The 41,762-nt window shown below is 68.5% G+C and carries 38 protein-coding genes and 1 pseudogene; 10 read left to right on the forward strand and 29 right to left on the reverse strand.

The window, feature by feature from the left end:
• The coding region (locus ACILQR_RS03100; protein WP_395650047.1) for an ABC-F family ATP-binding cassette domain-containing protein at nt 1-1,396 on the reverse strand (1,396 nt) is incomplete at its 3' end.
• A 145-nt stretch (nt 1,397-1,541) separates the two neighbouring features.
• Here ACILQR_RS03100 and ndk point away from each other — a divergent pair.
• Nucleotides 1,542-1,961 carry a nucleoside-diphosphate kinase gene (gene ndk / locus ACILQR_RS03105; protein ID WP_292152290.1) on the forward strand — a complete coding sequence of 140 codons (420 nt, stop codon included), beginning with the start codon at nt 1,542-1,544 and terminating at the stop codon, nt 1,959-1,961.
• A gap of 107 nt (nt 1,962-2,068) precedes the next feature.
• On the opposite strand, the gene ACILQR_RS03110 is transcribed toward ndk, so the two are convergent.
• The 4 genes from ACILQR_RS03110 to ACILQR_RS03125 all read right to left on the reverse strand — a co-directional run bounded on the left by ACILQR_RS03110 (nt 2,069) and on the right by ACILQR_RS03125 (nt 8,280).
• On the reverse strand, nt 2,069-4,132 hold the full coding sequence (locus tag ACILQR_RS03110; RefSeq protein ID WP_395650048.1) for a M13 family metallopeptidase: 2,064 nt from the start codon (nt 4,130-4,132) through the stop codon (nt 2,069-2,071).
• 290 nt (nt 4,133-4,422) lie between these two features.
• Complete coding sequence (gene purN, locus ACILQR_RS03115) at nt 4,423-5,025, reverse strand: phosphoribosylglycinamide formyltransferase (RefSeq protein ID WP_395650049.1); 603 nt, start codon at nt 5,023-5,025, stop codon at nt 4,423-4,425.
• Between the two features lie 5 nt (nt 5,026-5,030).
• Nucleotides 5,031-6,422, reverse strand: coding sequence for a M20/M25/M40 family metallo-hydrolase (locus tag ACILQR_RS03120; RefSeq protein WP_395650050.1), 1,392 nt, complete (start codon nt 6,420-6,422; stop codon nt 5,031-5,033).
• Between the two features lie 70 nt (nt 6,423-6,492).
• Nucleotides 6,493-8,280 (reverse strand): patatin-like phospholipase family protein, encoded by a 1,788-nt coding sequence (locus ACILQR_RS03125; RefSeq protein WP_395650051.1) that lies wholly within the window; start codon nt 8,278-8,280, stop codon nt 6,493-6,495.
• A 178-nt stretch (nt 8,281-8,458) separates the two neighbouring features.
• On the opposite strand from ACILQR_RS03125, the gene prfB reads away from it, so the two are divergent.
• Nucleotides 8,459-9,581, forward strand: a protein-coding gene (gene prfB, locus ACILQR_RS03130) for a peptide chain release factor 2 (RefSeq protein WP_395650052.1) whose coding sequence is annotated in 2 segments (ribosomal slippage) — nt 8,459-8,527 and nt 8,529-9,581 — 1,122 coding nt in all. Because the reading frame shifts where the segments join, the coding sequence is not laid out codon by codon here.
• A gap of 37 nt (nt 9,582-9,618) precedes the next feature.
• Here the strand turns inward: prfB and ACILQR_RS03135 are convergent.
• Both ACILQR_RS03135 and rpmE read right to left on the reverse strand, forming a co-directional pair.
• On the reverse strand, nt 9,619-11,211 hold the full coding sequence (locus tag ACILQR_RS03135; RefSeq protein ID WP_395650053.1) for a murein L,D-transpeptidase: 1,593 nt from the start codon (nt 11,209-11,211) through the stop codon (nt 9,619-9,621).
• 160 nt (nt 11,212-11,371) lie between these two features.
• Nucleotides 11,372-11,596, reverse strand: coding sequence for a 50S ribosomal protein L31 (gene rpmE / locus ACILQR_RS03140; protein ID WP_271145002.1), 225 nt, complete (start codon nt 11,594-11,596; stop codon nt 11,372-11,374).
• A 131-nt stretch (nt 11,597-11,727) separates the two neighbouring features.
• On the opposite strand from rpmE, the gene ACILQR_RS03145 reads away from it, so the two are divergent.
• Entirely contained in the window at nt 11,728-13,587 is a 1,860-nt protein-coding gene (locus ACILQR_RS03145) for an ABC transporter transmembrane domain-containing protein (RefSeq protein ID WP_395650054.1), read from the forward strand.
• Nucleotides 13,588-13,649: 62 nt separating this feature from the next.
• Complete coding sequence (locus ACILQR_RS03150) at nt 13,650-14,003, forward strand: hypothetical protein (RefSeq protein WP_395650055.1); 354 nt, start codon at nt 13,650-13,652, stop codon at nt 14,001-14,003.
• On the opposite strand, the gene ACILQR_RS03155 is transcribed toward ACILQR_RS03150, so the two are convergent.
• The 3 genes from ACILQR_RS03155 to ACILQR_RS03165 form a co-directional block, all read right to left on the reverse strand.
• On the reverse strand, nt 14,000-14,602 hold the full coding sequence (locus ACILQR_RS03155) for a hypothetical protein (RefSeq protein ID WP_395650056.1): 603 nt from the start codon (nt 14,600-14,602) through the stop codon (nt 14,000-14,002). The two genes, ACILQR_RS03150 and ACILQR_RS03155, sit on opposite strands and share 4 nt — an antisense overlap.
• A 131-nt stretch (nt 14,603-14,733) precedes the next feature.
• A complete protein-coding gene (locus ACILQR_RS03160) occupies nt 14,734-17,322 on the reverse strand; it encodes a tipN (RefSeq protein ID WP_395650057.1) in 2,589 nt (862 codons plus the stop codon).
• Between the two features lie 101 nt (nt 17,323-17,423).
• Complete coding sequence (locus ACILQR_RS03165; RefSeq protein ID WP_395650058.1) at nt 17,424-17,603, reverse strand: hypothetical protein; 180 nt, start codon at nt 17,601-17,603, stop codon at nt 17,424-17,426.
• Between the two features lie 154 nt (nt 17,604-17,757).
• Between ACILQR_RS03165 and ACILQR_RS03170 the strand changes: the two genes are divergently transcribed.
• Nucleotides 17,758-19,251 (forward strand): phospholipase D-like domain-containing protein, encoded by a 1,494-nt coding sequence (locus ACILQR_RS03170; RefSeq protein WP_395650059.1) that lies wholly within the window; start codon nt 17,758-17,760, stop codon nt 19,249-19,251.
• Here ACILQR_RS03170 and ACILQR_RS03175 read toward each other — a convergent pair.
• The 5 genes from ACILQR_RS03175 to ACILQR_RS03195 form a co-directional block, all read right to left on the reverse strand.
• On the reverse strand, nt 19,248-19,982 hold the full coding sequence (locus ACILQR_RS03175; RefSeq protein ID WP_395650060.1) for an endonuclease/exonuclease/phosphatase family protein: 735 nt from the start codon (nt 19,980-19,982) through the stop codon (nt 19,248-19,250). The two genes, ACILQR_RS03170 and ACILQR_RS03175, sit on opposite strands and share 4 nt — an antisense overlap.
• 69 nt (nt 19,983-20,051) lie before the next feature.
• Entirely contained in the window at nt 20,052-20,744 is a 693-nt protein-coding gene (locus tag ACILQR_RS03180) for a TPM domain-containing protein (RefSeq protein ID WP_395650061.1), read from the reverse strand.
• The gene (locus ACILQR_RS03185; RefSeq protein ID WP_395650062.1) at nt 20,738-21,556 is read right to left on the reverse strand and encodes a TPM domain-containing protein; all 819 of its coding nucleotides are present in this window, start codon (nt 21,554-21,556) and stop codon (nt 20,738-20,740) included. The genes ACILQR_RS03180 and ACILQR_RS03185 overlap by 7 nt, the downstream gene beginning before the upstream one ends.
• Complete coding sequence (locus ACILQR_RS03190; RefSeq protein WP_271145011.1) at nt 21,553-22,200, reverse strand: LemA family protein; 648 nt, start codon at nt 22,198-22,200, stop codon at nt 21,553-21,555. The genes ACILQR_RS03185 and ACILQR_RS03190 overlap by 4 nt, the downstream gene beginning before the upstream one ends.
• Before the next feature lie 74 nt (nt 22,201-22,274).
• Nucleotides 22,275-23,198 carry a bifunctional methylenetetrahydrofolate dehydrogenase/methenyltetrahydrofolate cyclohydrolase gene (locus ACILQR_RS03195; protein WP_395650063.1) on the reverse strand — a complete coding sequence of 308 codons (924 nt, stop codon included), beginning with the start codon at nt 23,196-23,198 and terminating at the stop codon, nt 22,275-22,277.
• Between the two features lie 93 nt (nt 23,199-23,291).
• On the opposite strand from ACILQR_RS03195, the gene ACILQR_RS03200 reads away from it, so the two are divergent.
• The 5 genes from ACILQR_RS03200 to rpoH all read left to right on the forward strand — a co-directional run bounded on the left by ACILQR_RS03200 (nt 23,292) and on the right by rpoH (nt 29,585).
• On the forward strand, nt 23,292-25,136 hold the full coding sequence (locus ACILQR_RS03200; RefSeq protein WP_395650064.1) for a PPC domain-containing protein: 1,845 nt from the start codon (nt 23,292-23,294) through the stop codon (nt 25,134-25,136).
• Between the two features lie 429 nt (nt 25,137-25,565).
• Nucleotides 25,566-26,651 carry a class II fructose-bisphosphate aldolase gene (fba, locus tag ACILQR_RS03205; protein ID WP_395650065.1) on the forward strand — a complete coding sequence of 362 codons (1,086 nt, stop codon included), beginning with the start codon at nt 25,566-25,568 and terminating at the stop codon, nt 26,649-26,651.
• Between the two features lie 76 nt (nt 26,652-26,727).
• Nucleotides 26,728-27,741, forward strand: coding sequence for an RluA family pseudouridine synthase (locus ACILQR_RS03210; protein ID WP_395650066.1), 1,014 nt, complete (start codon nt 26,728-26,730; stop codon nt 27,739-27,741).
• Between the two features lie 68 nt (nt 27,742-27,809).
• Nucleotides 27,810-28,502: a hypothetical protein gene (locus ACILQR_RS03215; protein ID WP_395650067.1), complete on the forward strand. Its 693-nt coding sequence runs from the start codon at nt 27,810-27,812 to the stop codon at nt 28,500-28,502.
• 195 nt (nt 28,503-28,697) lie between these two features.
• Nucleotides 28,698-29,585, forward strand: a complete 888-nt coding sequence (gene rpoH, locus ACILQR_RS03220; protein ID WP_395650068.1) for an RNA polymerase sigma factor RpoH — start codon at nt 28,698-28,700, stop codon at nt 29,583-29,585.
• A 72-nt stretch (nt 29,586-29,657) separates the two neighbouring features.
• Here the strand turns inward: rpoH and ACILQR_RS03225 are convergent, their stop codons facing one another.
• The 14 genes and pseudogenes from ACILQR_RS03225 to ACILQR_RS03290 form a co-directional block, all read right to left on the reverse strand.
• The gene (locus ACILQR_RS03225; RefSeq protein WP_395650069.1) at nt 29,658-30,464 is read right to left on the reverse strand and encodes a two-component system response regulator; all 807 of its coding nucleotides are present in this window, start codon (nt 30,462-30,464) and stop codon (nt 29,658-29,660) included.
• A 77-nt stretch (nt 30,465-30,541) separates the two neighbouring features.
• A complete protein-coding gene (locus ACILQR_RS03230; protein ID WP_271145019.1) occupies nt 30,542-31,837 on the reverse strand; it encodes an adenylosuccinate synthase in 1,296 nt (431 codons plus the stop codon).
• A 74-nt stretch (nt 31,838-31,911) separates the two neighbouring features.
• Entirely contained in the window at nt 31,912-33,075 is a 1,164-nt protein-coding gene (locus ACILQR_RS03235) for a phosphoserine transaminase (protein ID WP_395650070.1), read from the reverse strand.
• A gap of 2 nt (nt 33,076-33,077) precedes the next feature.
• The gene (locus tag ACILQR_RS03240; RefSeq protein WP_395650071.1) at nt 33,078-34,031 is read right to left on the reverse strand and encodes a DnaJ C-terminal domain-containing protein; all 954 of its coding nucleotides are present in this window, start codon (nt 34,029-34,031) and stop codon (nt 33,078-33,080) included.
• Nucleotides 34,032-34,127: 96 nt separating this feature from the next.
• On the reverse strand, nt 34,128-35,852 hold the full coding sequence (locus ACILQR_RS03245; RefSeq protein ID WP_395650080.1) for a phage tail protein: 1,725 nt from the start codon (nt 35,850-35,852) through the stop codon (nt 34,128-34,130).
• A gap of 3 nt (nt 35,853-35,855) precedes the next feature.
• Nucleotides 35,856-37,855: pseudogene (locus ACILQR_RS03250) on the reverse strand (glycoside hydrolase TIM-barrel-like domain-containing protein); the annotation flags it as partial.
• 64 nt (nt 37,856-37,919) lie between these two features.
• Complete coding sequence (locus ACILQR_RS03255; RefSeq protein ID WP_395650072.1) at nt 37,920-38,351, reverse strand: NlpC/P60 family protein; 432 nt, start codon at nt 38,349-38,351, stop codon at nt 37,920-37,922.
• Entirely contained in the window at nt 38,348-39,001 is a 654-nt protein-coding gene (locus tag ACILQR_RS03260) for a DUF2163 domain-containing protein (RefSeq protein WP_395650073.1), read from the reverse strand. The genes ACILQR_RS03255 and ACILQR_RS03260 overlap by 4 nt, the downstream gene beginning before the upstream one ends.
• A gap of 142 nt (nt 39,002-39,143) precedes the next feature.
• Nucleotides 39,144-39,761, reverse strand: coding sequence for a TIGR02217 family protein (locus ACILQR_RS03265; RefSeq protein ID WP_395650074.1), 618 nt, complete (start codon nt 39,759-39,761; stop codon nt 39,144-39,146).
• A 70-nt stretch (nt 39,762-39,831) separates the two neighbouring features.
• Nucleotides 39,832-40,362 (reverse strand): phage tail tape measure protein, encoded by a 531-nt coding sequence (locus ACILQR_RS03270; protein WP_395650075.1) that lies wholly within the window; start codon nt 40,360-40,362, stop codon nt 39,832-39,834.
• A 206-nt stretch (nt 40,363-40,568) separates the two neighbouring features.
• Complete coding sequence (locus ACILQR_RS03275; RefSeq protein WP_395650076.1) at nt 40,569-40,760, reverse strand: phage tail assembly chaperone; 192 nt, start codon at nt 40,758-40,760, stop codon at nt 40,569-40,571.
• Nucleotides 40,757-41,047, reverse strand: coding sequence for a GTA-gp10 family protein (locus ACILQR_RS03280; protein ID WP_395650077.1), 291 nt, complete (start codon nt 41,045-41,047; stop codon nt 40,757-40,759). The genes ACILQR_RS03275 and ACILQR_RS03280 overlap by 4 nt, the downstream gene beginning before the upstream one ends.
• A complete protein-coding gene (locus ACILQR_RS03285) occupies nt 41,047-41,463 on the reverse strand; it encodes a phage major tail protein, TP901-1 family (protein WP_395650078.1) in 417 nt (138 codons plus the stop codon). Before ACILQR_RS03285 ends, ACILQR_RS03280 begins: the two co-directional genes overlap by 1 nt.
• 12 nt (nt 41,464-41,475) lie before the next feature.
• Nucleotides 41,476-41,762: DUF3168 domain-containing protein (locus tag ACILQR_RS03290; RefSeq protein WP_395650079.1), on the reverse strand; the 287-nt coding region annotated here is incomplete at its 5' end.

Consider the following 41,762-nt stretch of genomic DNA (forward strand, 5'->3'; position numbering starts at 1 on the left):
CCCGGCGGCTGTCGATGTCCAGGTGGTTGGTCGGTTCGTCGAGGATCAGGACGTGCGGGGCGTCCATGGCCACCATGTTCAGCAGCAGGCGCGCGCGCTCGCCGCCGGACAGGTTGTCGACCGTGGTCTCCTGCTTCTCGTAGCCCAGACCGAACTGGGCCAGTTTGGAGCGGCGGGCGGCCTCCGACCCGTCCGGCATGGCGCGGCGGATGATCTCCAGCGGCGTGTCGGTCGGGTCCATGGCCTCGATCTGGTGCTGGTGGAACCAGCCTACGCGCATCTTTCGGTCGCGGTGCAGTTCGCCCTCGGAGACCTTGAGCGCGCCGGCGATCATCTTGGCGAAGGTCGACTTGCCGGCACCATTGACGCCCAGCAGGCCGATGCGGTCGTCGAGATCCATGCGCAGGTTCAGATTGCGCAGGATCGGCTTGCCGGTGTCATAGCCGACGTTGGCCCGCTCCAGCCGGATCAGCGGCGGGGCCAAGGGGCGCGGCGGGGACGGCAGGGTGAAGGGGGCGACGCGTTCCTCGATCGTGGTCGAGACCGGCTGCATCTTGGCCAGGCGCTTCATGCGGGACTGGGCCTGGGCGGCCTTGGAGGCCTTGGCCTTGAAGCGGTCGACGAAGGCCTGGAGGTGGGCGCGTTCGGCGTCCTGCTTGGCCTTGGCAGACAGCTGCAGCCGGGCCTTTTCGGCGCGAGCCTGTTCGAACTGGTCGTAGTTGCCCGTGTAGAGCGTCAGATTGTGGTTCGCGAGGTGCAGGATGTGGGTGCAGACCTCGTTCAGCATCTCGCGGTCGTGGGAGATGATCAGGGCGGTGTGCGGATATTTCTTAAGCCGCGCCTCCAGCCACAGTGCGCCTTCGAGGTCGAGATAGTTGGTCGGCTCGTCGAGCAGCAGCATGTCCGGCTCGGCGAACAGGGCCGCGGCCAGGGCCACCCGCATCCGCCAGCCGCCCGAGAATTCCGACATCGGGCGCTGCTGGTTCTCCTGGTCAAAGCCGAGGCCGACGAGGATTTCGGAGGCGCGGGCGGGGGCGGCGTCGGCGTCGATCTCGATCAGCCGCGACCAGATCTCGCCCATCTCCTCGGGCTCGGCGGTTTCGAGACGGCCCAGCAGGGTGTGGCGCTCGACATCGGCTTCCAGGATGGTGTCGAGCACGCTGACGGGGGTCGCAGGGTGTTCCTGATCGACCGAGCCGATGCGGGCGGTCTTGGGCAGGCTGATCTCGTCGCCCCCGGCCTGAAGCTCGCCCAGGATCAGCTTGAACAGGGTCGACTTGCCGATGCCGTTGCGACCCACCAGACCGACCTTGGCGCCGGGCGGCAGGCTGACGGAGGCGTCCACAAGGAATTTGCGGCCCCAGGCGTTGAACGTCAGGTCGGTGATCTGGAGCATGAAAGGACGAAGACCTGGGCTCGTCCCGCAATCAGCGCGGCGCTCGAGAGGCGCGCATCCGGGACACAAAAGGGAGATAGTTGGAAACTAGGGAGGGCGCGTCTATAAGCCCCCACCTTCAAACTCCCAAACAAGAAGTCTTCCCATGACCGAACGCACCTTCTCGATCATCAAGCCCGACGCGACGCGCCGCAACCTGACCGGCGCGATCAACGCCGTGATCGAGCAAGCCGGACTGCGGATCGTCGGCCAGCGCCGCATCAAGCTGACCGAGGCCCAGGCCAAGAAATTCTACGACGTTCACGCCGAGCGCCCCTTCTATGGCGAACTGGTCAGCCAGATGATCGCCGAGCCGGTCGTGGTCCAGGTCCTGGAAGCCGAAGGCGCCGTCGCCAAGTATCGCGAAGTCATGGGCGCGACGAACCCCAAGGACGCCGCCGACGGCACGATCCGCAAGCTGTTCGCCCTGTCGATCGGCGAGAACTCGGTCCACGGTTCGGACTCGGACGAGAACGCCGCGATCGAGATCGCCCAGTTCTTCACGGACGCCGACATCGTCGGCTGAGGCTGACAGTATCGACATCGAGAAAGGCCCCGGAGAGCGATCTCCGGGGCCTTTTTCATTTGTGCTATCGGCCGCTCGGCCTGCTTGAGCCCCGGGCGGCTGGCCGCCTACCAGATCACCGCGCGGGCGGCCGGAGCGACATACTGTTCGTCGCCGGGCTTGACGCCGAAGGCTGCGTACCAGGCCTCGATGTTGCGGACCGGCACGGTGGCGCGGACGCTGGCGGGCGAGTGGGGGTCGCTGGCCAGTTGCTGTTGCAGGGCGGCGTCGCGGGCCTTTTCGCGCCACACCTGGGCCCAGCCGAGGAAGACGCGCTGGTCGCCGGTGAAGCCGTCGATCACCGGCGCCGGCTGGCCGTTCAGCGACAGGTGATAGGCATCCAGCGCCATCAGCAGCCCGCCCAGGTCGGCGATGTTCTCGCCCATGGTCAGGTCGCCGTTCACGGGAACGCCCGGCAGGGGGAAGGTCGCGTCATACTGGGCCCCCAGCACCTTGGCCCGGGCCTCGAACGCCGCGCCGTCGGCGGGGGTCCACCAGTCGCGCAGCGTTCCGTCGCCGTCGACCTTTCGGCCCTGATCGTCAAAGCCGTGGGTGATCTCGTGGCCGATCACCGCGCCGATGCCGCCATAGTTGACCGCCGGATCGGCGGCCGGGTCGAAGAAGGGCGCCTGAAGGATCGCGGCGGGGAAGACGATCTCGTTGCGGGGCGGGTTGTAGTAGGCGTTGATCGTCTGGGGCGTCATGCCCCACTCCAGCGGGTTCACCGGCTTGCCCAGTTTCGACAGCTGGAAGGCCCATTCGAAGGCGCTGGCGCGTTCGACATTGCCGTACAGGTCGTCGGCGCGGATCGTCAGGCCATCATAGCTGCGCCATTCGTCGGGATAGCCGACCTTCACCCCGAACTTCGACATCTTGTAGAGGGCCTGGGTCTTGGTCTCGTCGCTCATCCATTCCAGATGCTTGATGCGTTCGGTCATGGCGGCGCGCAGATTGCCGACCAGGGTTTCCATTGCCGCCTTGGACGAGGCGGGGAAGTGTCGGCGGACGTATTCCTTGCCGAGCGCCTCGCCCAGCGAGCCGTCGACGGCGGCGACCGCACGGTTCCAGCGCGGACGCTGGGCCGTGGTGCCGTTCAGCACCGTGCCACGGAAGGCGAAGCGGGCGTCGACGAAGGCTTTCGACAGGGTCGGTGCGGCCTGATCGACCAGGTGGAAGGCCTGATAGGCGCGCAGGGTGTCGAGGTCGGTGGCACCGAAGATCCGCGCCAGTTCAGGCACGGCGGTGTTCTCGGTGACGACGGTGTGGGCGGTGGTCGGCAGGCCGGCGGCCCCGGCCCAGGCGGCCCAGTCGAACTCCGGCGCGGCGGCGGCGACCTCGGCCAGGGTCATGGGGTTGTAGATCTTGTCGAGCTGACGCGTCTGGACATTGGTCCAGGACTTCTCGGCGACGGCAGTCTCGAAGGCGACGATGTCGGCGGCCGCCTTCACCGGTTCGGGCCAGCCGATCATGGTCAGCATCTGGGCCACATAGGCCTGATAGGCGGCCTTCTTCTCGGCAAAGGCGGCCTCGAGATAGTAGTCACGGTCGGGCAGGCCCAGGCCCGCCTGGCCGAGATAGGCGCTGGAGGTGTCGGGATCCTTTAGGTCCTCGAACACGGCCAGGGCGAACAGGCTGGCACCCGGCCGGCCGAAGGTGGTGCCCATGTAGCGGGCGACGTCGGCGCGGGTCGTCAGGCCCCGGATGGCGGCGAGCTGGGGCTGGAGCGGCTGAACGCCCAGGGTCTCGACGCGCGCCTCGTTCATGTAGCTGGCGTAGAAGTCGCCGACGCGCTGGGCCTCCGGTGAAGAGGTCGGATTGGCGGCGCTGTCCTCGATGATCGACTTCAGCTGCTGCTGGCTCTCGTCATACAGGACGTGGGCCACGCTCCAGGATGGGCGGTCGGCCGGGATGGTGGTCGCGTCCAGCCAGCCGCCCGAGGCGTATCGGCCGAAGTCCGCGCCGGGCGAAACCGAACGATCCATGGTCGAGGGATCGAAGCCCCAGGTGCCGATCTCGGCGTGGACAGGACGGGTTGCGGGCGACTGGGTGCCGGGCATTTCAGCCAGGGCGGGGATGGCGACAACAAGGGCCAGGGCGGCCGTGGCGGCGAGAAGGACGGAATTGCGGGTCATGGGGCGCCTGTTGAAAGATCGGCGCAGAGACTGGTCCTGACGGCGGCGCTTGTCGCCGGGAAATCCGCAAGATTACGAAAGTCTAATCTGGTGCCTCGGCAGCCCAAATCTTTCGTCATTCCGGGCGCAGGCGAGCGCAGCGAACTGCAGACCCGGAACAAGGCGGCGCCGAAGCGCAGCGAAGGCGAAATGCGTCACCAGACGCGTGCGTGACAGGTTCGCGCTCACGCGCGCCGCCTCTTTCCGGGTCTTCGCTGCGCTGCGCCCGGAATGACGAGAGTAAGGCAGCCTTACCGCTCAAACTTCGAGCAAAACTCGCCCAGCACTGCCGGATACAGGCCGTGCTCGGCCACGCGCACCCGCTCGCTCAGCGTCTCTGCGGTGTCTCCCGCCAGGATCGTCACGCGCGCCTGACCCAGGATGGGACCTTCGTCGACGCCGTCGGTAACGAGGTGGACCGTGCAGCCCGCCTCGGCGTCCCCCGCAGCGATGGCCCGAGCATGGGTGTCGAGGCCCGGATAGAGGGGCAGCAGGGAGGGATGGATGTTCAGCATCCGCCCGGCCCAGGATCGCACCAGAAACGGCGTCAGGATGCGCATGTAACCGGCCAGGGCGATGACCTGGACGTCGGCCTGGGTCAGGGCGTCGTGGACGGCGCGTTCGTGGGCCTCCCGGTCCTTGCCGAACGGGCGGTGGTCGATGGCGAGGGTAGTGACGCCCTTGGCGTCGGCGATCGTGAGGCCGCCCGCATCGGGGCGGTTGGAGACGACCAGCACGACCTCATGGGACGCGCCCCCTGCCCTCTCCACATCGGATCTGGTCGCATCGATCAGGGCGGCCATGTTGGAGCCGGCCCCCGAGATCAGGACGGCGACGCGGACGGGCTGTTTCATCGGGCTCAGGTCGCGGGCGCGGGTGCCGGGACCTCCAACACAAAGGCCCCCGCCGGTCCCGGGAAGACGATCGGGCTCTCATAGCCGTCGGCCGAGACCGCCGAGACGCCGAAGAAATAGTCGTCGATCGGAATGTTCTTGAGGACCAGCGACGCCGCCTCCCCGGCCCAGCGGCTGTGGGTCCATTGCGGCGCAGTGGTCGAACGCCACCAGACGCGGTAGCCGGCCGCACCGGGCACGGCGGTCCAGCTGACCGTCGTGTCGGGCGAGACGTTGCCGGCGATGGTCACCCCGGTCGGGACCGATGGTGCCGAGGCGAGCGCCGCCATGCTGACGATGTTCAGCCGCGCCACCTGACCCAGATAGTCGAAATCCATGAACTCGATCGTGTCGCCATAGACGATGCCGTTCTCGGTCCGCAGGTCCTGGTGCTGGTGGTGATAGTGTTCGGCACCCTCGGTGATGCGGACGGCGGGAAAGCCGGCGCGCAGCATCTCGACCTGATCGCCGCCCCGGCCGAACCGGTCGGTGCGATAGATCATCTCGACGTCGAAGTTGGTGAGGTAGCGGTCGGCGATGCCGTCGACGAACCGGGCCAGATTGCGCGACGATGAGTCGACCTCGCCGCCGTTGTAGCGTCGGGTCGCCGCCTGCTCCGGTGTCTCGACGGTCTTGGTGCCCTCGGAGAAGACGCGGACGCGGGTGGTGTCGCGCACCCCCGACTGGCCTTGCGAATTGCCGACGATGTCGTTGTTCAGATTGGCCTCGACCACCCACCCTTGAGCCTTGGCATAGTCGGCCAGGATCTTGCCGCCCAGAAGCCCCTGCTCCTCGCCCGACAGGACGGCATAGACGAGCGTGGCCTCGAATTTCGATTTCGACAGGACGCGGGCGGCCTCCAGCACGGCGGCGACGCCCGAGGCATCATCGTTAGCACCCGGCGCATCGGCGGTGGCGTTCATCACATCGGTGACGCGGCTGTCGATATGGCCCGAGATGATGATGACGCGGTTGGGATCGCCGGTGCCCTTCTGGATGGCCAGGACGTTGACCACCTCGGTCGGGGTCGGGACGCGGCGGCCGGTCACGGTGTCGGCCGGCAGGGCGATCTCCAGGCAGTTGCCGCACTCGGCGCCGATGGCGCGGAACTGACGCTCGGTCCAGCGGCGGGCGGCCCCGATGCCGCGCGTCTCCGAAGCCGTTTCCGACATCGTATGGCGGGTGCCGAAGCCGACAAGGGCGGTGACGTCGGCGCGCATCCGCTCGGGCTGGACCTGGGCGGCGACAGCGTGGAGGGCTGCCTGTTCCGGAGCCGCCGCCGTCTGGGCCTGGGCCGCCGTCGCAAGGAGGATGGGCGGAGCGAGCGAGAGGGCGAGGATCAGACCGGGAATACGCAAGGCAACCTCCAGAAGCGAACGCGGCGGACCTTGCCGGGCCGGGCCCGGAAGATCAACGGCGTCGGCATCTCTAGGTGTCGCCCGTCGCAGGCGTCGCCGCCGCTGCCGCTGTCGCTGCCGCGGCCCTTGGCCGCCGTCGCCGCATCGCACCGATCGGCTCCTCCAGCCCTTCCAGCACCGCCACGGCCGCCGCATGGCCCTCGGCGACGACGGGGTCATAGACCTTCCAGTCGCGGATATCGGCCCCCGACGGCCTGGGCAGGATCAGGACGTCGGTGTCCCGGCGCGAGCGTTCCAGCTCAGCGTCGCTGGTGATCGTCGCCGACCGCATCAGGATGGAGACGATGGGCGGGCCCGCCTTCCACTTACCGGACAGAAGCCAGCGCCACCAGGACGGCGGGTTCTCCAGCGCCCCCGGATCGACGCCCCGGGCCTGGGACATGTCGGATCCGATCACCGGCCCGGCGTTCAGCTGGCGCATCACGTCGGTGGGGAAATTCTTGAGCACCGCTCCGTCGACCAGGACCTGACCATTGATGACCACCGGCGGCATGACCCCGGGGATCGAGATCGAGGCCCGCATGGCGCGGCGCAGGAGGCCACGCCGATGAACCTCGATCCGGCCGGTCGTCAGGTTCGACGACACAGCAAAGAACGGCAGCGGCAGGTCGGCGATGTCGATGTCGCCATAGGCCTCTTCCAGCAGGCGCGCGACCTTGCCCGCCCGGGTCATGGCGACCAGCGGCAGCGCCAGGTCCGACAGGGGGTCGGACACCACGAAGGCCTTCCGGATCCGCGCTTCCAGGTCGTCGTCGCTCCAGCCCAGGGCGGGACCGGCCGCGACCACCGCCCCCATCGATGACCCGCCGAAACTGTCCAGCACCACGCCCGCCTCGTGCAGGGCCCGCACCACTCCGATATGGGCATAGGCCCGCGCCCCGCCCCCCGACAGCACCAGCCCGATCGACGAGCCGGTGATGGTCCGCGCGATCCGGGCGGCGTCATCGGCATGGCCTTCCCGTGCATGATACCAGCGACCCGGGTTCAGCGCGTCCAGCCAGGCGGCGGTGTTGGCCGGCATGGCCATGCGGGGATCGCGCAACAGGATCAGGTCGGTGAACTGGGCCCCGCGCCAGGCCGGAGACGCGGGTGCCACGAGCCTGGCCGGCGGGGCCATCAGGGCGCTGCCGACCACGAACAGCCGGTCGACCTGACGGGCGCACAGGGCGGCCCAGGACGGCTCGTCCTGTTCGGCGACATAGAGGACGAAGTCGTGGCTGTCCTCGACGCGGGAGAACCATTCCGACACCGAGCTGAGCGCCGTCTGGTCGATGACCTGACAGGTATAGCCTTGCGCCTCGATACAGGCTGCGACGCGTTCGACGAAGGCGCGGATCGGGCCGGGGCGGGCGGAGACGAAGCCGAACACGCTGGGCTCCGCGCCGGCCGAGGAACGCTCGCGGGCGCGGCTCAGCATCAGCCGCGACAGCTCGATCATGACCTCGGGATGGGTGCGGATGGCGTCGAAGAAGACGTCGCGCGGCAGGGCCAGAATCTCGGAATCACGCAGGGCCACCACATCGGACGAATGGGCGGTGCCGGCGATAAGCGCCATTTCGCCGACCGGTTCGCCGGGCCGGATGACCCCCAGGAACTGCGGCGGCTGGCCCTCTTCGTTGCGGAACACCCCCAGCCGCCCCGACCGCAGCAGATACAGGCTGTCGGCCTCGTCGCCCGCGTTGAACAGGGGCTCGCCCCCGGTCAGGGCGAACCAGCTGGCCTTTGTGTCGCGCGCCGCGAAGACCTGGGCGAGGGCGGCTTCCAGGGTGTCGGCACGGGGCGGAGGACGGCGAGCCATGTCTGAGTGATCGGTCCCGGCGGTGGTTTGGCGACGACCGGCATAGACCGGTTCGCAGGCCTTGTCCTCAAGCGTTGCCGCCCAGGGCGGGTTCCGCTTCCCCTTTGGCCTCGCACACTCTATCTGCACCCCTCCGGCGCGCGTCCCGCCCGCCGATCCATATCGCCAGGAGTTTGCGATGAGACCGGATGTCGAGGCCATGAAGGCCGACATCGAGCAGAGCGTCGCTCTGCTCAGGAGGCGTCTTTGACTGGGATGTCGCTCTAAGAAAGCTCGATGAGCTGAACGCGCGGGTCGAGGACCCGACGCTGTGGGACAGGCCGGACGAGGCCCAGGCCGTCAGTCGCGACCGCGCCCGCCTCGAAGCCCAGATCAACACCGTCAAGGCGATGGAGTCCGAGCTCGAGGACGGCGTCATGCTGGCCGACATGGCCGACGAGGAGGGCGACGAGGCAACGCTGGAAGAGGCGCGCGCCCAGCTCAAGGCCATCAAGGACCGCGCCGCCCGCGCCGAACTGGAGGCCCTGCTGTCCGGCGAGGCCGACGGCAACGACGCCTATCTGGAAGTAAACTCCGGCGCCGGCGGCACCGAGAGCTGCGACTGGGCCGGGATGCTGCTGCGGATGTATTCCCGCTGGGCCAAGGCCCACGGCTATGAGGTCGAGCTGGAGGCGTCCGAAGACGGCGATCAGGCCGGGATCAAGTCGGCGACCATCCTGGTCACGGGGCCGAACGCCTATGGCTGGCTGAAGTCCGAATCGGGCGTCCACCGGCTGGTGCGCATCAGCCCCTATGATGCGGCGGCCAAGCGCCACACCTCGTTCGCCTCGGTCGGGGTTTCGCCGGTCGTGGACGACACGATCGAGATCGACATCAACCCGTCCGACGTCCGCACCGACACCTATCGGGCCTCCGGATCAGGCGGTCAGCACATCAACAAGACGGATTCGGCCGTCCGCCTGACGCACATCCCGACCAACACCGTCGTCGCCTGCCAAGCGGGCCGGTCCCAGCACCAGAACCGCGAACAGGCGTGGAAGATGCTGCGCGGGCGGCTGTACGAGCTGGAGCTTCAGCGGCGCGAGGCCGCGGCCCAGGCCATGGCCGACGCCAAGACCGACATCGGCTGGGGCCACCAGATCCGGTCCTACGTCCTGCAGCCCTATCAGATGGTCAAGGACCTGCGCACCGAGGTCGAGACCTCGGACACGCAAGGGGTGCTGGACGGCGACCTGGACGCCTTCATGGGCGCGGCCCTGGCCCAAAGGGTCGGAGAGACGCGCGGCAGCACGGTGGAATAGTCGACCGCCCTCCCCCTCACCGGGGAGGGATCGTGACCTACGGCCCGATGTCCTGGGCGACCGCCGCCCCGTCATCGACCGGCACCGGCAGGGTGACGGCGATGCCCAGGGCCTCGGCCAGTTTCTGGTCGCGCTTGTAGACGTCCTCGCGGAAGGCCACGCGCTGCTGGCCATCGACGAAGGCGGTCCAGTAGAGCAGCCGCACCGTGATCTCGCGGCCCGTCTGGATCCGCTGGGTGTTGCGGTTGTCGAGCGCCGTGTTGAACTGGTTCAGCAGGGTAGGGTCCGGCGACAGCAGCAGCCGGGCGAAGTCGATAGCCCCCTGAACCCGCACGCAGCCGTGCGAGCGCTGGCGGGTGGCCAGGTTGAAGGCCTCCTTCGACGGGGTGTCGTGCAGGAAGATCGCATAGGAGTCGCGCAGTTCGAACTTCACATAGCCGAGCGCCGCCTGGGGGCCGGCACGCTGGATGACCTGGCCGTTCTGGATGTACATGTTCCGGGCGGCCAGATAGGCGGGGCCGTTGGGCAGGATTTCGCGACGCGCGATCCCGGCGGGCACATACCAGGGCGGGTTGGCGACCACGGAGGCGAAGGGCTTCTCGAGGCTGGGCGTCTGGTTTTCGGCGCTGCCGACGACCACCCGGTTCGAATGAACGGGGCGTCCTTCCTTCCAGTAGACCATGATGGCCGCAGCCGTGTTGACCTCGATCCGCTCCGGGCTCGGGGTGCGCTTCAGCCAGCGACGGCGTTCCAGGTTCAGGGCGATCTGGCGGGCACGATCGTCGGCCGAGGCCGACAGCGACCGCTGCGTGCCCGTGCCGATGCGGGCGTCGGCCAGCAGGCCGTGGCGCGACTGGAAGCCGCGAACGGCGGTCTGAAGTTCCGGCCCATAGACCAGACCCTCGGCCTTCAGGCGCGCGCCGTCGGCAGCGGTCAGGTCACCCTCGGCCACCATCCGGTCGATCAGGGCGGGGATGCGGTTGTCGCTCTGGCCCGGCTCGATGCCCGGACCCGGACGGAAGGCGGGCCAGCCGCCGTTCCGGCTCAGGCGGCGATAGCGCAGATAGCCCGCCGACAGGTTGGTATAGCCGATGTCCTGAGGGGCCAGGCCGTCGTACCATTGGGCCAGCTGGTTCTGGGACAGGGCGTTCGACAGGCCGGTGGGCAGGTCGACGACGTTCTTTTCCATCTCCCAAAGGTCCTCGACCGTCTCGGGCGAGACGCGGCCGTTGGACAGGGTGCGGGCATAGGCCATGGCGGCCGAGGTCGTGCGGACGTCCGCGCTGTCGGGATCGGCGGCCAGGCCGACGAAGTCGAAATAGTCGGACGCCGACAGGCCGTTCTTCTCGGCCCCGCGCGAGGCGCGTTGCAGCGCCTGGACCTGTTGCGGCGTCCAGACGGCCTTCCAGCCCTGAAGGTCATAGAAGACGCGGACGTCGTTCTGCTGGGCGGCGGGCAGACGCGAGATCTGCGCCGTGAAGGCGTCCTTGTTCCCGACAGCGACGGCCTGAGGCGTCTGCGCCGGCGTCGCCGGACGGCGTCGGCCGAACTGGGAGGCGTGCGCGCTGTTGGCCGCACCTGCGACCATCGCACTGGTCGCGATCCCGAAACCCAATTGCCGTCGATTCATCGTCGCCTGCTCAACCCGTTCGTCAGAGGTCTGGAGCGGACTCATCCCGCCTTTCGCCTGACCGCGCCATGTTAGAGGGATCGCGCGCAAACAAAAAGCGCCGGTCGCGAGACCGGCGCTTTTCGTGATGTCGCAGTGACACTTGCGTGTCGGGACGGTCCTACTTCTTGATGAAGCCGCCGAACTTGTTGTTGAAGCGCGAGACGCGGCCACCGCGGTCCAGCATCTGCTGGTTGCCGCCGGTCCAGGCCGGGTGGGTCGAGGGATCGATGTCCAGGTTCAGCGTGTCGCCCGCCTTGCCGTAGGTCGAACGCGTTTGATACGTCGAGCCGTCCGTCAGGGTAACGGTGATGAAGTGGTAGTCGGGGTGCGTGTCCGCTTTCATGGTCGTCGTCCGGTCTCTGCGCGGTGACGATGCCGACCGTCCGTGCGCGAAAATGAGAAAACCCGCCGAAGGCTCCGGCGGGAAGAGGGCGGCGTTTACACCGGGGGGCCTTCCGGGGCAAGAGGCGGCCCATGACGCATGCTTCGACGCCTACCCCTCCGGCTTCCAGCCTCGAAACCGCCGTGGGGCGCCCCGGTGCGGGTGCCCTGCTGGTCGAACAGATGGGCGAGGCCGGCGGCAAGCGGGAGAAGCGCCGCGATGTGCGTCCACTGGGACGCCTGCTGCCCTACCTGATGCAGCATCGGATGGACGCCCTGATTGCCGTCTTCTGGCTGCTGATGGCGACGGGGGCGTCGTTGGGACTGACCGCCACGGCGCGGGGTGCGATCGACCACGGGTTCCAGAACGGCGGTGCCGACATCAACCGCTGGTTCCTGTTCCTGGGGGCCAACGCCCTGTTGCTGGGGGCCGCCTCGGCGATCCGCTATTTCTATGTGACCAAGACCGGCGAGCGGATGATCGCCGACATGCGCACGGGTCTGTTCGGGCGCATCCTGACGCTGGACCCGTCCTTCTACGCGTCGATGCGGACAGGCGAGGTGCTCAGCCGCCTGACCACCGACATCGCCCTTGTCGAAACCCTGCTGACGACCTCGGTGTCGTTCGCCCTGCGCAACTTCCTGACCCTGCTGGGCGGCCTTGCGATGCTGTTCGTGGTCAGCCCCAAGCTGACCGGGCTTGTCCTGCTGATCGCGCCGGTGCTGCTGGGGCCGATCTTCCTGTTCGGGCGTGAGGTCCGCAAACTGACGGTCAAGTCGCAGGACCGGTTCGCCAACGCCGTCGGGTTCGCCGGCGAAAGCGTCGATGCCATCGAGACGGTGCAGGCCTTTGGCCGTGTCAGGAGCGCGGTCGCTCGTTTCGGCGAGGCGGTCGAGGCGGCCTTTGCCGTCTCCCTGACCCGGATGAAGGCGCGCGCCCTGATGACCGCCCTGGTCATCGTGGTGATGTTCGGCGGCGTCACCCTGGTGCTCTGGCTGGGGGCCCAGGACGTCGTGCGCGGCACCATGAGCCCCGGAACCCTGCTGCAGTTCGTGCTGCTGTCGGTCTTCGTCGCCGCCGCCGTCGGCGCGATCGGCGAAAGCTGGGGCGATGTCCAGAAGGCCTCGGGGGCCATGGCCCGGATCGATGAGCTGATGCGGGCCGAAGCCGGCATCGCCGCCCCGGCCAAACCGGTCGCCCTGCCCAGCCCGCCGCGCGGCGAGGTCTCGATGTCGGCGGTTAATTTCGCCTATCCCGGCCGCCCCGACCTGCCTGCGCTGAAGGGCTTCTCGCTGACCGTGCGTCCGGGCGAGACCGTCGCCCTGGTCGGGCCTTCGGGGGCGGGGAAGTCCACCGTGTTCCGTCTGCTGCTGCGCTTCTATGATCCCCAGAGCGGCCTCGTGTCGGTCGATGGCGTGGATGTGCGCGATGCCGATCCCGTCGAGGTGCGCAACCGGTTCGCCTGGGTCTCGCAGGAGGCACCGCTGTTCTCGGGCTCGGCGCTGGAAAACATCCGCTTCGGCCGCGAGGATGCCACCGAGGACGAGGCGCGGGCCGTCGCCGAAGAGGCCCAGGCGCTCCAGTTCATCGACGCCCTGCCCGAAGGATTCGCCACGCCCTTGGGCGAACGCGGCAAGAGCCTGTCGGGCGGCCAGCGTCAGCGGCTCGCCATCGCCCGCGCCCTGGTTCGCGACGCGCCGATCCTGCTGCTGGACGAAGCCACCAGTGCGCTCGACGCCGAGAATGAGCGGCTGGTGCAGGTGGCGCTCGATCAGGCTATGCAGAGCCGCACCACCCTGGTCATCGCCCACCGCCTGGCCACCGTCCTGCGCGCCGACCGTATCGTGGTGATGGAGGACGGCCGCGCCGTGGAAGAGGGCACCCACGCCCAGTTGGTCGCGCAGGGGGGCCTCTATGCACGGCTGGCGAGACTGCAGTTCCGGTCGGAGTGAAGGCTACTGCTTGATATCCTCCGTGATCGGAGCGACTGTCCGACCTCGGTCAGGATAACAGCATGCTTTCCATTGCGTTTTTTGCGGCAGCACTGGTCGGTCAGGCTCCGGCACCGACAGCGGCCGACCTGGCTCCAGCTTTCGGAAATACCCTGGTCTCGACCTATCCCGATGGACGGACCGCCCGGACCTGGCTCCAGCCCGGTGGACGCTACGAGGGACGGGGACGGCGCGGCGGTCGATCGAGCGGGACCTGGCGGATCCGTGACGGTCAGGTCTGCTTCAGCCAGAGACGGCCCATCCCCGTGCCGGGTGCCTTCTGCACACCGATCGTCAGCGGAGGTGTCGGGACCAGCTGGGCCGCTCGGGCGGTGACGGGGGAACCGATCCGCGTGACCCTGGTCGCCGGTCGCTAACCGGCTTCGGGGCCAGACCGGCGCATCGGCGAGAAACCGTGGGCCATGGCGTTGGCGGCGATCCTGACTCCGCGCGCCATATCGCGCCGCGACGCCCTGGCCGGTGCCCTGAGCAGGCCGATCGCCGGCGTCGGCAGGTCGTCGGGCATGCCGGTCAGGATGGCATAGAGCAGGTAGCTGCCCACATCGTGCTCGCCGTCCGAGCTGGCCTCTGCCGGAAGGCCGGCGTCCTTGAGTTCGCGCACCATCTCGGCGACGGGTGCCGTGGTCCGGGCCATGGCCGGGCCGGTTCCTGTCAGCTTGCCCGAGCCCTCGAGGTTGCGGTTCGAGGCGCGCATCTGGACCCGAAACCGATCGGCCTGGGCATTGCGCCCGATCAACAGCAGACCACGACACTCGCCTGCGATCAGACGTGCGCGCAGGCCCGTCGCCAGAACATCGGGTGAATCGGGCTCGACCAGAAGAGACCTCACGCCACCTCCCCCGAAGCCCAGGGACTCGGTCTGGCCGCCCTCGTCCCAGTCGGCGTCGTCGACGTCATAGGCGCATACGGCCAGCGTCGGGCGGCGATCCGTCCTTATGGTCGAGCTGAGGGACATGGACCTGCGCGGTTCGTGACAGAGATGTGACGGTTAGCGACAGGTGTCGGCAAAGGGACACCCGCGTCAACCCCCTGTGGTCGCGAAGGCCCGCCTCCCGGCCATGCGTGACCCCGAAGACGCGTCATCGATCAGGCCAGGTCGCCGACCGCCGCGTCCAGAAGCATGAAGGCCCGGCCCGCGTCCGTCGCCAATGCCCCCAGCACGCCGGAGGCATCCCCCGTCCGGGCCGAACCCGACAGCTTCTGGGAAAAGGCGCGGACATAGCGTTCGGCGTCGGAGCGCAGCTCGGGATCGCTCATCACCCGGCGCGAGACGCTGCGCACAGCGGCGGGAGCCACGCGGCGGACGATCTGGCGCGCCCGGTCGGGATCGCGCTCGGCGAAGGCGACGGCGGCCTCCTCGACCCGCGAACGGGGCAGCAAGGCATTGGGATCGACCCCCATGCGGCGGATGGCGGCCGTGATCCGGTCGGCCATGGCGTCGGCGTCGGACGGCATGACGGGCTGATCCAGGTCGAGCGGCACCTCGGGCTCGGCCCCGCCACTGACCAGATCGCTCCAGTCGAGACGGTCGGGGGTCGCCGCCGGCGGAGCCCGCCGCGTCTGCTCCTCGGTCGGCTCCAGGCGCAGGCGCCCGCGCAGGCCGAAACCGCGATCCTCGTCCGCGCGACCCGGTCGCTGACGCGGCTCGTCCGATGCCAGCGCCGGTGGCGATGCGGCGCGGCGTGACGCAGGCGTTTCGCCCGAGACGACGCCCATCAGACGGACGGCCTCGGTCAGCATGTCGTAGTTGCGGCGCACCCGTTCCTGGAAGCCGACGTCCAGGGCCTCGGTGTCCTCGGCGGCCTTGCGCGAGGCGGCGGCCAGGGCCGCCAGACCGTCCTCGACCGTGGCGCGCACGGCCTCGGCGCGGGCGCGGGCTTCTTCCGGCAGGCGCGCCGAGCGTTCGTCGAGATCGGAGATGGCGGCATCGACCTGGCCCAGGGCCGCGATCATCCGGTCCATGGTCTGGTCCAGCTTCTGGATGGCGCGCTGGCCGGCCTCGTCGACCAGACCGGCCGTCTCGCCGACGATGCGGCGGGCACCTTCGATGCGCGAATCGGCCGCCTGATCGGCCTTCTGGGCGGCATCGAACAGGGCTTCGCCGAGGCGGTCGGCCCGAAGCTGGGCCTGGGCGGCGGCATCGGCGGCGGCCGCGCGGCTGTCCTCGGCGGTGGCCTTGAGGGCGTCCAGCGCCCGACGCGTTTCCTCGATCAGGGTCTCGCGCGCCTCGGCCGCCAGGGCCTCGAAGCGGTCGAGCGAGACCTTCGTGGCGGCGTCGAAGCCGTCGGCCTCGCGCTGGGACATGTCGACCAGGGCGCGGAACTGGTCCGTCGCCGCCTCGACCAGATCCTTGAGGGCGTCGGCCGACCGGGCCGAAGTGTCGCCCAGTTCGCCGGTCACCGCACGGGCGGCGTCGATCTGTTCGGTCAGCTGGGCGCGCTGGCTTTCGACCTGGGCGGAGAAGTCTTCCTGATCGGTACGCAGGGCGTATGCGGCCGTGACCAGGGCGGCGCGCTGCTGGCTGAGGCCCTCTTCCACGGACTGGATCTGTTCGGAAACGCCGGTGCCGGCGTTCTCGAGCCGCAGGGTCTGGCGGGCCAGGTCGTCGGCGGCCAGGCGGGCGGCGTCCTGGGCCTCGACGGCGGCGGCGGCGAGGTCGGCGGCGCGGGCGGCCAGCGCCGTCTCGGCCTCGCGCAACTGGGTCTGGGCCAGGTCCGACGCATCGACCACCATGCGCGACTGACGCTCGACCGCGTCGATCACCCCGGCCGACTGGGTGTCGAGGTGCAGGCCCAGGGTCTGCATCTGGTCCCGTTCACGACCGAGCGTCTCGGACAGGCGACGCGCGGTGCGACCGGCGGCCTCGGCGGCCTCGTTCAGTCGCCCGGTCTCCTGGACCAGGACTTCGCGCAGCAGGCTCAGGTCGTTGCGGGCCCGTTCGGCCGCCAGGGCCGCCTGGTCGATGTCGTTGCGCAGGGTCAACAGCACCTGTCCGGTCTGTTGCGCGGCCAGCGCCGTCGGCGCGACCAGTGCCTCGGCCAGGCTGCGCGCACGCCGGGTCTCGGCCGCGAGGCCCGCGCCCTGACGCACCGACTGGGCCAGCAGCAGGGCGAGCCCGGCGGGCAAAAGCGCGATCATGACATAGAGGGCGACCCGCAGGGGATCGAGTGCGGCGGCGCCCGACCCGAACTCATAGGCGGCCCAGGATGCGACCCCGCCGACCCAGAGGGCAGAGGCCAGACCGGCCATCAGATAGGCATGGCGGCCTCCCACGACAGGTTCCAGGGCGACACGCGTCGTGGACGGTGCCGGCGCGGTCGGTGGCGGGGCCTCCGCGAAGGCGGCCGGCGGCGCATCGGCGCTCTCGGCGAACTGAGGCGTCACGGTCGGCGACAGATCAGGATAGGGCGAGAGATCTTCGATCGGCGGCGCGGGCGGCAGATCGGGTTCGGACCGCACGGCGCGCATCTCGGCCTGACGCTGTTCCTCCAGCAGGCGTCGGCGACGACGTTCCGACAGGGGCGGTGGCGGCGAAGGATCGGGGATCGGCTCGGGTGACACCGCTTCATCTGCAACAGGCAGATCGAGGTCAAACGCTTCGGCCGCATGCGTCGGCTCGACCGCCGTGGGTTCGGGATCGGACAGATTCAGCGGCGGCCGGTGGCGGGATTTCATGAAGCGTCGGTCTCGGATCACGTCGTCCGCGGCCGGGGAGTCCCGCGGGGGCAAGTGAACCCTAACGACTCATGGCCCGTCCGCAAAGCGCGCGACGCGATTCAGCAGCGTGAGGATGACTTTTGCGAGTCGGGGTTCGCCGCAGACGGCGGACAGTCCTGAAGACGATGCACCTCGCGGTCCGGTGCCTTGGGCGGATGCATGTCCACGCCGAACTGCGACAGGGCGGCCGCGGCCAGCAGGGCGATGAAGCCGGCAAGCAATTCGATCAACGCCTGCATCGCCCCTCGCCTCTTGTTCCAACCCCTCGACGGGTTCGCTTATGCGCTCAAAATCGCTGCGAGACAAATCACCGATTGTTGGCGACGCGCCCGGCAAACGGAAGCCCGGGGGATCGCAGACCTGGCGATACCGGGGGCACTTGTCACGGAAATCATGCATAGACGATCCATGCCGACGACCGAGCCCGAACAAGAGGACAGCCTGCTGCGGCCGGGCGAGACCGTCTGGCGCGTGGAGGCGGCCGATCGGTTCGCAGTGCTGATGGAAAACGGCGTCTATTTCGACGCCCTGGCCTCGGCGATCTCCAAGGCCCAGAGGTCGATCGTCCTGCTGGGCTGGCAGTTCGATCCGCGCACCCGGCTGGATCCCCTGACCCGGGCAGGCGACCGGCAGGCCGAGATCGGGCATCAACTCAGGAAGCTGGTGCGGTCCCGGCCCGACCTCGATATCCGACTGCTGATCTGGAAATCGCCGCTGCTGATCGCGGCCTCGCAAGGCTTCTATCCGCACAAGGCCCAGCGCTGGTTCAGGAAGCGGATGGTCGAGTTCCGCCTCGACAGCCCGGGCCCCATCGGCGCCTGTCACCACCAGAAGGTCGTGGTCATCGACGACCGGATCGCCTTCTGCGGCGGCGGCGACGTGTCGACCGACCGGTGGGATTCCGATCAGCATCTGGACGAGGACCCCCGCCGCTGCCAGCCCTCGGGCCTGTTCAGCGCGCCCCGGCACGAAACCATGTGCGTCATGGACGGGGCGGCGGCGCGGGCGCTCGGTGACCTGGCCCGCGAGCGGTGGTTCCGGGCGACCTGGGAGCGCACCGTGCCCGACGTCACCGATAACGACCCGTGGCCCGACGGCGTCGAGCCGGTCATGCGCGACGTTCCGATCGGTATCGCCCGCACCGAGCCGAAATGGGGCGGGCGAGGCGAGGTGCGCGAGAACGAGGCCCTGCATCTGGCGGCCATCAAACGCGCCAAGAAGCTGATCTATATGGAGAACCAGTACTTCACCTCGCCCGCCATCGCCGAGGCTTTGGCGGCGCGGCTGTGTGAGGACGACGGACCCGAGATCGTGCTGGTCTCGACCGGCAACTCGCCGAGCTGGTTCGACAAGATGACCATGGACACGGCGCGGTCGGAGGTCTTGTTCCGGCTCGAGGCGGCCGATCACAACCACCGCTTCTTCGCCTTCGCGCCCCGTACCCGACGCGGTGCCCGGATCATCGTCCACGCCAAGGTGACGGTCATCGACGACGAGGTCCTGCGGATCGGCTCGACCAACCTGAACAACCGCTCGATGGGGCTGGATACCGAGTGCGATATCGCCGTCGTCCCGACCGATGCCGCCGGCCGTACCGAGATCCGCAATTTCCGCCAGCGCTCGATCAGCCACTTCCTCGGCATCACGCCTGAAATCTTTGCGGCGGCCGAGGCGGTGATGGGCTCGGTCGGGCGCGCGATCGTCGATTTCGACACGGGCCGGATGGAGGTTCTGGGCGCGTCCGCGCCGTCGGCGGTCGAGCGCTTCATCGCCGAATGGCAGCTGGGAGATCCGTCGTCGTCGAGCAATGCCTGGCGACCTTGGAAGCGGCGCAATCCGTCGCAACGCGGCCAGGGCGGTCAGCTGGATCGGCTGGGCAAACGCTAGGACACGATCTCGAAATCGATCACCAGGGGCAGGTGGTCCGACGCGATCCGCGCCAGCGGCGAGAACGGGGCCGTGACGGCTGTGACCCTGATTTCCGGGCTGACGAAGGCGTGGTCGATGCGGATGGCCGGAAAGCCTGACGGAAAGGTCTTCACCGTGTTGCGCAGTCCGAGCTGCCTCTGACAGTCGGCCAGCCGCCGCGTCAGGGTCTGATACGGCCGAGTCAGCGACGTCGCATTGAAATCGCCGGTCAGGATGGTCGGCCCCGTGCAGCGCGGATCGCCCAGCCAGTCCTTGCCGGCAAGCGCCATCGCCTGAAGCCGCTGCTCGCGAGGCACCAGGCCCAGATGGGTGTTGATGACGTTCAACGTCGCGCCGTCGATCTCGATCGCGGCCCAGATCGCACCGCGCGGCTCCAGCCCCGGTATGCCCCGGATGGTCGGCAGGGCCCCCTTTCGGATCAGGGTCTCAGGCCAGCGGGTCAGCAGGGCGTCGCCGTATTCCTCGGCCTCGACCCGCATGGCGGCGTTGAAATGAACGCTCATCGCCAGGCCGTCTGCGATCGACTGGGCCTGATCGACCATGCCGGTGCGGGCACGACCGACGTCCAGTTCCTGAAGACAGACGATGTCGGGTTCGTACTCGGCGATGACGCCGACGATGCGGGCCACGTCCAGACGCCGATCCGTGCCGACGCACCGGTGGACATTGTAGGTCAACAGGCGGGGCATATCGGTCCTGTGATCGGCACGCGCGTCGTCTAGAGGATATCGCCGGACAAGGCGAGCGGCCCGTCGGGTTCAGATTTCGACCAGCCGGTTCGACAGATGATCGGCCTCCAGCGCCTCGGGCGGGAAATGCTCGGCGAGGACCGCGCCGACCTGGGCGATCGCGGTCTCGAACCCCTCGGCCGGCCGGCCGGCACGCAGGGCGATGGTCAGGGCATCGACAGCCTGAACCCAGACGGCGGCATCGACCCGCTCATGGATGCCGGCGTCGGCGACGATCTCGACCTGCCGGTCCTCCAGCGCCGCGAAGATCAGCACGCCGGTCCTGAGCGGCGTATTGTGCAGGCCGTGGGCCAGGACCTGCTGCATCGCCGCTCGCCGCACCCTGGCGCGGCGCACCATGCGGGGCGTCACCAGACGCCTGATCACCGGGATGCAGGTCAACAGAAAGACCGCCACGAAGACGGCGGCCTGGACCACCGCATAGGCCGCCAGGGCCCGGCCGACGGTCAGGTCACGCGCGGCCATATGCGCCGACTCCCAGCTGTCGGCCACGCCCGGCACCCAGGCGGGATCGAACCCCAGCGGGATCAGCAGCATCGGCAGGATCAGCGCCGCCGCCGCCGCCCAGCCCAGGCTGACGTCGCGATAGGACGAGACGCGGTGGGCCAGCACGCAGAATACCTCGCCCGAGGTATTCCCCTCGGCAGCGTTGATCGCCGCGGTGATCCTGGCGTGGTCGTCGCGGGTCAATAAGGTCACCATCCGCCCGATGCGCCCCCGCCGCCGAAACTGCCGCCACCGCCGCTGAACCCGCCGCCGCCGCCGAAGCTTCCGCCGCTGAATCCACCGCCACCGGATCGCCCGCCCCCACTCCGGCTGAGGGCGTCGAGCGCCGTCCAGACCAGGATCGGCCCGACCCCGCCGCGCCGCTTGCGTCCACCGGCCTTCGAAGCGCGGGCCAGCCCCATGAGAATGAAGAGGAAGACCAGTGCGACCACGATCATCGGTCCGACGGGAAACTCCGCCTCCTCGTCGGCCACCGCCGCCACACGCGCCTGGGCGGCCTCGGGATCGAGCCTCAGCTGGCCGTCGATCGCATCGACACCGGCGTTGATCCCGCGCTCGAACCCGCCGACCTTGAATGCTGGCAGGATGTCGTTCTGGATGATCTGGCTGGACAGGGCGTCGGTCAGGACGGGTTCCAGCCCATAGCCGACCTCTATCCGCACCTTGCGCTCTTCGGGTGCCACGATCAGCAGGACACCCTTGTCGGTCTCGGCAGCGCCGATGCCCCAGTGCCGGCCGAGCCGGTATCCGTAGTCCTCGATCTCATAGCCTTGCAGCCCGGCCACGGTGACCACCACCAGCTGCGCGCCGGTGTCCGTCTCCAGCGATGCCAGCCGGGCCGACAGGGCGGTCTCGGCCTCGGGGGACAGGAGACGGCCTTCATCGACGACACGGCCGCTCAGCGCGGGGAAGGTCGGATCGGCCAGGGCTCGACCGGGCACAACGACCGCAAACAGCAGGCCCAGCAGCAGCGCCAGGACCGCCAGAGGTCTGGCTGCGAAACTCACTGGGCGGGCGCGGCGGTCGGTGCGGTTGCCGTGGGCCCGACATTGAAGTTGACGGTCGGCGCGGTCTCCGCGCCCGGTGCCGCCACGAACAACTGCATGGGCTCCGAGCCGGAGTGCAGCGTCTTGGCCCAGATCACATTCGGGAAGGTCCGCAGGGTCGTGTTATAGTCCCGCACGGCCTCGTTGTAGTCGCGCCGCGCGATGGTGATGCGGTTCTCGGTCCCTTCGAGCTGGGACTGCAACTGCACGAAATTCTGGTTCGACTGGATCTGGGGATAGGCTTCGACCGTGGCCAGCAGGCGCGACAGGGCCCCCGACAGCTGGCCCTGCGCCGCCTGGAACGCCTGGAAGGCGGCAGGGTTGGTCAGGGTCTCCGGGGTCACGGTCACCGATGTGGCCCGGGCACGGGCCTCGATGACCTGGGTCAGGGTGGTGCGTTCGGCGATGGCCGCGCCCTGGACCACCGCAACCAGGTTGGGGATCAGGTCGGCGCGCCGCTGGTACTGGCTCTGAAGATCGGCCCAGGCGGCCTGGGCTCGCTCTTCCTTGGTCGGAATGGTGTTGTAGCCGCATCCCGAGAGGGACACGCCCGCCAGGACCGCGACCGCGATCGGTGCCGTCACCCGATGTCTGAACTGAGCCATGGAAGCCTCCCCGGAAGATTTCCGAACGGCCTGACCCGCTCGCCCGCCGACTATCAGCGGATAAGCGTGACGCTTCAAGCGGCCAAGGGTTCCGGCTCGACACCCGCCGATCGACAGGCCGCCGTATAGGTGTTGGCCAGAAGGCAGGCGATGGTCATGGGCCCGACGCCCCCCGGGACGGGCGTGATCCGGCCCGCGACGGCAACGGCCTCATCGAAGGCGACGTCGCCGACGACCCGGGTCTTGCCCTCCGCCGCCTTGACCGGATCTCGCGAGGGGACCCGGTTGATGCCCACGTCGATCACGGCCGCACCGGGCTTGATCCAGTCGCCCCGGATCATCTCGGGCCGACCCACCGCCGCCACCACGATGTCGGCCCCGCGACAGATGGTTGCCAGATCGCGGCTGCGCGAATGGGCGATGGTGACGGTGCAGTTCTCGGCCAGCAGCAGTTGGGCCATCGGCTTGCCGACGATGTTGGACCGCCCGACGATGACCGCGTTCAGGCCCGACAGATCGCCCAGCGCATCCCTGAGCAGCATGACCGAGCCCAGCGGCGTACACGGAACCAGCCCCGGCAGGCCGACCGCCAGCCGCCCCGCATTGACGACGTGAAACCCATCGACGTCCTTGTCCGGATCGATGGCCGACAGCACAGCCTGGGCATCGATGTGACCCGGCAGGGGCAGCTGCACCAGGATGCCGTGAATGCCCGTATCCGCGTTCAACGCCGCGATCATGTCCAGCAGATCGGGCTGGCTGGTGGCTGCATCGAGCCGATGCGTGTCAGACCGCATCCCCGCCTCGCGGGTGCGCTCGCCCTTGTTCCGGACATAGATCTGGCTGGCCGGATCGTCGCCGACGATGACCACCGCAAGCCCCGGACGCACCCCATGGTCGGCCGACAGCCGCGCCGCCGCAGCCGTCACGCGCTCGACCAGGCGTCCGGCGAAGGCCTTGCCGTCGATGATCGTCGCGCGCCCGTCGATTTCGGTCATTTCTCAGGGGTCCGTCAGGTTTCGTTCAGGTCCGGGCGATTTACAGTGGCCTCTGTTCGGCGTCTATGTGGCGGCGACATTCAGGGGGATTCCATGCGTCGCTTCGTCTTTGCCGCCACCGTCAGCGCGGCCGCCCTTCTGGCTGGGGGCGCGTTCGCCCAGTCGACGCCCCAACTCCGCGTCGGCGGCGATGTGTCGGGCACTCTTGACGACGGCGACGCCACCTTCGGCACCGAAGACACCGGCCAGCACCGCTACGACGACTACAAGATCAATGCGCGTCGCGGCCAGCGGCTCGAGGCGGTGATGCGCTCCGACGCGTTCGACGCCTATCTGCAGGTTTTCGCCGCGGGTCAGGAAGGCCCTGACGGCCAATCGCTGGCCGAGGACGACGACGGACTGGGCGAAGGTACCCATTCGCGGCTGCGCTTCGTGGCCCCGGCCAACGGAACCTACACCCTGCGCGCCCGAACCCTGTCAGGACTGGAAGGCGGTGCCTACACCCTTTCGCTGGCCCAGCGCCGCCCGGCTCCTCGCGCCCCGCGCCCGACCGGCATTCGCCTGGGCTCTGAGGTCGAGGGCTCGCTTTCGACCCGTGATCCGGAAGCCGAGGACGACGCCGGCCGTTATGACGCCTATGCCTTCCGCGCCGCCGAGGGCCAGAGGTTCGCCATCAGCCTGAACGCCGACGATTTCGATCCCGTAGTGCGCGTGGGCCAGATGACCGGCGGCTCGTTCGTCGAGAGCGCCTTCAACGATGACGGCGTCGGCATCGAGCTGAACTCCTACCTGATCTTCACGGCACCACGGGCCGGCGAATACGTCATCCGCGCCATGGCGCTCGGATCCGACGGCCTCGGCGACTATACGATCAAGCTCGACAACGCCCCACCGCCCCTGGCCGCAACCCCGCTGGCGATCGGGTCCAGCGCCGAGGGCGAACTTTCCGCCGATGATGGGGTCAACGACGGCGGCGCCCGCGCCGATGCCTATTCGTTCACGGCCGCTGCCGGTCAGCGGATCGACGCCACCCTGAACGCCGACGCCTTCGACGCCTATCTGGAGCTGTTCAACGCCGCCGGCGAAAGCATCGACCAGGACGACGACGGCGGGGAAGAGGGCACCAACTCGCGCCTGATCGCAACCCTGGCCGAGGCCGGAACCTATACGCTCCAGGTCCGCTCGACCGGCGACGTCACGACCGGTGCCTACACCGTTGCCCTGGCCGAGGCCGCGCCTGAACCCGCGCCGACCCCCCTGCCCTTCGCCACCGTGACCCAGGGCGAGATCGAAGCCGGCGGTGCGCGCGACGACGACGGTCGCGGCTATGACACCTACGCCTTCTCCGGTGCCGCAGGCGCGCGGGTCCAGGTCGTGATGCGTTCGGGCGATTTCGACGCCTACCTGCAGATTTCCAGGGCGGGAGCGTTCGAGCCTCTCGGCTCCGACGATGACGGCCTGGGCGAAGGCACCGATTCGCGCCTCAACTTCATCCTGCCCGAGGCCGGCGACTATGTGATCCGCGCCTCGCCGCTCGGGTCCGAGGAGAAGGGCCTGTATTCGATCGAACTGACCGACCGGGGTCCGCAGCCCGAACCGGGCAGCATCCTGATCGGTGCCACAGCACGCGGAACGCTCGACGACAGTGACGGCCTGGCCGACGACGGGTCCTATTTCGACGCCTATGCGGTCGAGGTGGCCGAGGGCGACAAGCTGAACATCACCCTTGTCTCCAACGATTTCGATGCCTTCCTGGACATCGGCCAGGACAAGGACGGCACCTGGACCAGCGTCACCACCGACGACGACGGCCTGTCGGACACCCATGCCAAGGTCGAATGGACGGTCGAGGAGGCGGGCACCTATGTCATCCGCGCCCGCAGCTTCGCCATGGGCCAGACCGGGGCCTATGCCCTGACGGTCGAACGCCGGCCCTAGAGTGTGATCGGACGTGGCGGAATCGCAGCGTGGTTCCGCCGACACGGCTTACCAGGGCTTGCGAACCCGCCGCCCCCTAGCCTCGCGTACGGCCGCCATGCTCCGGTGCGGAGCACTGACCGTTCGATCCCGTGGCCATGGTGCCGCAGGGTGGCGTGCAGCGAGAGGAGTCGCGGCATAGCTCATCGGTGCTCGGGAACGGATCGACGCTCGAACAGGCCGTCAGGATGAGGCTCGCTCCAAGGGCCAGCAGCAGGCGCATCGTCATCTCCATTGCGCCGGATCGCGCGCGGACTGCAGCCTCGCGCGGTTGCGAAGAAGTCGCGCCCTTCCGTTTCTGACGCGCTCCGGCTGTTACAATGCGTGACAGCGCGCGCGACCGCCGCTACAGGTTTCGCCAAACAAAACAGAACATCAGGGGTCTTCACCATGGCGCGCATCACGCTGCGACAGCTTCTCGATCACGCGGCCGAGTTCGAGTACGGACTGCCGGCCTACAACATCAACAACATGGAACAGGGTCTGGCGATCATGGAGGCGGCCGAAGAGGTCAACGCCCCCGTCATCATCCAGGCCTCGCGCGGTGCCCGCAGCTACGCCAACGACATCATCCTGGCCAAGCTGATCGACGGCCTGGCCGAGCTCTATCCGCACATCCCGGTCTGCATGCACCAGGACCACGGCAACGGCCCGGCGACCTGCGCTACCGCCATCCAGTACGGCTTTACCTCGGTGATGATGGACGGCTCGCTGGAAGAGGACGCCAAGACCCCCGCCAGCTATGAATACAATGTCGAGGTCACGCGCCGCGTCACCCAGATGGCCCACAGCTGCGGCGTATCGGTCGAGGGGGAACTGGGCGTTCTGGGCTCGCTGGAGACCGGCATGGGCGAGGCCGAGGATGGCCATGGCTTCGAGGGCAAGCTGGATCACTCGGCTCTACTGACCGACCCGGACCAGGCCGTGGACTTCGTCCGCGAGACCCAGGTCGATGCCTTGGCCATCGCCATGGGCACCTCGCACGGAGCCTACAAGTTCAGCAGGAAGCCCGACGGCGAGGTCCTGGCCATGAACGTGATCGAGGAAATCCACCGCCGCCTGCCCGACACCCACCTGGTCATGCACGGCTCATCTTCGGTGCCGCAGGACCTGCAGGACATCATCAACCAGTACGGCGGCCAGATGCCCCAGACCTGGGGTGTGCCGGTCGAGGAAATCCAGCGCGGCATCAAACACGGCGTGCGCAAGATCAACATCGACACCGACAACCGCATGGCCATCACCGGCGCGATCAGGAAGGTCTTCGCCGAAAAGCCGGGCGAGTTCGATCCCCGCGCCTATCTGAAGCCCGCCAAGGAGGCCATGCGCAAGGTCTGCAAGCAGCGCTTCCAGGAGTTCGGCTGCGAGGGCATGGCGTCGAAGATCACGCCCCTGTCGACCGCGACCATGGCCAAACGCTATGCCTCGGGCGAACTGAACCCGCATTTCGGCAAGGCCGCAGCCAAGGCCGCCTGATTGCCCTGACTGTAACCGCCCACCGCGATCGGTGGGCGGGCTGTCCCGACGCGGCTGCACCGCCTAGTATCGGCTGATGCAGGATTCAGCCGACCACGACGACGAGGGCGAAGAGGTTACGGCCTCCCTGATCGTCAAGGTCGGTGCCGGCGCTGCGGGCCTGCGCCTGGACAAGGCCCTCGCCGACGCCGCTCCCGACCTGTCGCGAGCCCGCATCCAGGCCCTGATCGAGGCCGGGGCCGTCAGCCGCGCCGGACGCGTCCTGTCCAACGGATCGGCCAAGGCGGAGCCCGGCGACTACGACGTCATCCTGCCGGCCCTGATCTCGGCGACGCCACTGCCCGAGGCGATCCCGCTGACCGTCCTCTACGAGGATGCCGAGCTGATCGTCATCGACAAGGCTGCCGGCATGGCCGCCCACCCGGCGCCGGGCACGCCGGACGGCACCCTGGTCAACGCCTTGCTGGCCCACTGTGGCGCGTCTCTATCCGGCATCGGCGGCGTGGCGCGACCCGGCATCGTCCATCGACTCGACAAGGACACTTCCGGCGTGATGGTCGCCGCCAAGACCGACCGCGCCCACGCCGGTCTCTCGGCCCTGTTCGCGACCCACGACATCGAACGCACCTACATCGCCCTGGTGCGGGGCATGCCTCTGCCCCGCCTCGGGCGCATCCAGACCCAGATTGGCCGCTCACACGGTGATCGAAAGAAGATGGCGGTTCTGAAGGCCGGTGGGCGTGAGGCAATTACCGACTATGAGGTTCAGAGTGTCTTTGGGTTGGGCCTTCGCCTGACCGACCCGCCCAAGGCCTCCCGCGTGGCCTGTACCCTGCACACCGGCCGAACCCACCAGATCCGGGTGCATATGGCGTCGAAGGGTTCGCCCATCCTCGGCGACGCCGTCTATGGGTCGGGCAGCCCTGCCCTCCCCGTCCGCACCGCCATCGCCGAGGCCGGCCTGACCCGCCAGGCTCTCCACGCCTCGGTTCTCGGCTTCGTCCACCCCGTCACCGGGGAACGACTGCGGTTCGAGACCGAACTTCCGTCCGATATGAAATCGCTGGAGGCACTTCTCGCCTCGCTCTGATCGTCAGGTTCCGGGAGGGGCGTAGAAGCGCGTACGCCGACATCATACGCAGGCGCAAGGAGGCGCGCATGAAGCTGATCCTCGCTCTTACCGCCGCGTCGTCCGCACTGTCGGGGCCTGTTTCGGCACAGCAGCCGTGGGAGCTTGCGACCACGGTGGAACAGGCCATCGCCCGCGCCTTGGCCGACGCCATGGTGCATTCCCGATACGGCCAACCGACATGGGCAGGGTTCGGCGTCCATGGCGGACGCGATATCTACTGGCACCTGGTCGGCCCCACATCCGCCTCGCCCGGGCCCGTGACACGCCGGACCGGCTGGCTGGCCGTAGGTGGCAAGACCGGCTCGGTGGCGGTCTGCGGCGACGCGACGGAAATCAGGGCATTCACGATTTCGGTCGGCGACCTCTGGCTGGACTCTGACGAGGCGATGATGGAGGCCATCACTGCTCGCGAGATGACCACCCAGCTGGTGACGTCCCGGCAATTTACTGCGTTGGACGGGCGCGACGACCGAAACGGCTACTATGGCAACCTGTTGCGGGAGCGGCCGGCCTATCGCGAATGGCGCGTAACACGTCCTGAGTATGCACCCGCAGTCCTGACGGCCCAACGCGCCTGCACGCCGCCTGGAACCCGCAGCGCTACACAATGCTGGATGACGTGGACCCTGTATCGGCGACCAGACTTCAGCCGCGAGACCGGCCTGCCGGGCGAAGTCTGCCCGATCGGACGCTGGCATCGCGAAGTCAGTCTTGATTAAGGACGGACTGTTTGTTATAGGTCCGCATCGGCGTGAGTGGCGCCGGGAACACGGTCACGCTTACGTGTGACGATCCGCCCCTACAATGTGCGGAAACCGATAGCCACTTGACCGGTTGAGGGGTGAGGACGCGGCGCGCATTCGGCGGTCGTATCCGAAGAGCCCGCTCGTTCTACGGGTCGGAGGGACCATCTAATGGCTGCCATGAAATCACTCGCGGTGATGTCGCCTGAGCAAGGCCTGTCGCGCTACCTGACGGAAATCCGCAAGTTTCCGATGTTGACCAAGGACGAGGAGTTCATGCTCGCCAAGCGCTGGTCAGAGCATCAGGACTCCGAAAGCGCCCACCGTCTGGTCACGTCCCATCTGCGCCTGGTGGCCAAGATCGCCATGGGCTATCGCGGCTATGGGCTGCCGATCGGCGAGGTCATTTCCGAAGGCAACGTCGGCCTGATGCAGGCCGTCAAGAAATTCGACCCCGACAAGGGCTTCCGCCTGGCGACCTACGCCATGTGGTGGATCCGCGCCTCGATCCAGGAATACATCCTGCGCAGCTGGTCGCTCGTGAAGATGGGCACCACCGCTGCCCAGAAAAAGCTGTTCTTCAACCTGCGCAAGGCCAAGAGCCAGATCTCGGCCTTCGAGGAAGGCGACCTGCACCCCGAACACCTCTCTGCCATCGCCACCAAGCTGGGCGTGTCGGAGGAAGAGGTCACCAACATGAACCGCCGCCTGTCCGGCGATTCCTCGCTGAACGCCCCGATCCGATCGGACGGCGAGAGCGAGTGGCAGGACTGGCTGGCCGACGACACGGCGGTTTCGCAAGAGACCGCCCTTGCCGACAGCGAGGAAAAGTCCCTGCGCATGGGCCTGCTGCAGGAGGCCATGGGCGAGTTGACCGATCGGGAGAAACATATCCTGACCGAGCGCCGACTGAAGGACGATCCCGTCACGCTCGAGGAACTGGCCGGTGAATATGGTGTGAGCCGCGAGCGCGTGCGGCAGATCGAGGTCCGCGCCTTCGAGAAGCTGCAGAAGGCCATGCGCGCCGCTGCCGAGGAACGAAACCTCATCGACGCCTGAGGCCCACTGGCGGTCAACGTCTCTGCCTCATGCAAGACGAAAGTGACCGCGTAACGAGCGTCGCCACCCTTCTCAGGATGCTCGCGACAGAGGCTCCGGGTCGGCCAGCAGGAGCAGGGCGTTGATCGGGGCCACCAGCGCGGCCTTTGTTGATGTCCCGGCGCGCAACGTGGCTTCCAGCCCGGAGGCAGCGACGGCCAGCTTGGCGTCGGATGTCTTGATGGCCAAGGCTTTCAGGGTCTCTGCCTGGGTGCGAGTCGCGCGGATGGCCTGCAGCGGGTCATTGTCAAACTGGGCCAGAGCGGCGGCAAGAATCCGCATCGCCTGATCCTTGACTGCGATCGCGGCATCGGCAGCCGACGCCGGCTTGTCGGCCTTGCGCTTCTGGGGCCCCGCATATTCGCCTGAGTTGAAGCGCCGACGGTCGGGGCCGACATAGCCGACACCCTCGACCCAGTCGCGCGGCTTGAGGGCCACGTTCTCGACGCGGCGGAACAGGTCGCCTGACGTGAAGGGCTTCCTCAGGAACTCATGGACGCCGCAGTCACGGGCGCCCTTGATCGTACTGGCCGTCGCGTCCGCCGTGACCATGATGACGGGCGCGCGCCGGCTGGGCAGGTTCGACCGCCGCAGCTTGCGCGTGATGTTCTCGCCATTCAGGCGCGGCCCGGTACGTTCCGTAAAGATCAGGCCAGGCTCGATTTCGCGGATCGCCTCCATGACCCGCGCCTCGTCCGTTTCGGTGGCGACCTCGCGCGCGCCCAGGCTCTTCATGAGGTCGACCAGCAGTCGCGCGGACGCCAGGTTCGGATCGGCGATGACGACGCGCTGAATCGACGGGGCGATACGGCTCAGAACACGGGCGTCGGCTGTAAACAAGGGGACCACTCCAGACTGAAGCGTTACCCTTAACCCAAGTCAGTTAAGACCATGTTGAACCGCGTCTTTTCGGCCGGTCAGCCCAGGAACGGGTCCCGCATCATGATGGTGTCGTCACGTTCGGGGCTGGTCGATAGCAGGGCCACGGGGGCCCCGATCAACTCCTCGATCCGCCGGACATATTTGACCGCGTTCGCATTCAGGTCCCGGAAGCTGCGCGCCGAGGCCGTGCTTTCGCTCCAGCCCTCCATCTCCTCGAACACAGGCTCGGCCGCTGCCTGGGCCTTCAGGCTGGACGGCAGATAGTCGACGATCTCGCCGTCGATCCGATAGCCGATGCAGATTTTCAGCGTCTTCAGCCCGTCCAGCACATCCAGCTTGGTCAGGGCGATGCCGTCGATGCCGTTGATCGCCACCGACTGGCGCACCAGCACCGCGTCGAACCAGCCGCAACGGCGTGCGCGCCCGGTGTTGACCCCGACCTCGCGCCCCACGGTCGACAGATGCTCGCCGACCTCGTCGAATAGTTCGCAGGCGAACGGACCCTCGCCGACGCGGGTCGTATAGGCCTTCACGATCCCCAGCACATAGCCGACCCCGCGCGGCCCGATCCCGGACCCCGCCGCCGCCTGCCCCGCCACCGTGTTCGACGACGTCACATAGGGATAGGTGCCGTGGTCCACGTCCAGGAAGGCGCCCTGCGCCCCCTCGAACAGCACCCGCTTGCCGCCCTTGATCGCCTGGTCCAGAACCCGCCACGCTGGCTGGACATAGGGCAGGATCTTCGGCGCGATCTCCAGCAATTGCGCCAGCAGTGCTTCCGGATCGATCGGATCGAGTCCCAGCCCTTGCCGCAGCGGATCGTGGTGCGCCCGCAACCGGTCGATCTTGACCTTCAGGTCTTCGGCATTGGCCAGGTCACAGACCCGGATCGCGCGCCGCCCGACCTTGTCTTCATAGGCCGGGCCGATGCCCCGTCCCGTCGTGCCGATCCTGGCACCCGGCGCGCTCGCCGCCGCCTCACGCGCCACGTCCAAGGCTGGGTGGATGGGCAGAATCAGGCAGGCATTGTCGGCGAGGATCAGCACATCAGGGCTGATCGCCACCCCTTGCGCCTCGATCTTCTCGATCTCTCCGACCAGATGCCAGGGATCGACGACGACGCCGTTGCCGATGATCGACGGCTTGCCCTGAACCACGCCCGAGGGCAGCAGCGCCAGCTTGTAGACCTTGCCGTCCACGACCAGCGTATGGCCGGCGTTATGGCCGCCCTGGAACCGCACGACCATGTCTGCCCGGTTCGACAGCCAATCGACGATCTTGCCCTTGCCCTCGTCGCCCCACTGGGCTCCGACTACCGCCACGTTCGCCAAAGGATTCGTCTCCGCCTGATGCGGGCGCAGCCTATAGACGGGGAATCGTCCGGTGTCGTCCTGAACCACGCTTTTTAAGCGTCGAGTTCCGCCACCGCCGTCTCGAACGCCCAATCCAGCCATGGCGTCACGGCCTCGACGTCCGCCGTCTCCACTGTCGGCCCGCACCACAGTCGCAATCCGGCCGGCGCCTTGCGATAGGATTCGACGTCGAACGCCGCGCCCTGGGCCTCCAGCAGAGCCTTCATCCGCATGACGAAGGCGTACCGCCCCGCCTCGTCCAGACCGGCCACACGCGGATCGACGATCTTCAGGCAGACCGACGTCGTTGAACGCGTCTCCGGCCGGTTGGCCAGAAACTCGATCCAGGGCGTCCGCTCGACCCAGGCTTCCAGCACGGCGAAGTTGGCGTCCGTCCGGCGATGCAGTTCGGCAAGGCCGCCTACCGACAGCCCCCATTCCACCGCATCGATCCAGTCCTCGATCGTCAGAACCGACATGGTGTTGACGACCACGCCCGTGGCCAGGGCTCGGTCGAACCGGCCCTTGTCGTCGGTCAGCTTGAGCACCTTGGGCAGGGGCCGATCCGGGGTGTAGCTATCCAGCCGATCGACGGCGCGCGGCGACAGGCACAGGACGCCGATCCCCGCTTCCCCGCCCAGAGCCTTCTGGAACGAGAACCCGACCACATCCACCTTGGCCCAGTCCAGCGGCATGCCGAATGCCGCAGAGGTCGCATCGCAGATCACGATGCCCTCGCGATCCGCCGAGATGAAGTCGGCGTTCGGCACCCGAACCCCCGCCGTCGTCCCGTTCCAGGGAAACACCAGATCCTTCTTCGGATCGACCCGGGTCAGGTCGGGCAGGTCGCCCCACCCCGCCGACAGCACCTCAGGCTCCAGCTTCAGCCGGTCCTTGACCGCCGTTTCCCACTGTTTCCCGAAATTCTCGAACGCCACGACCTGCACCGGGTGCTCGCCCAGCATGCCCCACAGTGCCGCCTCGATCGCACCGGTCTGGGAGCCCGGCACGTACAGCATCTGGAAATCCCCGGGGACTTCCAGCAACCGCCGCGTCAGGGTCAGCGCCTCGGCGAACCGTGCGACGACTTCGGGCGCACGGATGCCCCTGCCCAGCAGATTTTGCGGCAATCCCGCCAGCGAATAGCCCGGCCGTTTCGCCGTCGGACCCGCGCTGAACCAGGGCCTCGCCGGCCTCACACTCGGCTTGATCGTCATCGTTAGCGTCCCGGCTTGTAGGGGCGCTTGTCGCGCCACTCCTGGGCAAAGGCCTTCAGCGCCTCATCGGGCGTATCAGGCAGCATCACCACGATCCGTGCCTTCAGGTCGCCTCGGCGCCCGCCGACCATGGCGCCGCGACCTTTCAACCTCAGCGTCTGGCCCGAGTTCGATCCTGCGGGGATCGTCACCGACACGACGCCCTCGGGCGTCTGCGCCTGCACCTTGCCGCCCAGCACCGCGTCGGGCACCGACACCGGCAGATCCATGGTCAGGTCGGCACCGTCCACCTTGAACACCGGATGCACCGCGATCTTCAGCTCGATCAGGGCGTCGCCCGGCTCGGTCCGTCCCGGCGTTCCCTGTCCGCGCAGCCGTATCGTCTGACCGTCCGTGGCGCCTTTCGGGATAGTGACATCCAGCGTCCGGCCGTCCGAGAACTGGATTCGACGCGTCGCCCCGGCGATCGAGTCCTCCAGGCTGATTTCGAGCGAAGCCCGCACGTCCTGGCCGCGCCCGAACGCCGCACGTCCCCCGCCGCCGCCTGCACCGGCACCGGCACCGCCGCCGAACCGTCCAAACAGTTCTTCCAGATCGATATTGTCGAAACTGGCCCGGCCGCCCGGTCCGCCCTCATGACGAGGTCCCCCGCCAAAGCCCCCGGCGAATCCGCCCGCGCCGCCCGCGCCGAACGGGCTGCCGCGTCCGCCGGTCGCTCCCGCGTACTGCTCACGCCCATCGGCGTCGATCTGGCCCGAATCGTATTTGGCGCGCTTTTCCTTGTCGCCCAGAACGTCGAACGCGCCGGTCACCCGCTGGAATCGCTCCAGCTTGGCCTTGTCGCCGGGATTGGTGTCGGGGTGCAGTTCCTTGGCCAGCTTTCGGAACGCCTTCTTGATCTCGTCCGCGCTCGCGCCCCTGGAAACGCCAAGTTCCTTGTAGGGATCGCCCGCCACGTCTGATCTGCTCCTTCAAGCCCGGCCGTCATCACGGCGTCATCCGCCTGACCGTGAGCGTCAGTTAAGCCATGAGCGCGTCAAAGCAATGGGCTTTCAGCCTGCGAACGCCACCGTGGCCTCACCGCCCCACCCCATTCTGCCGTCCGACTGCGCCACGCCGATCCGCGCCGAAGGCCCGACACCGCCCGGAAAGTCGGCCGCGATCTCGGCCGCCGCATAGACCGCCTCACTCCCCTCGACCTCGAACTGGCGAACGACATCCCCGCCGTCGAAGACCCTGACCCGGAACCGCAGAGGATCGCTCGCGACCGGTTCGCCCTCCCAGACGTCGCCACTCGTCCGCATCCGGGCGGTCCAGGCGATGCGCGCGCCCTCGGCAATCTCACTCACCCGCAGATGCGCCGGTCGGAAAGGCCGATGATGCACCCCCGTCACGACGACGCCGCGCTCGGCCACAGCCGTACCGCCCGCCGGTCCTCCTCTCGGGCCCGCGCGCCAGACCATCGGCAGGCCGCGTTCATCGGCCGCCATCTCGACCCGCGTCAGATCGTCACCCAGAAACACCACGGTCGCGCCGACGGCGGCTCCGGCCTCCATCTCCAACTCGGTTCCCTGCTGGGCCCGCAACAGCCCGCTCAATCGCCAGGTCGATCCCCCGACGAGGGCGGCATGTCGGAACTGCACGATCTCCCATCCCGCCGTCGTCTCGATCGCCACGGCATTGGCCCCGCCCAGTACGGCCGCATCCGACAGGCTCGCCGGTGCCCCGCCCTCGACCCGGAGAGTGATCGTATTCACCTCATCCCAACGCCCGATCACACCCGCGACCAGTGGCTCTTCCAACACCCCGACCCGCGCCGGCGACAGGGCCGCACCCCGCAGGGTCAGCGCGTCAAAGCTTCCACCGGACCAGACCGCCATCGGCCGCCAGGGATCGGCCGCGACCACGGCAATGGGCCGATCATCGCCCTCGTGCCCCGGCAGCGGCGGCAGATCGAGGATGGTCAGAAACGGTGCCCCGACAGGGCGCGGCGTCTCACCGACCGACCGACCCATCCCATCCTCGCCGACCGCCCCGACCTCATGACGCGACAGAGTCGCCGTCGTCGTTTCCGCGATCTCCAGCCGATCGATGCGCCAGACGCCCTCGACATCATCGACACTGACGACATCGCCGGGTTCCAGCCGCATCGCCTCGACCGGACCCAGAGACAGGGCCAGCGTATCCGCCACACCATCGTTCAACGCATCGTTCGCCACCGCAGTGGCTAGGCCCAACCCACACACGACCGGCAAATCGAGATCGATCGCATCGCCCTCGGCATCGCTGCGCACCGTCACGGCGCCGGTCTGATAGTCGGCGCTGTCGTCGATGAAGCGCACCCGCGCCGTCCCGACGGCCGCTGCCCCTGTCCGGACCCGAACCGTTTCCGCCCCCTCGTCCGGCAGCGCCAGCGATTGCGGATCGATCGCCACCGCAGCGCTGTCCGACCCGATCAGAGCGATCTTGCCGACCCGCTCCGCGCTGGTCATGCCGAGCGCCGTCAACAGCGGTGCCAAAGCGTCTCGGGTCCGCATCGGCCGATCGATCACGAACCCCTGCACGGCCCGATCCGTGGCCCCGATCACGTAATCTTCGTCGTCCACCCCGCCGCGACGCAGGATCGCCGCCAGGATATCGGACGTATCCCCGACCAGCCGCCCGTTCAGCCAATGCCCGGCCCGCCACGCCCCCGCATCCGTCCAGACATCAGCCCTGGCCGGAAACGCCGGATAGGGCCGCGCGTCCCAGCACCAGACGTCGGCCCCGTCCAACATTGGCCCGTCATAGACCTCCGACACAGGATTGTTGGCCGGCTCGGCGAAATGCTTCAGCACCGCCTCGACCGCCCGCCGCTGCATCCGGTCGTCCCGCGCGCCCGTCGAATGGGGCGGCAGGGCGCTCTCGGCGCTCTTGGGGTCCTGGAACAGATTGGGCGCATTGCCCCCGCGATCCACGGCCGCGCAGCCGAACTCGGTCAGCCGGATCGGTTTCAACCCCGGCATCCACGCCGTCGGCGTCGCTGACCTCACGCCACCCGGCCGGTCATGATGCGCGTTCGACCACCATCCGACCAGATCCTTGGGTCGGAACACCCAGTCCTCGCCATGCGCCCCGTCCACGATCGCCGTCCGCACCTGCGCCGCGCGATCCTCAGCATCGGCATAGAACCAGTCGAACCCCTCGCCCCCGCGACCTGCGCCGCCAGATAGTCCGGGTCGCTGGCCGATGCCCAGGTCTCGGCATCGACCCCGCCGTCGCCTTCCCGCCAGTCTCCCAGAGGCGGATACCAGTCGATCGCGACATGACTGATCGCCGCATCGGCCCACAGCGGATCGAGATGGAACACCACATCGCCGGACCCATCTCCCGGCCGGAACCCGAAATATTCCGACCAGTCGGCCGCATAGGACAGTTCGACCGCGTCGCCCACGATCGCCCGGCATTCCGCCGCCAGCGTCCGGTATTGCTCCACCGCCGGATGGCCTCCGGCCGCATCCCGCGTCCAGGTCAGCCCCCGCATTTCCGACCCGATCAGCAGTCCGTCGGCCCCCGTCTCGGCCGCCAGCACCGCATAGTGCAGCGCCAATCGCCGCAGGCCCCAGTCCGACGCCGACCCGAACATAGCCGCAACCTGCGCCGACGCAGCGGCCCCGTCATCGCCCCTGATCCGCCCGCGCCACGGATAGGCCGCCTGCCGCTCACCGCCATAGGGATCAGGCAGATCATTGTCCGCCGCGATGTCCATGAACACGAACGGATACAGGGTCACCGCCCACCCCCGCGCCTTCAGCGCCGCCACCGCCTGTCGCACGCTCTCGTCAGACGGCGTCCCGCCATAGGCCGGTGCGCCGCCGATCTGGGTCACCAGATGCGCTTCGTCCCGCCCCAGTCCCGCCACCGACCAGGTCTGCGGCTCCGTCGCCTTGTCGCGCCGTTCGACGCCCGGCTTCACGCGACAATGCCCAGCCCTCAAATCGTCGCCGAACCACCCGACCACCAGACTGACCCGCTTCAGATTCGGGCACTGGGCCTCCAGCTGATCCAGCGACACGATCAGGTCCGCCCGACCCTCGGCGTTGTTCAGGTTCTCCGCCGTCGTCCTCGTCAGCCCGTCGCGCCTCAGCACGACCTCGTCGGCCAGCACGAACTCCCCGGCCCCGGGGATCAGACACACCCCCTCCAGACGCTCCTCCAGCCCATCGCCCTCAGGCCTGCGAAACACCTCGAAACTCAGCTGCGGCGCCCGATCCCCGAACGGCCCCAGCGGCAGATCCTCGAACACCACATAGGCTGTCCCGCGATAGGCCGGAGCCGCGCCTTCGACCGCCTCGATCAGAGGATCGGGCGTCTGGTCCTCGGTCCCGCGATGCACCCGCATCGTCACGCCCGACAGGTCCATCGGCTGCCCATCCGCCCAGACCCGCCCGATCCCGTCGATCGGCCCCTCGCACAGCCCCACCGCGAAACTCAGCGAATACTGGTAATCGACCGTCCTCGGCCCGGCCTTGCCGCCCCGGCTCTCCTGACGCCGCTCCAGGAACCGCGCGGCCCAGATCACCTGCCCCGTCACCCGCGCCCGCCCGAAGACACAGGCCATCGGTGCCCCGTCCGCCGACGACTGCACCTTCAGCGTCTCGATGCGTGGCCCCACCTGCCGCGCCGGCCACAGCGACGCGACCAGCCCGCGATCGACCGCCCCGCCCAGCGCCGCCCCGATCGCCCGACCGACCCCACCGCCCAGCGCCCCACCGATGCCGCCGAGAACTACCTGCGCCATTCAAACCTCGTCATCCTCGGCCAACGCGCCCAGCGAGGCCGAGCCGGGACCTGTCCAAATCCGTTCAGTTGTCCGGAAGCCGGAACACCGCTGCCAGTCGCCGTCGCCACCACGGCCCGACCCAGCTCTCCACCACCGCCCGGCCCCAATAGGCGTGGATCATCCGCCACTCCGGCCCGGCCGTTTCGCTCAGGATCGCGCAGTGCTTGACCCCTGCCCCCGCCGTCATGCGGAACACCATCACGTCGCCCAGCCGCGCTTCAACGATGGAAACCTCGACCAGCCACCGCCGCGCCGCGCCCAGCAACAGCTCCTCGCCCCCGACCTCGGCCCAGTCCGGCGAATAGGGCGGCAGCACCTCCGGCTCCTCGCCGACCACCTCGCGCCACACCCCGCGCACCAGGCCCAGGCAATCCGCCCCCTGCCCCTTCAGGCTCGCCTGATGTCGATACGGCGTCCCCAGCCAGCCCCGCGCCGCCTCCACGACCGCGCTCATCGCCGGCTCCCGCCATCATGCCGCCCGCCTTCGGCCGGATAGGCCGTCAGGAAATCGTCGCCCGGAATGTCAGGAAAGCCCCGGAAGTTGGCACCATTGCCGAACACGGCGGTGCAGGTCGCCCACGCCTTGTCACAACTCACGCCCGGAAACGCCTCGCGGTCCACGCCGCACCGCACGTCCCCCAGCACCGCATCGCACTGCCGCCTATAGGTCCGCCCGACGACCCGATCCAGCGCCGCCAACGGCCCCTCCAGATCGGCCACGAACGCCTCGCCCTCGCGCCGGATCTTCGATACCGTCCCGCGCCACAGCCGCACCTTCAGGTCCGGCCGCCGCCAGTCCACCCGCCACGCTTCGCACCGCGCGCCGTCCCAGACACCGGCCACGATGTCGGCCTCGACCAACCCGTCCTCATCCAGCGCCCCGCCGACCACGACGCTCCCCGCCTCGCCACCGACCGCCCCGTCCCGCGCCCCGGCCGTCCAGCCGCTCGCCGCCCGGCACAGCACGCCTTCGATCTGCAGGTCGCGGTCATGATCCGTGAACCCGACCCGCTCCCCGTCGCCGCGCGACAGCAACCATGCATGACACAGCGTCGCCGCCTCGCTCTCGATACGGGCGACCATCTCTTCCGGAATGTCTCGCACTCAATCCTCCCCCATTGGGGGAGGGGGACCGCGAAGCGGTGGAGGGGGCCAACCCCATACACCGGCGTTCGCATCGAACCCCCTCCTCACGGCGGCAAGACGCGCCGCGCCACCTCCCCCAACGGAGGGAGGATCTATCGCCTCAGATCCGCAGTTCGATCAGCGGCATGGCCGTCATCCGCCCGGCGCCGAAGCTCTCCAGCGTCACCTCGATCCGGTCCGCATCGAACCGCACCGGCGTGTCGAACAGAAACCCGGCCGTGACCGCGACCCCGACGCCGGGCGCCGCATCCAGCGCCACCACCCCCGTGGTCGTCTCGACCTCAAACGCTGCCCCGGGCAGCTCCACGCCGCCGACGGCGACCCTCACCGATCCCGCCACCGGCTTGCCGATCGTCCGGCCCTGATCGCCGTACGCCTTGACCAGAGAGAACACCGTCTGCGCCCCGTCCCCGACGCCCAGCGCCTGGTCCGTCGCCGCCACACTCGCGCCCGGCCCGCAAGACTTGAAATCCGCGAAATCCCGGAACCGGAACCCGTTCAATCGTCCCCGCCGTGCCTCGAAGAAGGCCGTCAGTTCCGCCATGTCGTCGAGCGATCTCAGGTTTGCCCCGATCAGATACCGCCTGCGCCCCATCGCCCACGGTGTCGAGCGCCGCTCGTGGCCCGAGGCCAGGGTCACGATCTCGGTCCGTCGCTCCACCCCGCCCGTCGATCCGAACGCCAGCCGCGCCGGCAGGCTCACCTCGTCAAAGGCCATGCCGCAATCTCCTTGTCAGCGAGCGCCTCGCGCTCAAGCAGCGAGCGACCGCGTCGCGAGCGGTAGCGCCCTAAAATCTGCGGCTTCCCAGCGCCACTGCGCGCGCCAGCATCTGCGCGATCTGGGCCTCGGACCTCAGCAGCCCCGGCAGCCCACCGTCGATCTTCAGATTGACCGTCACCGGTGCCGATCCCACCGCCTCGATCGAGCCTGCGGACGACGGCCGAAAAACCTCCGGCCCCCGCTCCCCGACCAGATAGGCCCCGCCGCCCAGCACCGCCCCCCCGTCCGCCCGCGCGCCCGAGAAGACACCGCCGACCGCCTGGGCGATCGCCTCCCCCAACCCGCCGCCGCCCCGGCCTCCGGCCGCTGCGTTCACCGCCGTCAGAACCGCCCGCGCCAGTTCGGCCAGGGTGATCTCCCCGTCCGCCGCCGCCCGTGCCAGCGACCGTGTCAGGCTTTCGCCGGCCCTTCCGAACGCGTCCTCGATCGAGGACGCCGCCCGTTCCGCAGGCTCCCTCAGCGCCTCCAGCGCCGCCGCCGCCTCCGCCGCGCGGATCGGCACGGCATCCAGGCCATCGGGTTGGTATGTGTCGGTCATGAATATCCTCCTCGTCGCCCCCTCTCCCCTTGTGGGAGAGGGCTTGAGCGCCCGAGAGCGCAGCGATCGGACTTGCGCGAAAGGGTGAGGGGTTCAACTGTCCGGTGAATCACCTGAACCGCCCACCCCTCACCCGCCCGCGCCAGGACGACGGTCAAGTGGCCGCCGTGCGCGGCCTCCCTCTCCCACAAGGGGAGAGGGTCACCTCACTCATCCGGCCACGCTTGCGCCAGCCGCTCGAGCCCGTCCCGCCCCAGCGCACCCGCCCCAGCTCCGGGCCTTTCGGTAAGCATCCGCCATTCCCTGACCGACAGCCGCCAGAACGCCTCGGGCATCACCCCCAGCCTCACCGCCTCGCCCAGCATCGCCGCCCAGGGAGTCTGCGCATCGGCCGTCATCGCGCAGCGCTGAACGCCGTCGCCACCGCCTCGGCCGCCTCCTTGGGATCGATCGCCGACCGACCCAGCGCCTCGGCCAGATCATCCTCACCGCCGCCCCGCAGAAGCGCCGCCAGCACCACGACCAGATCGCGCGCCGACAACGACCGCATCCGCTCGGCCAATTCGGCAAACCCGTTGACGCCCAGCGCCGTCTCGATCTCCGCCAGCGCCCCCAGCGTCAGGCACAGCGTCCGCTCCACCCCCGCCAGCACCGCCCGCGCCTCACCGCGAATTCCATTGCTCATCAGGCCGCTCCGAATGTGATTTCGCCGGCGCTGGCCAGGCTCATGGCGAAGCTCGCCTCGCCCTCATGCTCGCCGGCATATTCCAGCGCCGTCACCAGGAACGGCCCCTCCAGCGTGCCGAAGTCCGGCACGATCAACCGCCAGGTCTGCGCCGCCTGGGCAAAGAACGCTTCCCGGATCGCGGCGTCGGACGCAGCATCCCGAAACACCCCCTGCCCCGACACCGCCGCCGAGCGAACGCCCACACCACTCAACAGCTCGCGCCACCGGCCGGCCGAGTCGCCGTCGGTCGCATCGATCGTCTTTGCATTCAGCGAGATCGTCCGCGCCCTCAGGCCCGCCACGGTCGTGAACACCTGCGGATCGCCTCCGTCACCGATCTTCAGCAGGATGTCTTTGCCGCGTTGTGCCGCCATGTCCTCGTCTCCTCAGATGTCTTCGGTGATCGCGCGCACGCGGATCACCCCATAGGTCCGCCGCAGATCCTGGCTGCGAAACACATCGACGAACGTCGCCCTCAAACTGACCGTCTTCACGCCGTCCGCCTCCAGCACAGCCTCCTCGATCCGCGCCCGCACCGCCGCACAGATCGCCCGCGCCTCTTCCGTCCCGGCAAAGCGCGACACGCAGTGCAGGGTCAGGGTGTGCTCGATCCCGCACGCGTCCGCCGCCACCGGCCGGCTCTGCGACCGGCCGATTCTCAGGTTCGGATACG

The organism is Brevundimonas sp. (genome assembly GCF_044239655.1).
In the GTDB taxonomy this organism is placed as follows: Bacteria; Pseudomonadota; Alphaproteobacteria; order Caulobacterales; family Caulobacteraceae; genus Brevundimonas.

Coding starts and splice junctions, on each gene's coding strand:
- rpmE (WP_271145002.1), bottom strand. CDS start 11,596: ATGAAAGCGGACACGCACCCCGACTACCACTTCATCACCGTTACCCTG.
- fba (WP_395650065.1), top strand. CDS start 25,566: ATGGCGCGCATCACGCTGCGACAGCTTCTCGATCACGCGGCCGAGTTC.
- ACILQR_RS03285 (WP_395650078.1), bottom strand. CDS start 41,463: ATGGCGGCACAACGCGGCAAAGACATCCTGCTGAAGATCGGTGACGGA.
- ACILQR_RS03280 (WP_395650077.1), bottom strand. CDS start 41,047: ATGAGCAATGGAATTCGCGGTGAGGCGCGGGCGGTGCTGGCGGGGGTG.
- ACILQR_RS03215 (WP_395650067.1), top strand. CDS start 27,810: ATGAAGCTGATCCTCGCTCTTACCGCCGCGTCGTCCGCACTGTCGGGG.
- ACILQR_RS03160 (WP_395650057.1), bottom strand. CDS start 17,322: ATGAAATCCCGCCACCGGCCGCCGCTGAATCTGTCCGATCCCGAACCC.
- ACILQR_RS03235 (WP_395650070.1), bottom strand. CDS start 33,075: ATGACGATCAAGCCGAGTGTGAGGCCGGCGAGGCCCTGGTTCAGCGCG.
- ACILQR_RS03200 (WP_395650064.1), top strand. CDS start 23,292: ATGCGTCGCTTCGTCTTTGCCGCCACCGTCAGCGCGGCCGCCCTTCTG.
- ACILQR_RS03155 (WP_395650056.1), bottom strand. CDS start 14,602: ATGTCCCTCAGCTCGACCATAAGGACGGATCGCCGCCCGACGCTGGCC.
- rpoH (WP_395650068.1), top strand. CDS start 28,698: ATGGCTGCCATGAAATCACTCGCGGTGATGTCGCCTGAGCAAGGCCTG.
- ACILQR_RS03135 (WP_395650053.1), bottom strand. CDS start 11,211: ATGAATCGACGGCAATTGGGTTTCGGGATCGCGACCAGTGCGATGGTC.
- ACILQR_RS03210 (WP_395650066.1), top strand. CDS start 26,728: ATGCAGGATTCAGCCGACCACGACGACGAGGGCGAAGAGGTTACGGCC.
- ACILQR_RS03275 (WP_395650076.1), bottom strand. CDS start 40,760: ATGACGGCCGATGCGCAGACTCCCTGGGCGGCGATGCTGGGCGAGGCG.
- ACILQR_RS03180 (WP_395650061.1), bottom strand. CDS start 20,744: ATGGTGACCTTATTGACCCGCGACGACCACGCCAGGATCACCGCGGCG.
- ACILQR_RS03150 (WP_395650055.1), top strand. CDS start 13,650: ATGCTTTCCATTGCGTTTTTTGCGGCAGCACTGGTCGGTCAGGCTCCG.
- ACILQR_RS03145 (WP_395650054.1), top strand. CDS start 11,728: ATGACGCATGCTTCGACGCCTACCCCTCCGGCTTCCAGCCTCGAAACC.
- ACILQR_RS03265 (WP_395650074.1), bottom strand. CDS start 39,761: ATGGCCTTTGACGAGGTGAGCCTGCCGGCGCGGCTGGCGTTCGGATCG.
- purN (WP_395650049.1), bottom strand. CDS start 5,025: ATGAAACAGCCCGTCCGCGTCGCCGTCCTGATCTCGGGGGCCGGCTCC.
- ACILQR_RS03245 (WP_395650080.1), bottom strand. CDS start 35,852: ATGTTGGACGGGGCCGACGTCTGGTGCTGGGACGCGCGGCCCTATCCG.
- ACILQR_RS03175 (WP_395650060.1), bottom strand. CDS start 19,982: ATGCCCCGCCTGTTGACCTACAATGTCCACCGGTGCGTCGGCACGGAT.
- ACILQR_RS03125 (WP_395650051.1), bottom strand. CDS start 8,280: ATGGCTCGCCGTCCTCCGCCCCGTGCCGACACCCTGGAAGCCGCCCTC.
- ACILQR_RS03170 (WP_395650059.1), top strand. CDS start 17,758: ATGCATAGACGATCCATGCCGACGACCGAGCCCGAACAAGAGGACAGC.
- ACILQR_RS03195 (WP_395650063.1), bottom strand. CDS start 23,198: ATGACCGAAATCGACGGGCGCGCGACGATCATCGACGGCAAGGCCTTC.
- ACILQR_RS03165 (WP_395650058.1), bottom strand. CDS start 17,603: ATGCAGGCGTTGATCGAATTGCTTGCCGGCTTCATCGCCCTGCTGGCC.
- ACILQR_RS03110 (WP_395650048.1), bottom strand. CDS start 4,132: ATGACCCGCAATTCCGTCCTTCTCGCCGCCACGGCCGCCCTGGCCCTT.
- ACILQR_RS03270 (WP_395650075.1), bottom strand. CDS start 40,362: ATGACCGACACATACCAACCCGATGGCCTGGATGCCGTGCCGATCCGC.
- ACILQR_RS03255 (WP_395650072.1), bottom strand. CDS start 38,351: ATGAGCGCGGTCGTGGAGGCGGCGCGGGGCTGGCTGGGGACGCCGTAT.
- ndk (WP_292152290.1), top strand. CDS start 1,542: ATGACCGAACGCACCTTCTCGATCATCAAGCCCGACGCGACGCGCCGC.
- ACILQR_RS03190 (WP_271145011.1), bottom strand. CDS start 22,200: ATGGCTCAGTTCAGACATCGGGTGACGGCACCGATCGCGGTCGCGGTC.